Origin of the sequence: Sphingobacterium haloxyli, from assembly GCF_002980525.1 — a bacterium.
In the GTDB taxonomy this organism is placed as follows: domain Bacteria; phylum Bacteroidota; class Bacteroidia; order Sphingobacteriales; family Sphingobacteriaceae; genus Sphingobacterium; species Sphingobacterium haloxyli.
The window spans coordinates 57,672-110,892 of sequence record NZ_PVBQ01000015.1; the positions used below are offsets into that span (position 1 = coordinate 57,672).

The following is a 53,221-nucleotide window of genomic DNA, read 5'->3' on the forward strand; positions in this document are numbered from 1 at the left end:
TCCTCGGAAGCCCTTTTCGAACATCTATACTGGCGTGTTCGTCTGTGTACGGGCCCGAGGTGTCATACACTGTAATCGGCGGATTAATATCGATTTCTCCCGTACTCAATTTGGTAGGATGTTGGGCAATTTCGCGCATGGCAATTTTAATCGGGAAGAGTTTTCCTTCGACATACACTTTTCTGGAGTTAGGAAATGGTTTGTGTGTGATTGTTTGCTTAATCATAATATGCTGATTTGATAGATTGTTAATTTAACCACCTTGTGTAGCGGTGATAATAAGAATGGAATCTCTATCTCGCAATACGGTAGACTCCCATTGTGTCTTAGGCACAACTCGGCTATTAATGGCAACAGCAACACCCTTGGTTTTCCCAGGCGCTTCTAATTGCATTAGCTCCGCGAGTGAAGCTGGAGCTTTTCCGAAAAACTTTTGTTGATGATTGATAATAAGTTCCATTCCTGTTTAATTTAATTCGATAAATAAAACTTTAGGAATGGCTACGTTAATGCGGATTGCATCAGTGAAGACATCTTACTTTTCCCTACGCCAGTATGATCCGGATCAGGTTCAAAGGGTAAAATCTCAGTCTGCTGTATCTGCAGACACCCCTAAAGTCAGCGACTAAGTTAATACTTTTTTGTAATAAAACCTAATACCTCCAGTAGCTCATGCTTTGACAAACCATCCAACAAAGATTTGTCGGTCTTAATCAATTCGTCCGCTAACTTATTCTTTTTCTTTTGCAGATGCATAATTTTTTCCTCAACAGTATCCGTACAGATTAATCGTATAGCCATCACATTTTTCTGCTGACCGATTCGGTAACTGCGATCGATGGCTTGATTTTCCACGGCGGGATTCCACCATGGATCAACGAGATAGACATAATCTGCTTCTGTAAGATTGAGTCCCACCCCGCCTGCTTTCAGACTGATTAGAAATACGCGGATATTTTCGTCTGTTTGGAATTTTTGTACCGAGGTTTCCCTATCTTTCGTTTTCCCAGTCAAATAGACAAATGCAATATCTTTACGTTCAAGCTCCGCCTTAATCAAGTCTAGCATTCCCACAAACTGTGAAAAGACCAAAATTTTATGCGTTTTGGATTGGTTTTCAATTTGCTCGCTAAGCACCTCGATTTTAACCGCGTGATCACCTGAATGACCATCTTTAAGCAACACAGGCGAGTTGCAAATCTGGCGGAGCTTAGTTAATCCGGTTAATACATGCATGCTGCTCTTATGGATTTCGGATTCATCCGTCGCTGAGATGAACTCCCTTAATTCCTTCTCGTAGGCATCATAAATCCGACGCTGTTCCGCATTCATTTCACAATAAATGATCATCTCGGTTTTTTCCGGCAATTCCTTTGCAACTTGCTTTTTTGTTCTGCGTAGAATAAACGGTTTAATCTTTTTCTGCAGTTCGACCGCGCGCTTGCTGTATTCGAATTTATCAATTGGTATGGCATACGTATCTCTAAAATACTGTTTACTTCCCAACAATCCCGGACAAGCAAACGAGAGTTGTCCAAAAAGATCGAATGTGTTATTTTCGATAGGTGTCCCTGTCAATACAATTCTATTACGCGATTGCAACAACCGAACAGCTTTGTACCGTTCGGAACTGGGGTTCTTGATGGCCTGCGACTCATCCAGAAAGATATAATTAAACCGGAAAGATTTTAAGAAACGGATATCTGACAGCAATACACCATAACTGGTCAACACCACTTCGTATTGGGTCATGTCCACTATGCTTTTATTCCTTTCAACGCCGTAGTGCAATAAAGTTTTTATAGACGGTGCAAATTTTGACAGCTCTTCCTGCCAATTGAACAGCAGAGACGTCGGTACGATAATCAGGTTCGTCGTGTGCCCATATTTTTCCCTTTGCAACAAGATAAAGGCGATAATTTGCACTGTCTTCCCCAGTCCCATATCGTCCGCAAGGCATCCCCCAAAATTGAAATTATCCAAAAAGTTTAACCATTTCAATCCCTCGCGTTGGTAATCCCGTAATTGTGCTCTTAGCGCAGTGGGGATCGCAACATCCGGGAAATTATTATCCTCAGCGAATTGCTCCTGAAAAGCTCCAATTTCGGCCTGCACTTCTTCGCTCAAACTTTCTTTTTCAAATAGGTTTGTGACCTCCAGAAAGTTGGTCTTGGGAATTCTCAATAACTCCTTTTCAATTTCTCCCACATGAAAATAACGCGAAATTTTGGATATCCATTCCTCTGGTAATATCCCTTGTGTGCCATCGTCCAGTTGGACAAATTTGCTTTTGTTCCGAATGGCCCGATGCACTTGTTTTAAGCTAGCATTATTTTTGCCAAAACGAACTTTCAATTTGGCATTAAACCAATCTACGCCACTATTTACCTCGATGCTTATTTTTGCCCGATGTGGATTTAATCTATTATTCTTGAGTTCATGGAAACCTAAGATCGTAATTCCTTTCGCCCGCCACACTTCAAAGGTTTCCAAAAACCAATCTTCATTCAGAAACTGATCTTTATGCAAATAAAAATATTCGTGTTCCTCCATTTGCTTTCGGAAGTCAGGGTGTTGGCGCATAACGAGTGAGGTCAGATGTTCCTCCGCTTCCTTATTACGTTCGATTTTGAATTCATTCCCATTTTGGTCGGTGCCCAACACCTGTTTACGGGAATATACTGGAATCTCGATGCGGCCATATTTCATTACTGGTGTAATAGATATGTAATTCCCCTCCTGATGCAGGTATATAATAGGTTCGGTCTGGAATTCTTTTTCTGTCGATTGCGTCTGCGTAGCAACGCGTATGTAACTATAATCAATATGCACTAGCTCCTCCAGCGGTGCAAGTACGGTTCGAAGAAATTCGCCGTATCTGGAAGCATGTATCAGCAGAATCTCGTTATTCGATTTGAAGAATTTAATTACCCGGAGCATATCTGGGTGGTCAATTAAATAGAAAGCTTGTTTATGATAAACAAAATGATCATGCCGGATAACGACATTTGGGAATGGCAGTGACGTATTATCAAATCGCAATTCGCCCGTTATTTCATAAAACGGTTCTTTTTTAAATACCCTCAGCTGTATCTCCGCTTTCAGAACGCTTAATTCGACAGCGAGCAGTGACTTCGCTGTAACTGTTTCCGAGATATGCCGATCGTGGTAGTAAACCGCCAATTCCAATGGATTTTTAGCAATCAGTTTTAACGCTTCCAGTTCAGCCTCCGTGTAGTCCTCACTATATTTGTGCTGAAACCCCATCATAGCAGTGTAGAATTTTATCTCCTGCGGGTCATTCGCTTTCCAAACCAACTGTACAGGATCTATATTTGCTATCGGATTTTTGATTTTACCGGCTAACGTAATATCGGCTTCCATCAACAAGAAATTCAATTGCTGGTAAAAGCGATGCCTGCAGATTACCAATATCGTTTTTTTACGGGTATTTTTTGCTGCCAAATCCTTTAAAACAGGGCGCTTCCTAGGGATTAAATCTCTTCGAAAAAGTTGTTCGTCCATAGGAAGTAATTCTTTAATTTTACTATCGACATATAGTTTCCCATCTCGGAGTCCCAATTCAAAATAGCTATCCAAATTAGGTTCGTTTTCTAAACCATAGCGCTTGGCTTGGGTCAACAAGATTTTATTCCGAAGTGTGTTATCAAAGAAAACACGAAGATCATTTCGAGCTAATATACCGTGTAAAACTTCCGCCTGATGCATACACAATGTAGGTAATGTGTTTGCACAAGAACATGAAGTTATAACAACATTGCCTGACTGACTTACAGCAACTTTAGGAAACCCAACAACGTTTGTTTTCGTGAACACACCTGCATTCAGTTCCAGCGAAATGGCAGAAATGTCTTGAAAATCGCTCTTCTCCATAAACGCTCCACTTGCCGTATGTCTGAGCAGTTCAAATACAGAAAGGCTTTCTATGTTTGTATTCGCTAATATGTATTCTGTTGGTAATCTCGTCATGAAATGCAAATGAACTATATTTTCAATAAGTTAGCAAATATTCACAAAATGGATCATGAACCGACTATTAAAATGCAATCGAACTTTTAATAGTGGTAAAGCTAAGATATTATCTTAATTTTGTACCCATATTACCCACGACAAAGAGACGTTCCACCCATGAATATTAATGCCGTTTCCCGAAAAAAGCGTTTCGCGACATTGTTAACGCTAGGCTTGCTATCTGCTATCGGTCCTTTTTCGATAGATATGTATCTTCCCGCTTTTGAAACCATTGCTTTGGATTTTGAAACAACGATTGAACATATACAGCTCTCCCTAACCTCTTTCTTCGTTGGGATCGCTTTTGGTCAACTGGTTTACGGTCCGCTGCTCGATAAATTTGGGAGAAAGAAACCTTTGCTTATTGGCCTAGTAATTTACATTGGGGCTTCCATATTATGTGCATACACAAAGGAACCTAACCACCTTATCTTTTTACGCTTCATGCAGGCTTTGGGTAGTTGTTCCGGGATGGTAGCCAGCCGTGCGATGGTAAGGGATATTTTTGAGCCAAAAGAGGCGGCTAAGGTATTCAGCATGCTCATGTTGGTTATTGGCATCTCTCCTATTGTGGCTCCCAGCGTCGGGGCCTTTGTCCTCACCAATTTCGATTGGCATATCATTTTTGTCATACTGGCTATACTTGCCTTCTTAATCTTACTAGGTGTCATTTTCATCTTACCCGAGTCATATCAAGGAAATAAGGAAATGTCTTTACGACCTCGAGCTATTATAGCTGACTTCTGGCATGTTTTTCGAAATCCGATATTTCTATTATATGCTGCCGTCGGGGGCTTCGCATCGAGCGGCCTTTATGCATACCTCTCTGGTTCGCCGTTTGTTTTACAACGTTTATTTGGTTTGTCCGAAGCTGAGTATGGGGCTGCATTTGCGTTCGTCGCATCGTCCCTAATTATTGCTACCCAGCTCAATCGTGTATTGCTCAACAGATGGAATAGCGAGGAAACTTCAAAAAAAGCGAGCTTTTTACAGGCCGCTGCAGGGATATCCCTCGTGACTATTACGCTAGCGGGAGGCATGAACCTCTACGTGCTGCTGGGCCTTATATGCCTCTATCTTTGTAGTCAGGGCTTTATCTTTCCGAACACTTCCGCCTTAGCATTAGCCCCTTTCGGAAAACTTGCCGGTATTGCATCGGCGCTTTTAGGTTGTATCCAGATGGCGTTGGGCGCGTTTACTTCTGCTTCTGTTAGTTATTTCCATGACGGCTCAATGATACCCATGGTAGCCGTTATGTGTGCCAGCGCGTCAATAGCGTGCTTAATATATTTCTTAGTTGACAGACGTAAAAAAAATACTGTTTCCTAATCATATACGGAAAGAAACCATTTCTTTTGTATCTTGTTCTTTAGATATGAAACGCACACTAAATATTGATGTCACATCATTTTATCAGACACAATTTAAACGACTCAAATGGACGTTGAGTGATGAAACGGAAAACGGGACGGAAATCGCGATAGAAGAGGAGTCGACAACGGACAAAGCGGAGATAAGAGAAGCAATTGAAGACCATATCGACTATATAGCAGCGGCTCTACCCGAAGGTCGTCTATTGAGCGATTATGAGGCCACTTTATCTTTTGACCCGCAAATTGAAGAAAGACGAAAAGAGGAATTCACGACCATATTTAATGAGTTCAACACCAGAGACGAGTCGGATTAAAAAAAACTACGTACGCATCATCAAACTTGCGTTCCCGATTATTCTGGCAAATGCCTCCGTTCCCCTCTTAGGTTTGGCGGACACAGCTGCTATCGGGCAAACTGGGGCTGCAGTGGATCTAGGAGCCATTGCTTTAGCTTCATTGATCTTCAATTTTGTGTATTGGGGGTTCGGCTTCCTCCGCATGAGCACAACTGGTTTTATATCGCAAGCTGCGGGGGCAAACGATGTCAATGAAATGCACGCTTTATTATTCCGAGCAGTATTATCAGGTGCGATAATCGGGTTACTCCTTATTATATTTCAACAGCCTATTGGCGAAACCGCCATTAGCTTACTACAAGCGAGCGATGAAATTAAGTCACTTGTAAAATCCTATTTTTATATCCGTATATGGGGAGCTCCAGCGACCTTAGTCACATTCACACTCTTGGGTACATTTATTGGAATGGGTTGGTCAAAACACTTGCTGTTCGTACAATTACTTCTCAACGGGTTAAATATCCTGCTGAACGTGCTCTTTGTTGTAGGATACGACTTAGGCGTGCGCGGCATTGCGCTCGGTACTGTGATCGCAGAATGGTTTATATTGTTTTTTGCAGCCTACTTACTTGTCAAAAAGATGCAATTGGGGAATTTCGTTCGTCGATTACAGCAATTGCACTCTCGCGTTTTCAATAAAGAAAAACTCGTTGCACTATTTAAAGTTAATGGGGACATCATGATTCGTACACTGGCCCTTCTTAGCGGTTTTGCCTGGTTTGCCAACCAAGGAGCGGTTTTCGGAGACGAAATTTTAGCTGCTAACCATGTTTTGCTGCAGTTCGTGTCGCTTTCTGCTTTTTTCCTGGACGGTTATGCGCATGTTGCTGAAATGCTGACGGGCAAAGCTTATGGAGCAAAGGATAAGCCGTATTTTATCGAACAGGTAAAACACTCTACTGTTTTGGCCGGTATCACCGCCATTATACTTGCGGCCAGCGTATACATTTTAAGTGATATATTGATTCCGCTCCTCACAAGAGACACGCAAGTTCAAACAGTGGCTGCTGCCCATAGCCTATATGCTGCCATATATATTGCGTTGTCATTCGCAGCTTTCCAGTTAGATGGTATCTTTATCGGCGTGACAAAAAGCGTGGAAATGCGAAATGCGACGCTCATGGCCCTATTTATTTTCATTGGAACGGCGTTATTGCTAACAACTTCCTATGGCAACGTCGGTCTATGGATTAGTTTTATCGTGTATGTTATCGCCCGCGCAATTATGCTAGGTATATATTATCCCAAAATATTACGTGGGATGACAAACACGGTATTACATAAGGATTACCATATTTCGTAACAAAGCCTGTAATTTTGTGGCATGAAAAAAATTAAACTTTCGGCTCTGGATCTAGCAACTGTCTGTAAAGGGCAAAATGCACAGCAGGCTATTGCCAGAAGTGTCGAAGCCGCTCAATATATTGAGAAATTAGGATACGAACGGATATGGTTTGCTGAACATCATAATATGGAACATATTGCCAGTTCTGCGACAGCAGTGCTGGTTGGACATGTCGCGGGTAAGACCAACCATATTCGGATTGGTTCCGGAGGGATCATGCTACCAAATCACTCTCCTTTGGTCATCGCCGAACAATTTGGTACGCTGGAAACATTATACCCCGGCAGAATCGATTTGGGACTGGGCCGCGCTCCCGGCACGGATCAGGTAACCGCGATGGCACTCCGCCGAAACAATTTAAACACAGCATTTTATTTTAAGGATGATGTGCTAGCCCTTCAAGAATATTTTAAAAACGATGATCCATCAGAGAAAGTACGTGCCTTCCCCGGTGAGGGATTGGATATCCCAATTTATATACTGGGTTCCAGCACGGACTCTGCACATTTGGCCGCCGAACTAGGCCTCCCTTATGCGTTTGCCGCACATTTCGCACCAGCCATGCTCGCGCAAGCCTCTGAGATTTACAGAAGAGAGTTTAAACCTTCCGAACATTTAAAAGAACCTTATTTCATCGCCTGCGTCAACATTATCGGCGCTGAAACAACGCAGGAAGCAGACTTTCTTTCCACTAGTTTATTAAATATGTTTGCCGGTATCATCACCAATCATCGCCACCCCCTGTCCCCCCCGACAGAACAGGCTATATACCACGGCATCCCCGAAATTGAAAAAGCCGTTTATAGCATGACGGCCTGTACTTTCACAGGAGATCAGGAAACACTTACACAAGACATCGACGATTTTGTCAACCGTTATCATGTCGACGAAATCATGACGACAAATTATATCTATGACAATCAAAAGCGCCTGGAATCGTTTCGTATTATCAAGGAAGCATTGGTACAATAAATAGGAAAACATAGGCGACGTAGCGTGCTACCTCGCCTATCATTCTTAATACGCTTTTGCAAATAATACGCGCTTAGCGGACGGTTTACCGGTAAAGATACAAACACCTGCATCTTCTTCTACGTCCAAAGGAATACAACGTATAGTTGCCTTTGTTTCCTCTTTCACACGCTTTTCGGTCTCTACCGTGCCATCCCAATGGCAGGAAAGAAAACCTCCCTTCTGCTCTAATACTTCCTTGAATTCGTCGTAAGAATTAACCTCCGTGATGTGTTCGTCACGGAACGATAATGCCTTATGGTATATGTTTTCCTGAATAATGCCCAAGAGGTTTTCAATGATCACGGCAAGACCTTCCTGCGATACTGTTTCCTTTGTCTGCGTATCACGTCGTGCTAATTCCACTGTACCATTTTGCATATCACGAGCACCCACAGCCACACGTAATGGCACACCCTTCATTTCCCATTCTGCGAACTTAAAACCGGGGCGTTGTGTGTCCCTATCGTCATACTTTACCGATATATCCATATCTTCTAATTCGCTCTTCAATGTACGCACAAAGCCATCGATATTCGCTTTTTCCTCTTCTGTTTTATAAATAGGTACGATAACCACTTGGATCGGCGCCAATTTTGGCGGTAACACTAGGCCTTGATCATCCGAGTGGGCCATAATTAAAGCGCCCATCAAACGAGTTGATACCCCCCAAGAAGTTGCCCAAACGTGTTCCAATTTCCCTTCTTTCGAAGTAAATTTTACATCAAAAGCTTTCGCAAAATTTTGCCCTAGGAAGTGTGAAGTACCGGCTTGCAATGCCTTGCCATCTTGCATAAGCGCTTCTATACAATATGTCTCTAACGCTCCAGCAAAGCGCTCATTTTCTGTTTTTACCCCCCGAATAACAGGAACTGCGAGCGTCTGCTCCGCAAAATCCGCATATACTTCCAACATGCGTTCCGCCTCTTCAACGGCTTCTTCACGTGTAGCATGAGCCGTATGTCCTTCCTGCCACAAAAACTCCGCTGTCCGTAAAAATAAACGGGTACGCATTTCCCATCGTACCACATTCGCCCATTGATTCACCAGAATTGGCAAGTCTCGATACGACTCAATCCATCCTTTATAGGTATTCCAGATAATGGTTTCAGAAGTAGGCCGTACGATAAGTTCTTCTTCCAATTTCGCCGTTTCATCTACTACGATATTTCCCTCGCCATCGTTTTTCAACCGATAGTGTGTTACCACAGCGCATTCCGTTGCAAACCCCTCCACATGCGAAGCTTCTTTGGAAAAAAAGGATTTGGGGATGAACAATGGAAAATAAGCATTCGAATGTCCGGTATCTTTAAATCGCTTATCTAATATCGCCTGCATACGCTCCCATATTGCGTACCCGTAAGGCTTGATGACCATACAACCCCGAACCGCAGAATGTTCCGCCAAATCAGCCTTGACGACTAAGTCGTTGTACCACTGTGAGTAATCTTCACTACGACTTGTTATACCTTTTCCCATTATTTATTTCAATTATTATTTCTGTAACAATTACTGTAACTTATTCGTATTATTATAAGGACTTTAAGTAGGCCTCAAGTTTTATTTATATTTTTGGCATTGGATTAAACCCTACCCTAAAAAACGGGTCTAAGTTAATAAATAAAGACTGTATTAGCGAAGTTTAACAGTAGAACAGTAGAGGACATTATGAAAACAAATAGATTATTATTCGGTAGTTTGACACTTGCAGCGATTTTCGCATTAAGCTCGTGTTCAACAAGTAGGCAAATCGCCCACCGAGATGATGTGTATAATAATCAATCCCAAGCTCCACAAGATTACCTGAGTCCGGATTATTATTACACGGACGGAGACACACAAGAGGAACAATACGCCCAAAACGACTATTATGCCGACGAGTATTCCGATGAAGAATATGTCGAGGGATTTGAATATGATAATAATTTGGAATATGCTAACCGGATCAACCGTTTTCATTACGGTGCGCCGGGCATGCCTTATTTCGACCCTTGGTTTGATCCTTGGTATGGATACGGAGGCTTTGGCCTTGGATGGTCTAACTGGGGTTGGGGACCAGGTTGGTCTATGGGCTTCGGATGGGGCCGCCCTCACTTCGGATTTGGTTGGGGATGGGGAAGTCCTTATTACGGATTCGGACGCTGGGGTGGCTACCCTTACGCCGGATTTGGCTATAATGCTTGGGGACATCCTCATTACGGTTATGGTAACCATTATTATGGCGGAAACCGATATAGCGTAAGACCACGCAACGCGCCCACAAGAATAGCATCCCGCAGTGGATATAATACACGTGTTGGTAATACCTCTCGTGTTTCCAACTCGCGTGTAGCTCGAGATAGAAACGGTCGTATTGTAACGGGACGCACCTCCCGCGCTGCAGCTAACACGCGTACCACAACGCGTTCGGCTGTCGGAAATAGAAGTAATGTTCGGTCTACAAACCCTTCTCGTGTTGGCACCCGTACCACACGTGGTACAACCAATAGGGAAGCCGTAGGAAATAGAACCAGAACGAGGACAACCACTCGCCCAACAACGCAGCGGTCTAGGCCAACAACGACGCAACCATCTAGACCGACGACACGAAGCACACCTTCATATTCGCCTTCTAGGGGCTCTTCAGGAGGTTCCATGTCAAGAGGTAGCAGTGGTGGCGGATCGTCCAGAAGTTCTGGCGGCGGTAGCTCCAGAGGGGGAAGAACAAGATAATTTTTTGAATAAGGATAATTGACATAATGTTGAGACGCAAGGTTTTTGCGTCTCTCCTATTTAAAACAAGCTATGCGTATAAAAAACATACTTTTTACATCTTTATTAGTTTCCGGGATAAGCTTTTCCGGTTATGGCCAGTCTGTAGGCAATGGGTTAATTTTTTCGCAAGAGAACAACGGTGGTTCAGCGCGCTTTAGAGGGTTAGGAAACGCTAACACGGCGTTGGGCGGCGATATCAGTTCGATTACAGGAAACCCCGCTGGTTTGGGGTTCTTCAGCCAATCCGATATATCTGTCACATTTAACTACAATAACGCCGCCAACAAGGGCACCTATTTTGGAAATAGCGTTACCCGGAACAAAGGTAGATTCGGTGTAGATCAGGCGGGCGTAGTTTTTCACTTTCCCAAGAATGAAGGTTACTATGGATGGCAAAATTTCAATGTGGGAATAGGCTATGAAAACACAAATCGGTTCTCGAATAACGTACGCTATGAAGGGATAAACCCCGACAATTCTATTGTCGGCGCTTATACAGACGATATTGCTGATTTTGGGGATCAGGCGCTCGCCAACAGTTTATACGATATCAAACTGATTGAACGATTTGCGGACACCGATAAGGGCTATTTTCCTATGACAAGTCAACGCGGAAACAAAGACCAGATCAGTGATATACTAACAACGGGCAATAGTTTTCGAACATCGTTGGCATTTGGCGGTAATTATAACAACGTCTTCTACATCGGCGGTAATATCGGCTTCTCCTCGTTTATACACGAAAACTCTGCGCAGTTTTCTGAATATGGCTGGACGAAAGATGCGGCTGCCGTAGCCGCCAATAATCCCAATTCCAACTTTATCGACCCGACTCATCCGGATTACGATTTTTTGAATGCGAATTATGAAATGCTAGATGATTACTACCAGCGTTCGGAAGGAACCGGAGTAGATTTCAAAATAGGTGCCATTTATAAACCCACGGTCGATTGGAACATCGGTGCCACCATTACCTCTCCTACTTGGTATACCATTGACCAATATACCGAGAGTTATATCGGCGTGGATTATTACGATAATGAAAATGCGGGAGAAGCTTTTGATTTTGGCGAAACGGAGTTCAGAGATGACTTTAGCTATCGCTTGATTACCCCTTGGAAGTTTGGACTCGGTGTGTCTAAGTTCTTCGGTCGCGGTTTGGTAACGGCAGATGCGGAATACGTTAACCATGCGAATATAAAAGTTAGAGATATCGGACGCGTGAATTCGTCCGATGATGCGCTTTGGGACGAAGATTTCAAAGCAGCTTATAAGGGAGCTGTAAATCTTCGTATCGGTGGCGAGTATCTTATTACCAATACCATCAGTGGACGGGCGGGTATAAACTATTTCGGCAACCCGTACAAAAATGCCGATAATACACAGTACAGCGGTAGCTTAGGATTGGGCACGAAGCTTACAAACACGCTTTATCTCGATTTAGCCGTCGTACACTCCGTCAATGATTATAAAGTAAGTCCATACCTTATTGACGAAGAGTTTTGGGACAGCACGAGCCCCGTGGCAGATATCAAACACCAACGCACTAATGTGGTGTTAACATTGGGTGCTAAGTTTTAATTGCCTTTTAAAAGTGAAGTTTTTGGGGGCGCTAAAATCCTTCCCAAAAACTTCACATAAGTTTAACGGTATATTTATAATTTTTAACGAACTTATATCCCATGTTCGTCAGGGGATCAAACCGTTGCGCTGTGCTTTTGATATGCATGTTGTTGTTAGCCACTTCGTGCAAAAAAGATGCGCCCGATTTCCCTGTGGGCTCGTCAGAAGCGATCAACCGCTGGATCCACGACCAGATGGAGCAATATTATTACTGGTCGTCTGCACTTCCGGCAGCGGCCAATTTCGACCAATTGCCGAAGGATTTCTTCCAGTCGCTATTAGTTAAAGAGGATCGTTTCTCCAACATGATGCCATCCGGAAAAACCGATACTTACGGCACCACGCTATTAAACACCTTTGGCTTCGATTTTATGCAGTTTAAGAGAGAGAACGCCACCGTTTCACTCATTAGCCATGTGGTACCTGGTAGCACCGGTGATAGACTTGGCTTGCAACGCGGAGACACACTGCAGCATATCAACGGACAATTACCTACGGAAAACAGGTTATCCTCCTGGTTACAGCAGGCGACTCAGCAAACCAGTATCTTGCTTACGCTAGCTAATGGCACGATCTATACCCTGCCCGCTGCCTATATTTCCCAGCCGGTTATCTATCCTTCGGAGATGTTTATGACCGATAGGAATAACAAGGTTGGATACATATTCCTAAGCCATTTCGACTTCTCTGGCGGCTACGATCTGCTGAAAGCGATAGTGAAATTACAGACTAATGGCGTGCAAGAGCTCATCCTCGATCTGCGCTATAACAGCGGCGGAAGCGTCGCTTTTGCTGCTTTTGTGGCATTGGCATTAGCCGATATACAGCCGAACGATGTGTTTGTGCATTATAAGGGCAACGGGCACCTTCAAAATCTACAAGAAACGTTTGCACAGACACTGGCCAGACAACCGGATGGCTACAATTTCACCGCCAGCGACGTACGCCAAAAGGGACTGGGACTCCAACGACTACTAGTTTTGGGTACTGGACACACGGCCTCCGCTTCGGAGATGCTCATCAACAACCTTCGTCCTTATGTCGAAGTGGTCCATATCGGCGGATCCACCTACGGTAAGGATATGGCCAGTACGACACTGACGACTCCAGCACCTGTGGTTGGAACAGCCCCCGGTTGGCATATTGTCCCCATGATATACAAGATATATAATGCACAACATCAAGGAGAATACGCGAACGGCTTACAACCACAAATAAAAAAAACGGAACACAGTGCATTACCCCTCTACCCTTTCGGTGACCAACGTGACGCACTGGTTGCTGAGGCACTCGCACACCTAGCATATGGTAAAGCGCAGATTAAGTCGGAGATCAAGCCGGGGTTAAACGTCCCAACAGAACCGCAATTATTGTTTCAGTCGGCACCTTACCAAGCGCAGCCGATCGAGATACAAACTATAAAGAAGTAGTTAAATAGAATTGATAACTCACCAACAAGAACGCACCTGTCATGCTGAAGGATAGACATGTAGACGCGATGCGCAAAAAAAGCGGCACCCACTGGTACCGCTTACCTACAACCCCACCATCATCCCACAGCGTTCTTTTTTGTTGTTCAGTATATTACTTTGTTGCCATCAACTGAAAATCTCGAACACTAAACTTTGCTGTTTTTCGCTCTTCCCGCAACGCGGGAACCAGAATATCTGAGCGCAGACTTTTTTGTAGCTCGCGGTATTCCACCATGCAAGCCTTTAGCTGCTCGACCATTTCATGGTAAGCCTCGTATTGCTGCTGCAAGACCGCCAAACCCTCTTCGGCAGCTTGGCAAGTTTCGGGGTTTTCTGCACCGCGCGCTAGCTGCATCAGCTTAGCTTGTAGTGTTTCGTGTTCTCGTTTGGTGATGGCTTTCATAACGACTCTAATAAAAATTTAATTCGAATATGCTGACTGTAGCGCTACGGAAAATTCCCAATATGGCTCAATATTGGGGAAAAAAGAATACAGGCTTCCTGTAGCTTCTTGCAGGTAAAGAATATGCGCACCTTTATTGATATCGATTGAATTATATGTAACAAAAACTTCGACGCCTTCCACCATAACCGGGCTAAAATCCTCCTTCAATATCTGCGCTCTACCACGAAATCCAAAAGGGGATTCCATATTGTCCGTAATATCTATGATTTGATAGCTTTCAGGCAATTGATTGGTAATATTAAAAACGGTATCCCCTTCTTCATGATAAACAACCTTTCGACGCGCGGGAGGTCCGGACAATTGTTCAAGAACCTGATAAAACACTAAATGAAAAGGTTCGCCATTGGTCAACTCTGCTATCTCGCTGTTGCTATTGACAATTCTAAATTTCAACCTACCCTCCTCCTTCGGTTCGTTCAAATCTTCCTTGCGCATTAACGCAACAGGTATCTCTTCGTTGATTTTAAAGAGCACCAGCGTATCCCGATCGGGTTTGAGTCGAAAACTTCCCTCAAATTGCATTTCGTCATCGCCATTATACAGCGTAAAAGCGTTTTCGCCCTCAGCAACTGGTACTTTAATTGAACCTGAGGCGTACTTATGCCCGTCAATTTCTATCTTATAACTGTTTTCATAGTTTTCTATGAAAAGCGTGGTAAAGGGTGTATAGCTATTTACCACTTCGCCCTTTTCACAAGATGTACAGATGGCTAATGCAACAAAAAGTATGTAAAAATAACGCATATTTTATTGATATAGAGTTTTTCTAATAATTGTTAATAGATTGTGATTTTAAAAATAGCCTGTCGGCTTATCACCGACAGGCCTAAGATATTTTTCAAGAAAGTTTTTTCAACCTAGACGATTAGTATGTCTTGGGTTGAAACTCGGTCCATCCCTCTGTCCATAAGGTTTCAGCTTCCGGGTCAAAGGCCCCTTTGTAATCTGGGCCTGAAGCAGGACCAGCAAAAGGCACTAAGTTCCAAGGATCAAAGGTAGACGCCGAGGCTGTTGAATAGAATGGATCAATAGAGGCAGCACCTCCTAAAAGTAAATAGCTATTTGCGCTAGCCGCTGTACTTGTGCTGTTACCCGTATAGTTAGCGGGTGTTGAACCGCTTATTACAGAAATCGCGTCTGTATAACCATGTACCACATTATCGCTGAACGTACTTCCTGTAGTAGTGATGTTTTCGAAACCTACACCTGTACCGTAACCTGCGATAATCGAACGCGTGATGTTCAACGCAGACGCTCTTCTCCAGTGGTTACCATTTTCCAGTTTCGTAGTAGCCGTACCGGAGTTGTTGATACCTAGGAAAGTAAAGTTTTGTAAATTTGGTCTTGTTTTAGGATCAGCACCAGCATAAGGCTGAGTACCTTGGTTGTCAGACTCAATACCATTGGAGTCCGAGCTACCGCCAGAAGTACTATTGGTCGATTGCGGATCTTTTAACGAAAGTGCATACTGAATGGTACCCGAATAACCGAAATCGAAATCGAAGTCGTCATCATCCGTAGACAAGGCTACCAAGTGGTCCGCATTTACGGTGCCTCCGAAGAACTCGAACGCATCATCGCGTCCCCAAGAAACTTGGATATGAGATAATGTGGTACCACTACCTACGCCACCTAAAGTTAAACCATTGATTTCATTCGCTTCTGAAAGTTCAAAACCAGCAAACTCAATACGTACATACTGCAAGCTACCGGAGCTTTCGCCATTATACGTATCATTTGTTGAGCCATAAGTGATGTTTGTACCGGCAGGCTCGGGAATACCCTCTATCCGTTGAGGTTGCGATTGGTTGATCCGTGCGCGTCCTAAGATAACCACGCCACCGAAGTCGCCCGGATTACGCTGACCTGCAGCATTAGGAGACGTAAACACGATCGGAGCTGTCGGTGTGCCATTTGCAATCAATTTTGCTGTTGTGGGTACTACCAACACGCCACGCAACTCTTGTGCACCATACTCCGGATCATTATACGTTTTGAAATCACCCGAAGTAATGAACGTACCAGGCTCAATAGTTAAGGTCTCGCCAGGCTCCACATAGGCAACACCGTCAATTTTCCAGTTCTTGTCTGCCGTCAATGTCGACACCGTAATCAAACCATTCGCATCAACGGGTACAGAAACCAGTGCTCTACCCGCAGGCAAACCTGCACCGAAATCGCCTCCCGGCGTAGCAACGTCTTTGTTACATGAACTCAATAGAGCTGTTACACACGCAACCGCTAAAATTAATACTTTTTTCATTGTATTAGATTTTAATAATTTATAAATTTGCCGCCATTATCTTTAGCTCGACTATACTGCTTTTCGCGCGGCAACCTTCGAAAGGCGGTATAGTTTTTAATTACTTTCTTCATTTACTGGTTTCCATTGAGACAAACGTTTTGCTAAAGTTTCCTATTTTCCGGATTGCTGTCAAACAATACACGGAACTGTTTTCGTTATTATCCCTTCAGAATCACCAGTTAATAAGCCCAGTAATTACTGTTTTTGTCATTCGTTTATTATATGTCTCAAAAAAGCCTAAAAAGTACTTTGATTAATTATTGCTATTCCGTTAAATAATTATGAAATACTTCATTCATCACTTATCATTCATCGTATCAAAAGCTATACGTCAGCGACAGGCTAAAACGGCTTCCCTCTTTCCGGCGATACAGTATCGTGTCGCCGTCTTCCTTATTATATTTATTATCACCTTTGTTCGGAATCCACGTATCTCCATCGACTTGATCCTGTACAAATCCTTCCGTATTGGCATAAAAGATGCTCCAGTCGTTGAGCAGGTTCGCCATATTGAATTTAACTTCCATGCGTTTTTTCAATAAACGAGCATACAACTGCCCATCTAGCTGTCCCGGCACTTTTTCATATTCCACCGCATTTGGCCTGAAATCAGTCAGGTTGGTACGGTATCCGCGCTGGTTATAACTCGCCGTAAACCCAAAAGACTCTCCCCAATAACCCAAGCCTAGATTCAGCAGCCAGGGGGATTGCCCAATCAATGGTCGGTCTTGGTTGCCCTGTCTTTCCTGCCGGAATTCGTATTTTCCGTTGCCCTCTACGCCGCCACCCCATGGTGTCATGACCTTGACCTCCGATTTCAGCAAACTGCCGTTACCGTAAACAAAGATATCTTCCCACCAGTCCTGCTTGCCCAGGAAGCCTAAGTTCTTGCGGACTTCCAGCTCCAGCCCCAGATTAGTCGCCGACTCCATATTGGTAAACACGTAATAATTACCCTGAGACAAGGAACCCTCCCTGACCAGCTCAATCGGTCTGTCCAGGTATTTATAATACCCCGTCAGGGAAACAATCTCGCCTGCGCCCGGATACAATTCAAAACGCAGATCCACATTATCCACCACGGTAGATTCTACGCGGTCGCCCGAGACATTGCCATCCAGCTCATAATCATAGAAGCCAAAGAAAGAACTCTCCCGGAAATCCGGACGGATGACCGTGCGCGAGTACGAAGAGCGCACATTAAACGTGGAGGTGACCTCATAAGTGGCGTTAATGGAGGGCAACCAGCGCCAGCCACTTTCTTTCACGCCCCGACGAAATGCTATAAAATCATCTATCTCTGTATACCGTCGATTCAAGATTTCCTCCTGGCTGTTGTTCAGATCAAAGGATTCGCCACGTATTCCATACACCAAACGCAACCTGTTCCACAGCTTCTGGTCGGCCATGGCATACAAGGCATGCATTTTCATACGCCCATCGAATACCGGGCCGTTGATAAATGTTGCCCAGTAATACGCCTCGTTGACGCCGTTGCCGATATTCGCCGGATCCAGGATGACTTCATAGGGTTTTTCGATATTGCTTCCCCTTGCCGAAAATGGAATCATGCGGAATACCGACAGGTCCCGCCGCTTGTCAAAGCCCTGGTAACCCAGCTTCATGAGTGTACTGAGCGTTTCGCCCGTACCCAAGGATTTGGCAAAGCCCGCCGCCCAGTGGAAATCGTCCTCATTTACCTCCGTCCACATGCGCGAGTCCTCGGAAAGAGCATCCCCACCTGTTTCAGAAGGATTTCTAACATTGGGAGTCTGGAAATAATAGTCGTCCCCGATCTGGGTGGTCAACCGGTATTTAAACTTCCGCTCATCTAGGATGCGTTGGCTAATTTTGTTGTAGGCGACCATGCCCGTCGCCTTGATATCCCAGGGCATCTGGTATTCCCCGCTGAGCTGATGCTGCAGCAAGGACATGGCTTCGGGCAGCTGGTATTGTTCTTTATTGGGGCCTTGCATCAGATCGAAATAGTTCATGCGGATGGCCTCGTTGTAATTGTTGCTGTAGGTGCGCGCATACATGTTTTTTAACGTAATCTTAAATTTGTCTCCCTGCAGCCCGAGGTTAGCCGCCAATCCGCTATTGCTGTTAAAACGGTAGGACGTTCCGGCACCGTTCTGCCCCATTTTGGTGCTGTCGATATAGTGAACTGCATTTCCAGAATTAGCGCCTCGCACATTGTTAAACTCCCATACCTGCTGCTGGTTGCGCAGACTTGCCGCTGCCGAGAAACCGAAACGCATGCCGTGCTTCAGGTTGTATACCCGCCCGATAGACAGGCGATAATTCTGGTTGGGCTGCCCGTTATAGCGGCGCATCTGCAGCGGTTCTGCCGAAAGCCTTTTAGATTGTGCCACGGCATCCAGGCTACTGTAGGGGATACCGTTTCCCGGAATCAGCTCGAAATCCCCCGTCTGATCGTTGCCCGGAGGCGGAACTTCGATATTGCTGGGGAACTGCCAGGACTGCATACCCTCCGGCAATTTCGCTGCTTGATCGAAAAAACCGAAATACTCGGCGTTTTTCCGCTCGCCCATACGATAAAAATCTTTACCGATCGCCTGGCTATTGAAGCCTGAACCGATCTGTATGCTCGTAAAGTTTTCTTCAGGGATATCCAGCGTATTCACGGATACCTGCCCCCCCGAAAACTCAGAAGACACATCGGGCGTTGCTGTTTTATTGACTACCACCGAGCTCACCATCTCAGTAGGGATAATGTCAAAAGAGAAATCCCGGCGATTCATCGAGGTGCTCGGGATGCTTACCCCATCGAGCATCGCCTGGTTGTACCGATCAGACATCCCCCGTACAATCACGTTCCGGTTATTGACGGTGGTCAATCCCGTGATACGTTTAAGTGCAGCGCCCATATCGTTGTCCGGCGTTCTAGCGATCTGCTCCGCGGAGATCCCGTCGGTTACGCTAGCCGCATTTTTCTGTGCGGCATAGAGCCCTGCTACCGACGCTTTTTTAAAGGTACTGGTCACGACGACATCTTCGATCTGTTGATTGCTGATCTGCATCGCGATATCCAATGCCGTAAGTTGACCCGCTTCCACCTTCACCCCCTGTACGCGCTGCGTTTTGTAGGAGATATAACTGATCTCCACCACGTAGGTACCAGCGGGCAGTTCCATATTATAGGTACCGTCCACGCCGGTCTGTGCCGATTTACTACCGATCACCCGGACGTTGGCCCCTATCAGCGGTAATCCACGCTCGTCGTAGACCGTACCGCTGATACGACCCGGCGTTTGCGGTACTTTCTTTTCCAAAATGATATAAGCGCCGGTTTCGCGGAAGTCGAGGTCCGTTCCCCTAAACACATGCGCCAGCACCTCCCGCAATGGTGTGCCGCTAAAACGCCTGGCACCAACTTTCCTGTCATTGAGGTCGTATTTAGCTGCATCGTAGGCAATAAGAATATTTTTCGATTCCAGGTTTTTCACAGCCTCTGCTATACTGCCTTCCTGTATTTCCAAGGTTATTTTCTTCTGTAAAAGTTGGGCGTTCGCTCCCGAGGCAAGCAATACCTCCGTCAAGCAGAGGATGCTGATGACACTAAGCATGAATATTCGCATAATTAAATGGAAATAGTACAGATTAATTTGCATAAATTTGTTATGTATGATATTGTATTAATGATTTTATGATACGATGTTAAGACGATGATCAGGAGCTGGCGATGGCGGTCGCCTGCTCCTTTTAATAATTAGGTTAATAAAGAATCACGCGCTCGCCCTCCTTTCTGATTTTATTATGGTGCATGGACTGTAGAGCTTCCAGACACTCACCTAGCGGCACTGACTTGCGGATAGGCAGGGTGTATTGCTGGCGGGCAATACGGTCATTGTCGGCAACAAGTGTTACACCATAGGTATTTTTAACGGCCAGTGCCAACTCGGCAAATCCAGCATCCTGCAACACCAATTTTCCGCTTGTCCAGCTGTAAACCTGTCGCGTATCAAATTCTTCCGTTGAACTATTGGCGTATTGTTTTTCGAAGCGGATACGCTGTCCCTTTTCGAGCGTGCCCAAATTACTGTCCCCACGCAGCACCTGCACCCGTCCGGTGTAAACGGAAATCACCTGCTCTTCCATCTCTGCATAGGTTTGTATGTTAAAAGAGGTCCCCAAAACGGTTGTCTGCAAGCGGCCAGCCTGCACGATAAATGCCCGGCTACTATCCTTCGCTACATCGAAAAAAGCTTCTCCGGTAAGGAGTTCGACCTCTCGGGCGGATCGTCCGTAGGCATTTTCGTCGACACGGAGAGTTGTCCTCGCGTTTAGCGTTACCTCCGATCCGTCGGGAAGATTGATCACTTTACGCTCGCCTATGCCTGTTGTGAAAATACGGTAGGCCGGCATGGACACATTTTCCTGCGTTTGCTCGAGTTCCTGCTGTATACTCCAATAGAAAAAACCGATCGTAGCCAACAAAAGTGCCGCGACACGCCCTATCCAGGGTTTGAAAGCGACAAATCGGCTTCGTTCTGTTTCTATGAGGTTTTCTTCTTCACCAATCGCATCTTGTATTTTTTGCCACGATCGGCTACGTCTCTCTACGTTGTCGGCTGCCTCTATATTTATACGCCGGTCTAAACTGTCATACCAAGCATTGAATAAATGCTTCTCTCGCTCCCCGACCTTCTCTTGCTGGTAGCGATTGACTAAAAATTTAAATAGTCTGCGTTTTGCTGTTTGTTTGCTCATTTACCGTATGTCGGAAAAAAGGCAAAAAGGTACTTTGATTAATCGTTAATGTTTTATGAAGTTATTATTAACTGCAACTTTTTTATAAAAAGTTGCGCAAACCGAACGGAGTGAGTTCATGAATACCAAATGCAACAAAAGGTTTATATTGTGGCAGCGGTGAGCGATTGAAGGACGAGCAAGACGATCACGGTGCTATAACCATCTATACCGCTCGATAATAAAGCTTGTTTCAGGCGTTTGCTGCCCTCGCTGATGTTGTTTTTCACGGTTTGTTCAGACAATCCTAGACGCGTTGCAATATCCCGGATGCTGAACTCATCCCATTTGAGTAAGATCGCCTGTTTCATGTTGGCGGGCATCTTGTTTAATTCTTCGGATAAAAGCTGTTCCAAAGCGAGGTATGTTTCCAGCTCCTCCGGATGCTGTTGTGCGAAAGTATATAGATCTTCTGCCCAAAAGTCCAATAACTGCGGTTTCATCTTACTGGCATGGAAGAAATCTATGATTTTATGCTTGAGTATACCGTAAAGGTAGCCCGGCAGATTTATCTGCGTATCCCACCGCTTACGTTTCTCCCAGAATTGTATAAAAAGCTCCTGCACCATATCTTCCGCGTGCTGGGCATCGCGGATGCGGCGCAAGGCATGGGCATAGAGTCCATCCCAAAAGCAACGGTACAGTTTACCGAACGCTTCTTTGTCGTCTTTGTCCCGAATAGCTAACAGCCACGCTTCATATTGCAGGTTCTCTGGTGTCATTCTTCGATTTCTGTCCTCAAAGATACCGCATACAAGTTAATTGAATATTAAATTTAGAAATCCCTCCATCCAATTCATTTCAAATGCTAACGTTATTAAATTGTATATAAAATTGAATTTACTTAGGTTTGCAGAAAACAACAGCGTTTATGAAACCCAAAACCGTCATATTTGGTATTATCACGGCATTTGTGCTGGTTATCCTCTTTAATAATAAAGAAGAAGCAAGTTTTTGGTTTTTCGGCGAGATACGTACCTCAAAGTTACTGATTTTGGGTGTATTCTTTATTTTGGGTGTTATTACCGGTGGAATTGTATTCCGTCGAAAAAAGAGTCATCCGAAAGAATACAGCATTAACAACACGACCACACCAGTTAATCCGGAAACAGAGAACCCATCTTCCTACACGAATTTGTCAGAAGAGGATCGCAAATTTTTGGATCGGGATTAACTGATAATTTGCCGGTTAGTCCGTGACTCGAAAGGCTTGAGTCTCACTTATTTCAGTAGGCCCTTACAGATTTTATTAATCAAAGCCGGACCTTCATAGATAAACCCTGTATAAACTTGCACCAAACTAGCCCCTGCTTCAAATTTCTCAAGAGCGTCTTCCGCCGAATGGATTCCCCCTACTCCTATTATAGGGAATGAACGATTGCTACGTTCCGCTAAATACCGAATAACTTCGGTGGAACGTTTAGTAAGCGGTTTTCCACTCACGCCACCCGCTTCTTTCACCAACATAGAATCACTTAGTAGCCCTTCTCTAGAAGTAGTGGTATTTGTGGCAATCACACCAGCTATCTTTGTTTCCGATACAATTTCCACAATATCATCTAATTGAGAATCCGTTAAATCCGGCGCTATTTTAAGTAAGATTGGCCGTTGGACATATTTGGTATGATTCAATTCCTGAAGCGTATTCAGAATTTTCTTTAAAGGTTCTTTTTCCTGCAAATCCCGTAAACCCGGTGTATTAGGCGAGCTAACGTTCACCACAAAATAGTCTACATATTCAAAAAGTGCATTATAACAATAGCTATAATCGTTTACCGCTTCCTCGTTAGGTGTCGCCTTATTCTTACCGATATTCCCGCCGATAACTAGATTATCCCGGTTTTTTAACTGCTTTAAGCGACCAGCAGCTACGTCTGCTCCTTGATTGTTAAACCCCATACGATTTATCAATGCCTGATCTTCTACCAGACGAAACATCCGTGGTTTATCATTGCCCGGCTGTGGACGCGGCGTTACCGTTCCGATTTCAATAAAGCCAAAGCCCAAACCTGCCATCTCCTCAATATACTCTGCATTCTTATCAAACCCTGCTGCAAGTCCCACCGGATTTTTGAATTTCAATCCGAATACTTCGCGCTCCAAACGTGGATTGTCCACTGTATAAAGCGACTCAAGCAATGATTTTGCGCCCCATATTTTTGTAAACGTGCGCAACCCTCCCGTCACCCTATGATGTGCTGTTTCGGGATTCATCGTAAAGAATATAGGTTTAACAATTTTATACATATCTACAAAGGTAGCCAAAGAAGCAGAAATATTCATTACTTTTGCAGCAAATGATATCAATTAATAATTTAACATTCGAGATTGGCTCGCGCGCGCTATATGACGAAGCCAATTGGCATATAAAACCCGGAGACAAGGCTGGATTAATCGGTGCAAATGGCGCCGGAAAGTCTACTTTGCTGAAAATAATCGTAGGAGATTATGCTCCCACTTCGGGTACCATTTCCATGGCAAAAGACTTAAAGATTGGTTATCTTAACCAAGATTTATTATCGTATCATTCCGATAAAAGTATCCTGCACGTAGCGATGGAAGCTTTTGAACGGCAAAACCAATTGCATTCGGAGATTGAAACGCTGCTCAAAAAAATGGAAACAGATTATTCCGATGAGATACTAAACAAGCTCAGCGATAAGCAGATGGAATTTGAGGCACTGGATGGTTATAACATCGAATTTCGTGCACATGAAATTTTAGCCGGATTAGGGTTCTCTGAAGAGGAGCAGCAACGGCCCTTAGCCACCTTTTCAGGTGGCTGGCGTATGCGTGTGATGTTGGCACGTATCCTTCTTCAAGCACCGGATATCTTGTTATTGGATGAGCCTACCAACCACTTGGATTTACCATCTATCAAATGGTTGGAGAATTATCTGCAGGCGTTTGAGGGCGCTATCGTCATCGTCTCGCACGACCGTTATTTTCTGGATAGAATTGTCAATAAAACCGTGGTATCACGCAAAGGCAAGCTTACGGCTTATGCAGGCAATTACTCTTTCTATCTTGAGGAGAAATCCTTACGGGAGGAAATCCAGAGCAATCAGTTTAAAAACCAGCAAGCGAAGATCAAACAAGAAGAAAAACTTATAGAGCGTTTCCGTGCTAAAGCGAGCAAGGCAAAAATGGTACAGTCTCGCATCAAAGCACTCGATCGCATGGAAAAAGTGGACGACATCGATGATGATAATCCCGAAGTAAATTTCAGCTTTAAATTTTCCAAACCTTCGGGACGGCACGTCGTTACGCTAGAACATATTTCCAAATCCTACCCGAATTTGGAAATATTACGAGATACGAGCGCTATTATCGAAAAAGGTGATAAAATAGCGCTGATTGGTGCGAACGGCAAAGGTAAATCGACCTTGCTCCGTATTGTAGCAGATGCTGACAAAGCGTTCGACGGTAAGAGCATCAAGGGGCATAATGTATCCCAGACATTCTTCGCGCAGCATCAATTAGAAGCGCTGCATCTGGAAAACAGCATCATACAGGAGCTGGTCAACTTTGCGCCTAAACATACCGAAACGGAATTACGCTCCATTTTAGGATGCTTTTTGTTCACAGGTGATGATGTGTTTAAGAAAATCAAAGTCCTTTCTGGGGGAGAAAAATCCCGTGTAGCGTTGGCGAAGGCATTGACCGCAGATGCGAATTTTTTGGTACTCGATGAGCCTACCAACCATTTGGATATGGCCTCGGTCAATATCCTTATCCAGGCTTTAGAACAGTATGAAGGTACGTTTATCGTGGTGTCGCACGACCGTTATTTTCTGGACCAGGTTGCTAATAAAATCTGGTTTATCGAAGATAAAGAGATCAAAGAATATCCGGGCACTTACCAAGAATACGAAGAATGGAGTTCCAAACGCGTAGTGAAAAAAGAGCCTCAAACGGAAAAAAGATCGGTGAAGGAGAAAGAGCAACCTAAAAAAGAGAAAATCGCTCCATCGGACGACAAAAAAAAGCTCATTCAGCGTAAGAATAAGGAGTTGGCAAACCTTGAACAACAAATTGAAATAAGTGAAAAGTCGCTGAAGGAACTTGAAGCTCATTTGGCAAAAGAAGAAATTTATTCGGATGCGCAGAAGCTTCAAGAAGCTACCCGAACGTATAATTCTGCCAAAGCATCGTTTCAGCAACTTCAACAAGATTGGGAAAACTTAGCTGAAGAGATTATGGAATTGGAGGGATAACAAGATAAAACCAATGTTAACTTAAATGGTAACGTTGGTTTTTAAATTCCATCGAGGTATAATAACTATATTTTTCCATATCCAACGGGTAGTCCCAGCATCCCATACGGTGATACATCTCCCCACCGAACCCTTTTTTGAAACGATAAAGCCCGTACATTGGATGAGATGGATCGGGATTAGGAGCTGTTCCAAATAAATCGTACTCTGTGCAGCCTAGTTCCTTCGCTATTTCCATTGCGCGCCACTGCAATGCGTAGGTAGCCATATAATTTCGATTTTCGGAAGCAGATGCGCCGTAAAGATAGGTTCCTCGATTGGCAGAAATAACCAAAAACATCGCAGCTAAAGGCTTGTCATCGATTTCGGCAACCAATAGATATACGTCAGCTGGCGAAGAAGTATCGTTCGCTCTAGCCGAGAGTACAACTCGGAAATAATGGATATCATGCAAAAAGAAATTATTTCGAGCCGCGGTCTGACGGTATAAATCATACCATATTTCTAGACTTTCAATGCCTAACGATCGTACATGCACGCCTTTTCTCTTTGAGAGATTGATATTATATCGTGTTTTCGGTTTCATACCACCTAAGAGCTTATCCTTCTCCCGTCTCAAATCCATAAACATGGTGTTCGAAGGAAGGATGTCCGTATTGGCTTTCCTCAAACGCCAATGAACCGTACTGTAATTAAGTCGGATTTCCTGTATATTTTTTTCTGGTACACCTAGCCAGTTGCCATGTAGATCATAACAACTTTCATCTTTCGCCCAAAGCGATTGCCAAGGCAAATCATATCTAATCATAATACATTTCGATGGTAAAAACGTCCGTAAACTTTCGGACAGCTGTTCTAAGAAATGTCCTTGATTTTCCTCGGAAGGTTCTACTTCAGGGCCATATGGCACATAAGCAATACTGTGTTCCCTATCAATTGGCTGGATAACAATTAAAATATCTCCAATAAAGTAAGCACTACTTTTACTGTCCGTGTACAAATCGGCATGCTTCGTTTTAAAATTGAATGCTTTGGTATGCAGTCCTTGTAGCTTTTTTACTTCTGACCAGTAGGCCGTTTGTTGAATAATAGATGTTTTATAAACTTGTTTAATCTCCTTATTTTCTAATTGCGCGATCATGTACAGAAATAGTATTGATATAACTTAAAAATCCAAAAGCTGCGAACATAGTAAAAATGGTCGGATGAAACATCAAATGTTTGTCATCACTGTGTTACAAGTCTTATCTCAAGATGTTAAGTCACCGTCGTTTCACATTTAGTTAACATTGATTTATTAAGTTTGCTATATGGAAAATACAAAATACAATGTTCCCGTTGTGTTGACCCATATCAATGATGATTCACACAACTTTAAGCCATTACCTGCACCCACTGGCGAATATCCATACCGCTTGAACATAGAAAAAATCCTTGGAAGTAAAACGAGCGATATACGAGATCGTATGTTTTTTCACATGGTCGGCGACACCGGTAGCGTCCGTCATTCTGATTTTCAGGCAACAGTGGCCCACACGCTAGGGCAACAAATAGCGGAACATCGCAATTCACCGCCCGCTTTCCTTTTCCATTTAGGCGATATCGTATATAATTATGGCGAAGCATGCGAGTATCCGGCGCAATTTCTAAAGCCTTATCAACATTATCCAGCTCCTATTTTCGCTATCCCCGGCAATCACGATGCCGACATCAACCCCAATGCGTCCAGCCCATATCAAAGTCTAGACGCATTTATGGATGTTTTCTGTGACACACACAGCCGGCCAGTAAGTTACGGTACGGGCGTCAATCGCCAGAGCATGGTACAACCCAATGTATACTGGACATTGGAAACACCGCTCGCACGTTTTATAGGCCTGTACGCCAACGTCACAAAACACGGAACCATCACGGATGAACAGCGCGAATGGTTCATTAACGAGTTACAACACGCAGCCATACATCGTGATGAGCAGGCTATTATCGTTTGTCTGCATCACGCCCCCTATTCTGCCGATACGAACCACGGATCGAGTGTAGCTATGATTGATTTTCTCGAAAGTGCATTTGCCGAAGCCTCCATGATACCTGATGCTGTGTTCAGTGGCCATGTACACAATTACCAGCGGTTTCATAGAACATATGCCGACGGAAGTGTGGTCCCCTATATTGTAGCTGGTGCAGGAGGCTATGCGGATCTCCACACCATAGCGTTTGACGATACCGCTACCGTCAAGCCGTTACAGAGAGTAAACAGCGACGTTCGCCTAGCTGCCTACTGTGATGACCGTTTTGGTTTTCTCAAAATGGGTATTGTCAGAACGGATGCGGGTCTGAAACTGACCGGAGCGTATTATACCTTGACCCAACCGAATGATACGCAAGCAAAATTATACGACAGTTTCGAAATACCATTGCAACGGCCTATGTTTTCAGAAGCATAAGATTCGCCACCCATCGGTTGCCCCCTAACCTGTTACATCATTGGCACGGTTTTTTGGTATTCTATACGCGTAAAGATAGGGGGAACTATGCATGCATTGATAATTGGCGCTACAGGCGCTACCGGTAGCGATCTAGTAGATTTATTGTTAGCGGATGACACGTTTCAACAAGTACGTATTTTTGTGAGGCGGCCCGTTGCCTTACAGCATGAAAAGCTTGACGTACATACGATCGATTTTGACCAGCCCGAGCAATGGGAACATTTGGTGAAAGGTGATGTTCTGTTTTCCTGCTTGGGGACAACGTTGCAAGCCGCCGGAAGCAAAAAAGCCCAATGGAAGATTGATTATGATTATCAATATCGATTCGCGTGTGCCGCCCGAAAGAACAATGTACAAAGCTTGGCTTTAGTCTCTTCAGGCTTTGCGTCTGCTAAATCACCTTTTTTTTATACCAAAATGAAAGGACAACTCGAAGACGATATACGAGCTTTAGGCTTTCCTTATTTACATATTTTCAGGCCGCCTTCACTAATACGAAAAAACAGTGACCGCAAAGGTGAACTACTCGGCATAAAATTCGTTCGGTTCTTGAATAAGATCGGACTTTTCCGTGCCCATCGCCCTCTTCCAACCGACGTATTGGCAAATGCGCTAACAAACACATCTAAAAATCCAATACAGCGAGCGAGAATATATGCAGGAGATGACATCTGGAAAGCTGCAAATCAAAGACGCTAGTCACCAACTCTTGTCCAAGAATTTATCAAGTAGCGGAACAACGAGTTCCGCTACTTTAAAATCAGGCTTCAGGGTTGTCACTTCCCCGATATATTCGCCGTGCCCTCCGGGGATGATTGCCAGCTCGGAATTAGCTATCAGACGATGTATCTCTACAGCGTGTTCCACTGTAATTACATCTTTGTCCCCTATCAGCACTAGCGTTGGCACTTTTATGGATTTTATTTTATCATCCGGAATGTCTACAAAATCCAACATCCTCCTTGCATCCTTATCGTGCATCACCTGTAGACGCCTCACGTCCGGTGTAAGTTCCAGATACGCGTCTTTCAACTGTCGAGGCATGTCTTCTAATCTGGCATTATCCATAAAATCCCAAAACCATTCTGGCACGCCATCCCGCTTGGCTAGCGCCGATGCTAGCACAATCTTGTTCACCATGTGTGGATAATCTATCGCAATATATAGCGTTGTTGTGCCACCATTACTAAAACCGAGAAAGTCGGCGTTATCAATCCCCAGTTTTTTCAAGAGGACGACCACGTCATCTGCATCCTGTCTGAAAGAAAGTGCATTATTTCTATCGCCGGTGCGACCATGCGCCTGGAGCTCCATAGCGATTACCTTTCTATTCTTTGCCAATAGCGGAATAGCTTTTCCAAAACTTGTCTGGATGGTAGATCCACCACCATGAATCAATACGAGTGGCTTTCCTTCCCCGTATATTTCATAGTACATATTTAGTCCGTTTACTTCAACATATCCTTGATTGGCAGCACTATCGCTGGCTACTTGTTCTTCCTTTGCCATTTTTGTTAATATACGTTCTGCTTTGCTCGCATTACTTGAAATCAGTCCTAAGGCTGTCAGCGTTATGGATGCCATTAATCGATTCATTACTAGCTATTTTTTTGAGTACACTGTTCGACTGCTTGCAAAGTTAGGTCTATCACCGGCCACCAATCTTGTCTTAGGACAAGAAAACAAAAGCAGTCGCGATACGCCCGTATCCTCTCTCATCCTTAAACTTAACGATACGTTAATATTGAAGCGCTAACTTTGGCAAATATCTAACGTTATCGGCATTAAGCAATACGGATGCACAATCGATCTCAATTGAAGAAAAAGGGAGCAAATGGTTTAACAGATGGCTCGTTGGAAGAAGTTTTCCATAAGTTGTATGATCCATTGCTATATTTTGCTACACGATATGTGCCTGCGACTGAAATCGCTGAAGAAATTGTATCCGATGCATTTATTCTGTTTTGGAAAAAGAAAAGCGATTTTTCCAATTATCATCAGATTAGGTCCTTCCTATACATCTGTACAAAAAATGCCTGTCTCAACCATATCCGAAAATCAAAGAACATCCATATCATCGAAGAATCCGAAAATATAGAGTCTATTCTTCAAGATGACACAGACTTGCTCGCTCAAATCATCCGGATTGAACTTCTAGAGCTCGTTAACACCAAAATAAATCACCTACCTCAAAAACAACGGGAGGTATTTCGATTGGCCTATATCGAAGACCTTACACACGAAGAGATTAGCACCGAGTTGCAGATCAGTGTAGCAGCTGTTTACATCCACAAATCACGCGCACTGCGTTTCCTCAAAAAGAATATCAAACTGGACTATTTTCTATTAGTCTATCTTTTCGGCCATTCAAGTTTCTAAAAAATTCACCGCTGCATTAAATAATCATTAATTGTATTTAACAAAAGCTTAATGAAAGGTTTCTCCTTATAGGGTGTTTTATCGGTAAATCATAGAACATACATGAACGACTTCGAAAAGTTAGTCAATACGGTATTCAATTACCTTTTTGTGAAGAAGGACAACACGACGAGTCAGTCTTCCCTAGAAGATGAGCTGGACAACCTGCCTCCTGAAACGCGAGCCATAGTGGAACGATTGGAAGCAAAAGAAATTCTCCAAGAATCCGCGGCTTACAGTCGTTTCAAAAAAGAAAACGACGCTCGACGGGCGACGGTGCTCCGTCACATCCGCGAACAGATAGGCGAAGATAAAAGCAATAATACCATTGCCTTCCGCCGTTACCTCGCAGCAGCTTCTGCAATAGTCGCGCTAGGTGTGTGTAGCTTTTTGTTCACGCCCAAATTAAACAACCGTCACAATTCGGCAAATCAAACAGCAGCTCATATCATTGAGCCGGGAAGCTCTAGAGCTGTTTTAACCCTAAGCAATGGTCAAGTGATCCAACTCGATTCTATTCCCGGCGGTATCGTGATAAACCAAGGACTGCACTATGCGGACGGCCGGCCGATAGAACTTAGTTCCGTGCAACCGGAAAATATGATGGCCACGTTGCAGACACCGCGTGGTGGTGAATATGTTTTAACGCTTTCCGACGGTAGCCGGATACACATGAATGCCGACAGTAAACTAGTATATCCGATAACATTCCATGGAAAAACACGAGAAGTTACCTTAGATGGAGAGGCTTTTTTTGAAATAGCATCCAATAAAGAAAAACCATTCCATGTACGTACCAATAATAACGAGGTCGTGGTATTAGGAACCCGCTTTAATATCCGCTCGTATCAAGAAGAAACTTTAAGCTACGTAACACTGGTCGAGGGAAGAGTCAGGCTACAGGATGGGCACGATAACCCTGAACTAACACCCGGTATGCAAGGCATATCAGACGGCATGGCAACACGCGTTAGATCGGTTAATGTCGAAGATTTCATTAATTGGAAAAACGGTCTATTCGTTTTCCAAAATGAAAATCTAGAAGCTGTCGCTGCTAAAATAAGCCGCTGGTACGACATCGAAATTGAAATCGCGTCGAGTGCTAAGCAAGTACGGATCTGGGGCAGCTTAAGCAAATACGACACGTTCGACAAGGTATTGGATATACTACAATTGATTGATAACGATTTGATAATAAATATCGACGGGAGGAGGGTTCAAATTATGAAATAATACATAAACAAAAACCGGAAAAGCGCCAACTTTTCCGGCAGAATGCCATAGTAACCACAAAAGAGATTGGAATTATAATTACATAGCTATCAAAATTAATGAAAAAAAAGAAATTCATGTCACAGATGGCCTGCAAAAGCCGTTTGAATACACTTTTAATCATGAAAATGATTTTAACATTCTTAATCGCCTGCGTATTGCAGGCGCATGGCGAGGTCTTAGCTCAGGCCATCACCGTGAATCAGCGTAATGCTAACATCGAGCAATTGTTCCGCGAGATCAAACGGCAAACCGATTATAACGTCATATGCAGTGCCGATATTATGGAGACCACCGGACCGATTACTGCTGTAGCCGACAACAAGAAATTATCCGACTTTCTCGAAGACATATTGTATCCGCAGCAGCTTACGTACACGATTAAAGACAAAAATATTATCGTGACGCGCTCGTCAACTCGGTCGCCGTCCGTTGATCAAAAAGCCGGTGCAGTCCGACAAAGACAATATACAGGCCTTATCGTCAACGAAGATAACCAACCCATCGCCGGCGTAAACATTAGGGTAAAAGATAAAAATGAAGTAGCTTTATCAGACGAAAATGGGCGTTTTCAAATCTCCTCAACACGCGGCACCATTTTAGAGTTTAGTCATATCAGTTACCAGCAACGGCAGTACACCTTACGCGAGGAAAGTCAGTTTACTATCGAAATGATCCAGAAGCAATCGGCGGTGGAAGAAGTCGTCGTTGTAGCCTATGGCACGCAACGCCGCAATAACCTAACCGGAGCCATATCAACGGTGGGAAGCGAACAGCTGGAAAGAAGACCGACCGTATCCGCGTCTACTGCTTTGCAGGGACTCGCTCCTGGCGTGACCGTGACCGCACAAACCGGGGCTCCCGGTGGTGATGGCGCCAATATCAATATACGCGGTATCAATTCCTTCGGCGGATCAGATAATGCCCCTCTGGTCATCATTGATGGTGTAGCGGGTTCGATAGATAATGTAGACGTCAATCACATCGAATCTATTTCCGTATTGAAAGATGCGGCCTCCGCAGCCATCTATGGTTCGCGAGCAGCGAACGGCGTTATCCTCATTACTACCAAACGTGCCAAAGAGCGTCTAGCAATTGATTACCGAAATTACGCCGGATGGCAGGAACCTACCGACGTTCCAACGGTTACCGACGGGCTAACCTATATGGAAGTATTCAATCAAGCCAATATCAACGATGGTGGTGCTGCCATATATAGTGAAGAAGATATCGAGCGATTCAACGCTGCGTACGCAAAAGATCCATCCAATTACGATTGGCAAAAAGCAATCCTCCAAGGAAGCGGCTTCACCCATAACCACTATGTTTCCCTGATGGCAAATACCGGTATCGTAAAAGTATCCCCTTCTATCAGTTACGTCAAACAAGACGGGATCATAAAAAACACGGACTTTGAGCGGTACACCCTACGCAACAATATGGATATCACCCCTAATGAAAACTGGAATATACGACTAGACTTATCCATGACCAACAAAGACCGTTTACAAATTGCAGAAGAAAATGTCGTCTGGAATTATCTTGGAAGGATGCCTACCAACATTCCCATACAATATAACGGCTTATGGTCTGAAGCCTGGGTCAATCGCCACCCCATTGCCTTTATAGAGGAAGGAGGTAACCGGAAACTTCATAACCTCGAACTTCTGGGTAATCTAAACCTCACCTATAAACCTACCGACTGGTTATCACTTTCGGGTATGGTGGCGCCTCGATATCTTACCCGCAATACGCATACTTTTACACGGAGTGTGATGACCTATAACGAAGATGGTTCAGAGGCCGGTGCAGCGAATACCTTCACTGACCTTACCGAGACCGGCTATCGCTACTTATACGGCACGTATCAATTTACGGCGAATGCACAAAAAAAATGGGGCGATCACAACCTGAAACTGCTTTTGGGCGCCTCGCGGGAAACGTACGACGAGAAATACCTGATGGGCTATCGTCGTAATTTTACCTACGATACTTACGAGGTACTGCGTGCCGGGGCGGACGACGAAACAAAAAACAATGATGGTTCTCAAGAGCAGTGGCTGCTGGTTTCAACGTTTGGTCGTCTGAACTACGATTTCAGCAATCGCTATCTTCTCGAAGCCAATTTCAGATACGATGGCACGTCGCGATTCATGGCAGACAACCGATGGGCCGTTTTTCCTTCCTTTTCAGCGGGATGGCGTATTTCAGAGGAAAACTTTATGCAACCCGTAAAACCTTATATCAACGAACTGAAACTACGCGGATCCTGGGGTAAACTGGGCAATCAAAATATTGGGAGTTCTTATTATCCATTTATCGAAACACTTAACTTGGGTAGTACCGCCATGGGCGGAAACATCCATCAGATGGTTACACTGTCCACGATGGCTAACCCTAATTTACGTTGGGAAACAACGACGATGAGCGGCTTCGGGCTGGACGCATTATTTTTTAATAAGTTAAACTTGACTTTTGACTGGTATGATAAAATGACGGAAGGCATTCTTTTGAAACTGAATACCTCACAGCTCACGGGCTTGGGCGCCCCTTTTCAGAATGCAGCTAAAGTTTCGAACAAGGGCTGGGAGGTTTCAGCCCGCTATAACGATTCTTGGAAAGATTTTACTTTCGGCATAGGCTTTAACCTATCGGATGTGCGCAATAAAATTGTAGATATGCGTGGACAGACGTCCGGAACACTCTTGCGGCAGCAGGAAGGTTATGCTATTAATTCTATTTTTGGTTATCAAGCCGACGGCCTTTACCAGTCACAAGAAGAGATAGATAACGGACCTACCCAGATCGGGGAGCTTAAAGTTGGCGACATCCGATACCGCGACATCGCGGGCGCTTTCGATGATGCTGGAAACCCAATACCTGATGGTCGTATTACCGATGACGACAAGGTCATTATCGGTAGCACGATACCTCGCTATACCTATGGGGCTAATCTCGATTTCGGATGGAAAGGTCTCCGTTTCAGCGCGTTTTTTCAAGGTGTTGCAAAAGCCGATGGTTATCTTAATTCCCACTATGTTATCCCTGCAGTGAATTCCAGCGCGGTAAAAGAATGGCAACTGGATTACTGGACCGAAGAGAATCGCGATGCTTCCTTACCAAGGCTGTCCATTACTTCAAGCAATAATACCCAAAACTCTACTTTCTGGATGCGCAGCAGCGCGTATCTTCGTTTGAAGAACGTACATCTGGGGTACGAGTTGCCTAAGCAATTCTTTGCCAATAGCAAACTTGGAGGCATCTATCTATACGCCAACGGACAAAACCTCTTTACTAGCAGCAACTTCTATGAGGGTTACGATCCAGAAATTAATTACGACGCAGGACAGGCTGCAGGCGTTTCTCTCGGCGGAGGAGCTTATTACCCGCAAGTTAAGGTATATACGTTTGGTGTAGACATTAAATTCTAAGAACAATGATCAAAACAATAAAACATTTCACGATAAGCAGTCTTTTATATGGACTTTTATTCACCTCATGTGATTTAGATAGATTACCGATGGAGGGGCCTTCTACCGGTAATTTTCCGGCCAACGAACAAGAAGCTATTTTAGGCTTGAACGGAGCCTATCAATCTATTTCTACGTTGGATGCTGCCAACACGCCGATATGGCACGTTATGGACAATATCACCGATGTCGGTTATGCGCGCCCCGGAAACAACTATACCTCTCCGATCACCAGTTCCGTGACCACGGACAATGCGCTGGCCACCAAGCCCTGGCAGTATCACTACCGCACCATCGCCCGGGTACACCTCGTGCTGGATAACCTTTCCAATCTGGAAACATCCATGGACGAAGGCAGCTACCTACAGCTAGCAGCCGAGTTACGTTTTGTACGGGCATACTGTTACTCGCAACTCATTGAACTGTACGGCAACGTTCCTCTTCTCCGGCATGCGGTAGGGCTGGATAATGCCGATGTTCCGCGTACGCCCAAAGCAGAAATACAGCAGTTTATTATCGACGAGATGAGCGAAATCGCCGAGCATCTGCCTGTCAACCAATCGGCATACGGTCATGTTCGAGCTAGCCGTATCGCCGCCTATATGCTTAAAGCGCGTGTGGCATTATATGCAAAACGCTATGCAGAAGCTGCCGAAGCCGCAAAAAAGGGGCTGGAATATGCCGAGGGCACCCATGACCTTACACCGTTCAACGCAACGATCGATGTTGCGGGAAAAGATCATCGAGCCGGGGAACCAGATGTCAGTAATATTTTCGGACACGAAGGATACGCAAATAGTACCGAGTGGATATGGGTCGCCGAATATAGTATTGCTGCCGGTAATACGCACAATCGCCAGTATTATGGCGCGTCGCGGTTGGGAAAGGGTGTTTGTTACTGGGGGCCAACCCAAAATTTTATCGATTCTTTTCAGGCTCTTGACGGACTTCCAATCGACGAATCACCGTTATACGATGCTCAGCATCCGTTCGAAAACAGAGACGCCCGCCTCGATCTCTATTGCGTACGTCCAGCATCACGATTTATGGGATATCAATTTCAACCACAAACGGAGCATCGCACTGTGCTTAATTATTGGCCAGTAAACAACGGAAGTTCGTCAGAACCAAGTTCAGTAACAAATACGGATGCCACCAATGCTTATCGCTCCTTTAGCGGTTATCTGTGGCGCAAACATCTCGATCTAAATGATTTTAATAGCACATCCGTAAGCGGCGAGTCCGAACTGAACGTAGGCATCTTCCGGTTAGCAGAACTGTTCTTGATTTACGCCGAAGCAAAGATCGAAGCCAACGAGCTTGATGGCTCTGTTTACAACGCTATCAACAAGATCCGCCAACGCGCATATATGCCACCGCTTACCGAGGGGCTTACTCAGCAACAACTACGTTCGGCGCTTCGCTACGAACGCAAGATCGAGCTTGCGAATGATGGTTTACGATGGTATGATCTACGTCGATGGGGAATTGCAAACGACGTTATGAATGGTTATCTATACCTGAACCGGGCAGGAAACGAGTGGTCTACAAACACGCTACAATACATCGACGAGAACCATAATCCAGTGTATAATCACAACGAAGCCACAAAACACTTCACCACACAGACCGTTATCTACAAAGAAAATAAAGATGAGTATTGGCCGATTCCTGCGACCGAAATGGACGCCAATAAGCAATTAATACAAAATCCAGGTTACTAATATGAAAAAAACAACATTCCTTATGATTGCCCTGCTCTACGTCACTCAAGTGGCGGTAGCGCAGCGCCCCATCCTAGAGAATCCGAAATCGTGGTCCATGATTGTGCTTCCCGATATACAGAACTACTCAAAATGGGAACGTAATCAACCTATCCTAGATTTAATGACCGCGTGGATTGCCGAAAATATTGACAGCTTGAACATACAGATGGTACTTTGTGTGGGCGACCTCGTCGAACAAAATGACCTCATCAACCAAGGCCATGACGGGAACCAAACCGGCAGACAACAATGGGAAATGGTATCCCGTTCATTCGGACGGCTTGACAACAAGGTACCTTACATACTGGCCACCGGCAACCACGATTATAATGTCGATAAACAGGGTATCCGCCACAGCCGATATAACGAATACATCACTATCGAAAAAAACTGGCTTAACCGAAAAGCGATTGTACAGAATGCGACTAACGAACATGGTGAACCCACACTGGAGAACAGTGCATTCGAGATTAAACAGCTTCATGGGCAGGATTATCTATTCTTAAACATCGAATTTGCGCCACGGGACACGATCGTAACCTGGGCACACCGCGTGGCCAGCCTTCCGCAATACAAAAACCACCGGATCATACTGCTGACACACGCGTACCTCAACAACAAGGATCAACGAACAAGCAAACATCCGAAATGGTTTACTTACGAGCCCTATGCCATTGATCGGGTTGTCCAAAAGTCGCCGATGATCCCACTTCCAGATGCTAATCACGGCGAACAAATATGGGAAAAACTGGTTAATCCTTCCAGTAACATCGAGATGGTCATCTCTGGGCACATCTCTGGCGAAGGCTATCGCATGGACCGGAATAAACAAGGCAAAGCAGTCCATCAGATGCTATTCGATACACAGTCTGAAGGCGGCGGACATCGCAATGGTAATGGAGGGGATGGTTGGATCCGTATTCTCGAATTCTTCCCCGACAACAAGACCGTTAAAGTTAAAACGTTTTCGCCGCTATTCGGCGCATCTCCAAAAACGCAATCACTAGCGTGGAAAAACGACGAAAGGAATGAATATACATTATCGTTCGATTAGTTTAAAATTCGCGAAGATAAAAAAAGCAGGCTAACAAGGCCTGCTTTTTTGATATACTATTAAATCTCCTATTCAGCGGGAAGGTTGAGCACTTGATATATCCTTTTTGCGATGTCGGCATTATCCAGAAAGCCTTGAAAAAGCTCTGCTCCGGGCCCGTAAGCCATCAACGGCACCGGAATACCGGTATGATCCGTAGTAGCGAAATCGCCCAATACGTGTCCTTTATCTTTATCCGCATCTAGGAGCACCAATCCTCCGGTTTCATGATCCGATGTGACGATAACCAAAGTCTCTCCGTCCTCGTCGGCATATTGGAGCGCCTGTCCCACCAAACGGTCGAAGCTCAAATATTCGGATACCGTAAACGGCATAGAATTGCTATGCCCGCCACCATCTATTTTCGCACCTTCTACCATCAGGAAAAAGCCATTGTTACCACGATTCCTAAGGTAGTCTATGCTCGGAGAGAATGCGTCTTCGATCATTCTATAACCAGTCCGTAAACTGTTCTGATCCGCATCCAGTTTATTCCATTCCCGATTAGCACTGTCTGCTGCAAACGCTAATAAACGCTCACTATCTACGCTATCCATCCCGGCCACACCGTGGCGAACTTCGAACCCTTTTTCTTCAAGCCCCTTCCATAGCGCACTATCTGCTTTAGTAAACACCGGATGGAATCCGCCGACGATAAGCGATAATTTGCTATCCAACAAATTGTGTGCTATGCTATCGGACATGTTTCGTTCGTCCACGTGTGCGTAGAACGCGGAGGGCGTAGCGCCCGTAACACGGTCGTTTGAAATGATACCGCTCACAATATGCTTTTCATATAGACGATCGGGGATGTTTGATACAGCCTTTCCTAAGGTATCCACGCCGATAAATCGATTTTTTGTTTTTACCCCGGTTGCCAAAGCACTTCCTCCCGCAGCAGAATCCGTATGGTAGTTATCCGTAGAGCCAGTGAACAGGTAACCTGTATATGGCATATTCAAGACATTCAATTGCCCCTTGTTAGCCATCGCAGCCGCCCAAACCTGCGACATGCCTGCCCCATCACTGATTAACAGGATAACGTTCTTTGGTCGTTCAGGGAACGTGTTTTCTTCCCGGCGGAGCAAGTAAGGCTCGTAGAAATCATCGTTCATATAGCTATTTTTGGGGTACGCCTGCATAAACGCCGCCGCCGCCATCGGTTGATCCGTATTAATGTAATCAATACCCATTTTTATCCATTCATACCAAGTTGTCTTCGTGTCAGGTGCTGCCCAGAATCTGATTTTTTTTCCAAGGCGATGCACCGAATCCACCGTCGTCTTTACCTTACGGTAATCAGGATGAGTCAGCCGGCCCAGCCCATTCCATTCAGAGAATAGCGGAAATGGTGCGCTAAAGAGTCCTATCCTTTCCAGCTGTGCAGCCGTATACGCTTTGTCCAACTCGCCATCGAAAAAGAAAATTTCATCATACAGATGAAAATTTTCCGGCGCTGGTCGGTTTCCGCTGACAACTATTTTTACGGCCTTGGGGTTATGCTTGCTATCAAACAGATCTCTGTAGGGCTTGATTTTCTCGCTCAGCACTTTCAACACCGCTTGGCCGTCCGTTTTAGGATCGATCAAGAGTTGCAACTGTCCCTTTTCTGGGTAAAGGTAGCCATCTTCACTACCCGCAAATGCCTTTAAGATAGGCTGCAAATACAACTTGTCGAAGGTACGGTCCGCAGCAATTTCCTCGTATTCATGTGCCACAAAAAGCTCACCGTCTTTTAAAAAGAGATCGACTTCAATCGACCCAAAGCCCAGGCCATATGCCTGTGCGAAAGGATGATTCCTGGTATAATCATTATGGGAGTGCAAATTCTGCAGGTACCCTGTGGGCCTCACCTGCGCAAGTGCAGGCACCGTCAACCAAATCGCAGTGCCGACAATTGCCGAAAGAAATGTCTTTTTCATCTATTTAAATTTTGTTTTGACTACGGCTGAAACCACACCTTGACATTGTGAGTCGGCATTTTTCCATCCATGTGTTGTTCTACCCATTCGATTAAACTTGGGTTATTCTGTTCGTTGTCGGAGTACACATACCGGACCGGTATCGCTGCCAAAACAGAAGGCCCCGGTTTTATTTCAGGAACACCGGTACGACGCCACGACGCCCAACCCTCAAAACCATTCAGGAAGCTATCAATAAAATACTGTTCCGCAATCATAGTCAGCCCCTTTTCGGGTTGATATTGATTTACACTGTTTGCCCAGTAGGCATCGCGCTGGCCCTCGCTAATATAGGGATTTTGGGTTTGCGTTTGACTTCCTACTTGCTCCCATTTGCCGAAGGAGGCATTAACAGCTTCTCGATAAATTTCCGCTGCCTGTCCCGCAACGCCCATATTTCTTTGGATTGCTTCCGCTTTTAATAGCAACAGTTCGCTGTATGTCATTAGAAAAGCCCGGTTGTCCCGTCGGATGCGACGACCCACCACAGAAAAGTCGCCCTCCTTTAGTCCAGTACTTTTATACAGTTCTTCTTGTTCTGCCGAGCTCAAACCCGCAGTCTGTCCGCGGTATTGCAGTTCTTTGTCAGCATCGCCAGCATTATCCAAAAACGAATTTCTGGTCGGGGCAGCATAAATGAAGAGGCGTGGATCACCACCTTTTTTCAATAATCCGATCATCACGTCACTTACCCGGGCATTATCCGAAAAGTCAACGCCACTGCCGTCTGATGACGGGTTTTGAATAAACCACGGATAATAATCACTGGAATTATTATACACCAACGTAGCGCCGTCCTCGACGTCGGAGAATACCGGATAACGATCCGGGTTATTGAATATTTGGGCAACCTGCTGTGAAACGTCCTTCTTTGCAGACTGTCTCATCAGGATCCGTATCTTTAACGCGTTTGCAAATTTGCGCCACTTCTGCAGGTCGCCGTTGTACAGGATATCCCGGCTAACGGAAACTCCTGCGGGAAGTTCAGCTAACAACGTATTCGCAGCTTCCAAATCTTCCAGCATCCGTTGATAAACCTCTTCTTGCGCCTGAAACTTTGGAAATTCCAACCCGTCGACGTTTCCCATTCCTGCCTCATCATAAGGGATATCGCCAAATGCGTCTGTTACCAGCGAAAGAATATACACTTTATTAATGTGTCCCAAGGCCATATATTCCGGTTGGTTGTTCTGCTCCGCCAGCAGTTTCATCTGATTAACGTCCTTGATTAATCGTACAGCGCCGTTCCATTCTTCTCGCCAGTTTGCTCCCGTGAGGTTAAAACGACCGTCACTTTCGCTTGTGCCACCTGGATACGCCAGGTGCTGTACATACTGTCCTGCTCTACGGCCACTTCCCACCATGGTATTCGCTCCACCGCTGATGACAGGCGGAAGCAACATTTCCACCGGCACGACAGCTGGATTATTGGGATCAATGTTAATTTCTTCGAAATCGTTGCATGATTGAAAAGTTACCACAGCAACGGCTAAACAAGTTAAATATTTTTTCATTACAATAAATTATTTTTTACCACACGCAATTAAAAACTCACGTTCACCGACATTCCAAAATTTCGCATCGACGGCAATGACATCGCCTCCACACCCACAAACTGACCGTCGTAAGCCGAGACTTCCGGGTCGATATGCGGTACATCAGACCAAAGCATTAAGTTTCTTCCGATAAATGATACAGAAGCCCCTTTTATCGCTGTTCGCTGTAACATACTTTGGGGTAATCTGTAGCTTATTTTCAGTTCTCTTAACTTTAGATAAGATGCGTCGAAGGTAGCTATCCGGTCGTTGTTATAATACTCTCTCCAATAATCCCGCACTGGAATACCAACAGCGTTGGGCTGTCCCGTGTCGATATCTATCCCTTCACCGATAATCGTTCCGGCACCATTTTCATCCCGGAACGGAAGCGACTCCGGAAGACTGCCTGCTCGTATACCTTCAATGTAAGTCCTGGAATGCACCACCCCCCCTTTTTGGCCTGCAAACAAGAAGCTGAGATTCCAATTTTTATACTTAAAATCATTGGCGATGCTGCCAATCCATTTCGGGTTAACATTACCTAGATACCCCCAGTCGCCATTTTCTTCTTGGGGGAGACCATTACGATGCGTTAACTGACCACTGTCATTGTAAATCAGATAATCTCCGTAAAGCGAGCCCGAAGAGCCATCGCCTTTCGTGTTTTCAGTCCGGAGTTCCAAGGAAGCCCAGCGTTCCAACTGGCGGATGCGGGAAATACCGCGGTCTTCCGCAAGAGAAACCACCTTATTTCTATTGAAGGAATAGTTTATAAAAATATCCCAAGAAAAATTGGTGGTCCGTACAGGCGTACCGCTCAACATAAGTTCTAGTCCATGGTTCGTCATCTCGCCCACGTTCATAAGTTTAGTATCGTAACCAGCAGACGGGTTAAGTGTTACAGGAATAATCAGGTCCGTTGTCCTACTTTTGTAGTAGGTCAGATCTAGTCCTAGACGATTGCTAAATAATCTCGAATCAAATCCAAATTCGTAGGAAACCACTTTCTCGGGCCGAATGTTCTCATTAGGATAGTTGTTATTATGAATAGCTACCGTCTCTCCTCCCCAGCCTTGGGTCACCAAGAAATTCGGCGATGTCCGGTATGGCTCTAAATCCCTTCTCACCGAAGAGGCGGCCCCCCTCAATTTCAGCATATTGATTTTCTCGCCAGTCCAGCCCAACAGGTCAGAAGCGATGACACTCAATGATGCCGACGGGTAGAAATACGAATTATTGGCCTTTGGCAAAGCACTCGACCAATCGTTGCGTCCTGTTAAATCCAGGTAAACCACATCCTTGTACCCTATTTGGGTAGTTCCATAGATCGAATTGATCTGTTTCTCCTGATAGGTGTTTCCAGCCAACAACGGTTCTCCGTTATTCGTCAGGTTGTAGACGTTCGGAATTGCCAAACGAGGGGCGATAGCGCCCAGACGTTTCGAAACCTGGGTCATCAAGTTGCCCCCTAACGAAGCATCGAAAGAGAAATCCGAGTTTAAGTTTGGACTATAGCTCAGGAGCATGTCGTGGTTGGTCTCGATAAAATAAACATCATCCTCCTGATAGTATCCGTTTTTATATTGACTGGATGAGGTGGCATGTCGCATCGTACGTTTATCGTTATAGAAATCCCGACCCGACCGCAGCATCAGCTTCAGGTCAGGACGAATGTCGTACGTAGCTTTTACATTGCCGTATACACGATCTCTGTTATTCCCGTTAAGATTTTCGTGAGCGACAAAATAAGGATTATTCCAAATGGTGCCGTTCATGTTAAAAATGGGAGAATGCTGTTCCGTCTTGCCGCTTTCGGGCCGCCAGTAATCTCGCAACGATCTAATATCTAGGTTGCGGGGCATGTATAAAAACATCCGCATAACAGATTCGTCGTTCTTAGCACCATAACTAGCTCGGTTATCGCTTCCACTGTTTACCCAGTTCATCGCTACATCTAACCTTAAATTAGGAAGGATCTGATACCCTGCGTTCACACCCAGTGAATTTCGGCTCAGGTCCGTATTGGGGACCATTCCTGACTGTGACAAGTTTGTATACGAAAAGCGATAGTTGAGCTTATCGTTACTATTCGATATTGACAAACTGTTTGTAAACGTTTTAGCAGTTTGTAAAAAATCTCTCAACTGATTCGGCTGTGCTACAAATGGCGTTGCGATGCGTTCCCCGGTCTCCGGGTCGATAGGCGAATCCCATTGCTTTATTAATTGTCCATTTAGAGCAGGCCCCCAGTTCTCCATTACGTTGTCGTACTTATTGGCTTCCGTTCCCATGCCATCTACATACTCGTAAACACCATAACGTCCCTGGCCATATTCGTACTGATAATCTGGAAGTTTCAAGGGCGTTCCGAAATCCACATGTGAGTTAAAATTAATTCCCATTCCTTTGGCACCCCTCCCCGATTTCGTCGTGATCAACACCACCCCGTTCGAAGCACGTGAACCATACAATGCCGCTGCATTTGGTCCTTTGAGCACCGAAATGCTTTCGATGTCATTCGGATCGATTTCTCCAGCGGCATTTCCATAGTCTACCTCACCTTCCCCTCCTGTAAAGTTGGGATTATTGAAGTCTTGTCGCCCGGTGAAGGCACGCGTAGATTGTTCGTTGTTATTACTTATGGGAATACCATCGACGACAAATAGCGGCGAATTGTTATAGTTGTAGCCACTAACAAAGTTCTGCCCTCTAATCTGGATATTTGACGAGGCGCCAATACCGCCGGAAGAGTTAGTAATCTGCACTCCGGCCACGCGGCCACTCAACGTATTCACAAGGTTAGTCTCATGCGCCTCCTGTATCATATCGCCGTCTACCTGCTGTACAGAAAATCCGACAGATTTCGATGCGCGGGTAATACCTAACGCCGTGACGACCACTTCCTCTAGCTCCGACGACTGCTCTGCCAGCCGGACCAGTAAAGAATTCTTGTCGTCTGCGCTGACCAAAAAATCCAGTTCTTCATGGCTTTGATAACCGACAAGCGAAAAAACGATCGTGTAGCGTTGCCCCACTTGCAGATTGTTCAATAGGAAGACGCCGTTATGATCCGATGCAGTGGTCTTCGTATTTCCATATCCTTTCGTTGACACGGAAACTCCGTTCAAGGGATTCCCTCCCTCATCGAGCACACGCCCTTTTACTTGCCCGATTTGCTGGGCCTGCAGCTCATCCACCCCAAAGAACAGATAAGCTAAGCATAGCCAAGATAAATAAAGAAAAACGCTGTTTTTTTTCATGTGTATTGATATTGTTTGGAATTATTTATTATTCAATTACTTTATTGCTAGTTGTGTCGGGTGTCTGATGATGTACAGTTGTATCCTTTAAAAGGATAAGCACTTCGTCCTCATCCCCACTACCCCGTTGTAGGTCATTAACCAAGCATATAGTAGACAATATGGTTTCCAAGTCGTCATCCGCCGAAAACTCGCCCGTAAACGTTAAGTTCCTTGGCACCGCTGGATCTATTCGGATAGCTTTATCAAATTTTATCGCGATCTGGCGGAGCACTTCTGCCAGATCCTGTCGATCAAATCGGAGATTTTGTCGTTGATCACTGCTGGCTATACGCTGGTCTGCGTTAGCCGGTTGCATAGTTGGTTTAGGCGCCGCTACGGGATTCGTTAATACGGTATTACTCGCCTCATCGATATACAACATTTCTCCAACCGCTAGATAAGTGTCCTGTATAGACATCCGAGCTTCCTTCGAGGAGCGAATTACTACCTTTCCCGAAAGCAAGTGTACTGTCGTCTTATCGAGGTTTCTGCCGTCAACAATAAATTCTGTACCGAGTGCCGTCGTTGTAAATCCATTGGCCATTACCTCAAAAGGTAACGTACTGTCGCGCACCACCACAAATTTTCCTTCGCCCCTCAGTTGTATACTGCGGTTACGGATACCATAACTTTTATCGTAACAGATCGTACTATGTGGCGAGAGTAATACGGCAGACCCGTCGCTCAATAGGTAGGTTAATGAATCTTGCTGTGTGTTAACAACATAGGTTTCCGGCGGAGCAGCTTCCGCGTATACGGTTTCGGGTACGATCTCGGTGTTCTTTTGCTTATAAAAGATCCCAAAGATACCGATGAGCACAACCACCGCGGCGGCGCTCACCCATTTATACGGGTACATCCTTTTTACCGGCGTTTGCATGCCGGCTTTGTTACGGATTGCTTGCAATAGTTCGGCTGACTGCTTCGCGCTGAGCAACTCCGGGTTTTCGCTGGCGTCGACAAGTTCTCTTTTTAGTTGCCGCTGTAAGGCTGGCTGTTGGTTGTCTAATTTATCGAGCAGCTCTTTTGCTTCGGCCTTCGTTAGCCGACCCTTCCAGAAAGCCTGGATACTCTTTCGCGTTTTGTTTCCCATCATATATAAATACGATGGGTCGCATCAGGAGGCAATGGTCTAGCTAGTTAAGAAATTATTACTAAAACGTAAAAACAAAGGCAACCGGCGCTGCCGTTTATTACATATAGATGCAGGCGGACAGAAGCAGTAAGACCCCATTTTCGTAGGCATACGGATTACTCCCGGCCACATATTGCTTAATACTTTTGTTTGCTTGTTTAAGATACTCAGATACAGAATTGACCGATAAATCCAACATCTCCGCTACGCGTTCTTTTGAATACCCTTCATAGCGGCACAGTCGAAAAACCTCCTTCTTACGAGGAGATAATTGATCGATAGCCTCTTCCAGTATGCGTAACTGTTCCGTTATGATGTCGTCTTGCTCCTGTACATCTTCGATATTCACGTAGAGTTTATCATAGTCTTCAACAAAATCAATGTGCTCCCTCAGCTTTCTTTTGAGAAAGTCCATAGACTTATTGAAACTAACGACGAACAACCAGTTCTCCAGCGGCCTATTTCTATCGATTTTATATCTATTTTGCCACAAACTCAGAAAAACATCCTGCAAAATTTCTTGTGCGTGCTCGGGCGAGTGTACAATTTTAAGAATGTTAGCATATATTTTTTGGTGGTGGCTATGGTATATCGAAGTGAAAGAAGATTCACTGCCATGGTTTAGCTGGATAATAGCTTCCGTTTCATCTATCTGTAAATAACATTCCATCTCTTTTGTCTCCATCCGGGATCTTTTAGCAAGATTTTCGAGCATGGCAAAAATATTCTTTTCAGATTTCGACTGATAGCTTATTCATATTATATTATTGTTAAATCGGTATAAGGTTTATGGAATAGATTTGTGTTGTTAAATTTCACCAGCAGCACGAAGAATCTGTTCGGCTTCGCTGTCTTCATATTTTAGGATCAACCTCCCCAACCTGTCCTTCAAGGCGTCCAGTACGGAACTGTAATCCGGATCATCAATAATATTCGATAATTCGTTTGGATCCTGCTGTAAATCGAAAAGCTCCCAATTGTTCAATTCACCATAAAATCTAACCAATTTATATCGGTCTGTACGAATACCGAAATGAGGATGAACACGATGAGGTTGTGGGAACTCGTAATAGTGATAATATCCAGCATCTCGCCATTGTATACTATCTCGACTGTTGATCAGCAAAGGTAAAAATGAGTTACCTTGGACGTCATCGGGAATGCCTGCACCGGCCAAATCTAACATAGTTGGTGCCCAATCAATATTCAGCACAAGATCTTGAAGTTCTGATCCTGGTTTTACAACTCCGGGATATCGGAGGACAAAAGGCGTTTTCAACGATTCTTCGTAAATAAAGCGTTTGTCAAACCATCCATGCTCCCCTAAATAAAACCCCTGATCCGAAGCATATATAACTACAGTGTTATCGGCTAAACCACTTTCATCCAAATAATCTAATAATTCACCTATATTTCGGTCTAACGATCGTGCGGTAGAAAGATAATCTTTTAGATAGCGTTGATACTTCCACTCGACCAATTCCTTCCCTTGTAATTTCTTATCTTTAAATTCCCTCGATATTCCCCCATAGTAATCCGACAACGCCTTTGCTTGTTCAGACGTATATCGGCCTTTGAATACCTGTTCTACCTTCAAGTCCTGTCGTAATACCATGGTTTTGTCAATGGTCATGTCTTGATCCTTAGCAGCTGCTCTACCCGTATAATCGTCGTAAAACGTCTCCGGAATAGGAAAATCTATGCTATCAAAAGCACCTAGATCTCGGATGTCAGGCATCCATTCGCGATGCGTAGCTTTGTGGCCTACGACCAAAAAGAAAGGTTTATCGGCATCTTGCTGGTCAATAAAGTCCCTAGCGAAAGAGGTGATGATATCTGTTACATAACCTTCATGCCTCACAGTGTCGCCGTTGTGATGGATAAAATCCGGATTATAGTAATGTCCTTGCCCGGGTAGTATCTTAAAATAATTCAACGCTTGGGTAGGCAATGTTCCCAAATGCCACTTACCAACCCAAGCCGTATTATAACCGGCCTGTTGCAACTCCCTCGTGAAAAGCGTCTGGTTCAGATCAAAACTATTTTCGTTTGCCTTAAAACCGTTTTTATGACTGTACTTTCCAGTCAGTAAGGTCGCCCGACTAGGTCCACAGATACTGTTTGTCACCAGTTGATTTCTGAGGATCACCCCTTCGTTGGCCAACCGATCAATATTCGGCGTTTGCGTCAGCGTACTTCCATACGCGCTGATCGCCTGGTACGCATGATCATCCGAAAAAATGAATATGATATTCGGTCGTTTCCGTTTAACCAAATCCAACTGTTGACCGAAGGTATTTAACGACACACTCAATAATAATCCAGTAAAAATGCAGCTAATTATTTTTCTGTTCATAATCGTAAAAGCAAAGTTTTAAGTCCTATTTACACAGCTCGTCCCAAAAACTCCCGGCCATGTTCTTTTTTTTAGGATATGGTCTCATAAAGTAACGTTATCCCCAAACGAAGATAATGATATTTTAGATTGATATCCCCCGACATTTCGGTAGTTTCAACAATGTTATTACTTTTGTTGATAACACTGCATACATTTTGAGTTATTTTTTCTAGCACATGCGCGCCCATAGCTTTCGTTTATGTTTCCTAAAATTAGGATGTTTCCTGTTGTGTATATATGTACAGACCGCCGTTGGACAACATCAGAGCATAGCGGAATCTATTGACAGTGCAGACCTGTTGCTCCGGAAAGGCCTAGTTGAGGAAAGTAAATCGATCTATAACAGCGTGCTGTCTCGAGCTAAAATCGATAATATGCCAGATACCTTACAATTAAAAGCGCATCTCGGTATTGCCCGTGCCCGACATATGAATCAACAATTAGACAGCTCGCTGCAATCTTACCTAAAAGCATTGCAGCTGGCTAAGTCGACCAGAACGCCATCATTCCAGGCAGACGCATACATGGGAATAGGTGTACTACAAGCACATGCCAAAAACTTTCCTAAGGCAATACAATACTTAAAACAAGCCGATAGCCTCGAAACAGCACCTTCGGTTAAGAAGCTACAGATCAGAGTCAATTTAGCCAATTCCCTTACGGATGCCGACAGGGATAAAGAAGCTCTTCCATATTTACAAGCCTCACTACAAACCGCCCGTATCCTAAATCAAGAACCAGTACAAGCCATTGTTCATACCAACCTTGGCAACCTGTTTATTAAAGCGAGAGATTGGCAGGCGGCCATTAACCATAGTATGGAGAGTATTCGAATTAGCGAAAAATTGCAGCAGCCTCCCTCCGTCGTGGCCCATAACAACTTGGGATATGCACTGACACAGTCCGGAGCGCTAGACGAGGGTAAGAAGGCCTATTTACGGGCGCTTGCCGCCGCTCAAGGCACACAACGGCAACAGGTACTCAAAAATCTAAAGGAACTTTTACTATTGCAGAATGATCACCGCGCAGCCTTGCAATACTTCGAGAAATACGACCAACTCAAGGACTCATTACAGCAGCAAGAAGTAGCGCAGCGAATTGCCGAGATAACAGAGACTTATGAAAGTGCAGAAAAAACCCGGCAGATCCAGTCACTGCAGCTGGAAAACAAGACCAAGAGACAACAGCTCATCCTCGTTATCATTGGAAGCGTATTCCTTATCCTGTTGATCGGTCTAGCGACTTACCTTTATCTTAAAACCGAACAGGCAAAGCGAGAACTAAGCCACACAAAGACAAGAAATCGGTTGTTGCTCGCGCAGTTGAATCCCCATTTTATATTCAATTCGCTGCAGCATGTGCAACACTACCTCTACAAAAATGACAAAGAAACCTCCATGGCATATTTAAGCCACTTCGCGCGTCTCATCCGATCGACCCTAACACATTCGGATAGCGATTGGATTTCTCTTGAGGAAGAGATCGAGTTATTGAGAAATTATCTTTATCTACAACGTTTGGCCTCGCACAAACCTTTTCACTATAATTTGCATGTCGATCCCGAAGTAGATTTTTCCATCATACAGCTTCCGCCGATGCTCCTTCAACCCGTTGTCGAGAATGCGATTAATCATGGTGTCACCGATCAGACCGACGCCAATATCGAGATCAGTATCCATTTAGCACAGCAAAAACTGGTCATCAGTATATCCGATAACGGAAAGGGCATATCGACGACCCTACCAGACCGTTCCAACAATCTACACAAATCCATGGGCTCGCAGCTCGTTAACAAAAGAATCAGCGAAATCAACAAACAGTTCCCTAAATTCATACATTTACATATAGAAGAAGCAAATCTTGATAAAACCTACCCTGGTACATGCGTTCAATTTACATTTGATTTCAGACAAATCTCAACACATTAACGATGAAACCGAACATGACCTGTCTGCTTCTAGAAGATGATTACTTCACCATGGCGATGATGAAAGATATTATCTCGAATATGTATCCGAAAATCAACATGATTCCCTGCTATCAGATTGCAGAGGCTGAGCGGCACCTTCTTTCTACGAAAATTGACTTTTGCATCTTGGACATCAATCTTCCGGATGGGAATTCTTTTGACTGGCTACAACGTGTTTCCGACGGAACGTCCCATCCGTTCCGGATCATCTTTATAACCGCCTATTCGGCGTTTGCCGCCAAAGCATTCCGCTTCAATGCGTTAGATTTTGTGGTCAAACCCTTTTCGCCGGCAGACCTCCAAACCGCAATCGACCGTGTGCTGCAATCGATCAACGATGAATTTCGAAAAATTGAACTAGAACAGGCATTGCAAAACCTAGGTCAGAAAGATATTGTGGCACAGCGCCTAGTGCTCAAAAGCCAAAAAACAATCCATATTTTATCTCTTGGTGAGATTCTATACCTGTCCGCAGACAACAACTATTGCAACTTTCATTTAACCGATGGCAGAATACTCCTGATTTCGTATCCATTAAAATACTACCATGACAGGCTAAATGACTTCGGTTTCGTACGTATTCACCAAAGCTACCTGGTGAACCAGCTATATATCACATCATTCACAAAGAAGACCAACCAACTCGTTATGCGAAATCAGGAAACTTTACCCGTAGCACAAAGCCGCCGCGCAGAAATCATCAGGTACCTAGGTCGGCCCTAGGAGGTATAAATCCTCAAAACCTACGGGCGAATCCTCAAGTACTATCCACCGCAGTCGCTTTTCTTTCTAGATAACCCTACATTAGCTACCCTAAAGAAAAATGTATGAAAAAGGTTGCTATTTTAATCGCTATGTTAGGTATTACACTAGTTAGCCACGCACAACTTTTGAAGAAGGTACAGCGTAAGATGGAAAATAAGATTGAAAAGTCGGTTGACGACCTCTTAAATAGTAAAGATCAGGGACAACAACCAAAAGCCGGAAATAGCGAGATAGCAAACACTTCCGGAACATTTGAAATACTGACTAAATCGGAGCCGTTCTTACCGGGTAACATCCTCATCTTCGAAGATCGTCTAGATGATGATATTCCTGGCCGTATGGCAAAATATTGGCAAACGAACAGTACCGGCTCCGTAGTAGAAATAAGCGGTGCTAACGGAAAATGGCTAAAATTAGCTGACCAGGCTTCGTACCAGCTAGACACTTTATTACAGCTACCTCAAAAGTTCACGCTTGAGTTTGATTTGCTGACACGCGCAAATCAAGCCTCTGATTTGCGGTCAATAGATTTTGGATTTTCCAAGAACAACAGTACACGAAAGTATATCTACGGAACGTCGAACGAAACAAATGTGTACACCAGTTTACAATACTATTACGAAACCATCAATACAACCAGTAATAATAACAATAATAATAGCAGGATTGAGTTTCCACTGAGTAATTATGCTAACGCAATCATGCATGTATCGGTGTCCGTTGACGGAAACCGTATGCAAGTCTATATCGACGAACATAAAGTGCTAGACGCCACCGTATTGGACCCTAGCGCACCCAAGCACTTTTTCATATCCACGGAAAAATACCGAAATAATGCTGTCGCCCTGATTAGTAATTTGCGTATTTATGGATTTTAAAATCGATAAGCAATACTTCCGAGAATATTCCGCGACATCATAGGATTTACCGTAGACCATCCTTTATAATACGTTCTATCAGTCAAATTATTAGCTTTCACTGCCAGCTCATAATTCCTATAGGTATAAGATAGACTCGCATTGACCAATGTATAAGCAGGAATTGTAAACGCACCCGTGGGTACGCTATTGGTGACCAAATTCTCACTCGCGTGGTTAACTCCCGCGCCGATACCAACGCCGTTCAAAAAGCCTCGGTGTGCGGTGTAGCTAGCCCAAACATTGAACAAGTTCTTGGGTCCGGCTTCCGTTGGACGCAGGCTATTTACATTCGCATCAGCTTTGGTCAATTTACTGCTATTGTTGCTATAGCTAAGAATGATATCCAATCCTTCCATCGGAGCGGCGGTCAAATCAAATTCAACACCCCGGCTCAACCTCGTACCGTCCTGTACCGTAATGTTATAGAATTGCCCGTCACGTTCAATAGATTCTGGCCTTGTTATATTACTAACGGAAATATCATAGTAGCTTGCAGTCAGCACCATAAGGTTATTAAATAGATTCAGCTTAACACCGGCTTCCCATTGTTCCGCCTGTTGAGGCTTAAAGTCGCCCGAAATGTCTGGCAGCGGTTGTACGATAGGTGCTACATTCTTAAATCCGTTCTGATAATTTCCGAAGAATGACATCCGATCTTTCACAAACTCATATACGAGCCCGACCCTAGGCGAAAACGCCGTCTGGCTGTATGCCCCGCGTGTGGTGTCGGCATCAAAATCATAGGTTCCCTTATTATCAAAATAATCCATACGCAACGCTAAGTGTACATGCAGCGATGGTGTTACATCTAGCACATTGGACACATATGCTCCCAAAACCCCATTGCGGCTACGGTTATTTGTTTCCGCACCATTGAGGCCGTCTCAAAAATAACTGAGGCGGCTTTTTCATTTTTGGAGGTTTCCCAATATTTTTATCGAAGGTTTTCTGTTTTTCTGATTCTGTAATGGTTTTGGGAAGACCGGAAGGCATGTTCTGTT

At 44.5% G+C, this 53,221-nt stretch carries 38 protein-coding genes, 1 pseudogene and 1 riboswitch (1 of these 40 running past the window's edge); of the genes and pseudogenes, 19 read left to right on the forward strand and 20 right to left on the reverse strand.

From position 1 onward, the window contains the following. The 3 genes from thiC to C5745_RS16130 form a co-directional block, all read right to left on the reverse strand. A protein-coding gene (gene thiC, locus C5745_RS16120; protein WP_105718040.1) for a phosphomethylpyrimidine synthase ThiC crosses the window boundary here: on the reverse strand, positions 1–226 show its beginning. Its footprint begins 1,589 nt before the window's first position; only the first 226 of its 1,815 coding nucleotides appear in the window; it begins with the start codon at positions 224–226; the stop codon falls past the left edge of the window. A 27-nt stretch (positions 227–253) separates the two neighbouring features. Continuing rightward, positions 254–460: a sulfur carrier protein ThiS gene (gene thiS, locus C5745_RS16125; RefSeq protein ID WP_105718041.1), complete on the reverse strand. Its 207-nt coding sequence runs from the start codon at positions 458–460 to the stop codon at positions 254–256. A gap of 65 nt (positions 461–525) precedes the next feature. Then, positions 526–624: riboswitch (TPP riboswitch) on the reverse strand. Positions 625–630: 6 nt separating this feature from the next. After that, entirely contained in the window at positions 631–3,990 is a 3,360-nt protein-coding gene (locus C5745_RS16130) for a DEAD/DEAH box helicase (protein ID WP_105718042.1), read from the reverse strand. 159 nt (positions 3,991–4,149) lie between these two features. On the opposite strand from C5745_RS16130, the gene C5745_RS16135 reads away from it, so the two are divergent. Genes C5745_RS16135 through C5745_RS16150 form a run of 4 tightly spaced genes read left to right on the forward strand, consistent with a single transcriptional unit; the run spans position 4,150 to position 8,078 of the window. Continuing rightward, positions 4,150–5,361, forward strand: a complete 1,212-nt coding sequence (locus tag C5745_RS16135; protein ID WP_105718043.1) for a multidrug effflux MFS transporter — start codon at positions 4,150–4,152, stop codon at positions 5,359–5,361. A gap of 46 nt (positions 5,362–5,407) precedes the next feature. Next, positions 5,408–5,719 carry a hypothetical protein gene (locus C5745_RS16140; protein ID WP_105718044.1) on the forward strand — a complete coding sequence of 104 codons (312 nt, stop codon included), beginning with the start codon at positions 5,408–5,410 and terminating at the stop codon, positions 5,717–5,719. Beyond that, on the forward strand, positions 5,688–7,064 hold the full coding sequence (locus C5745_RS16145; RefSeq protein ID WP_105718045.1) for an MATE family efflux transporter: 1,377 nt from the start codon (positions 5,688–5,690) through the stop codon (positions 7,062–7,064). Before C5745_RS16140 ends, C5745_RS16145 begins: the two co-directional genes overlap by 32 nt. Positions 7,065–7,085: 21 nt before the next feature. Then, entirely contained in the window at positions 7,086–8,078 is a 993-nt protein-coding gene (locus C5745_RS16150; protein WP_105718046.1) for an LLM class flavin-dependent oxidoreductase, read from the forward strand. Between the two features lie 45 nt (positions 8,079–8,123). Here the strand turns inward: C5745_RS16150 and proS are convergent, their stop codons facing one another. Continuing rightward, complete coding sequence (gene proS, locus C5745_RS16155) at positions 8,124–9,596, reverse strand: proline--tRNA ligase (RefSeq protein ID WP_105718047.1); 1,473 nt, start codon at positions 9,594–9,596, stop codon at positions 8,124–8,126. 189 nt (positions 9,597–9,785) lie between these two features. Between proS and C5745_RS16160 the strand changes: the two genes are divergently transcribed. From C5745_RS16160 to C5745_RS16170, 3 genes are all read left to right on the forward strand, one after another. Further along, entirely contained in the window at positions 9,786–10,829 is a 1,044-nt protein-coding gene (locus C5745_RS16160; RefSeq protein WP_105718048.1) for a DUF5320 domain-containing protein, read from the forward strand. 72 nt (positions 10,830–10,901) lie between these two features. Beyond that, complete coding sequence (locus C5745_RS16165; protein WP_105718049.1) at positions 10,902–12,452, forward strand: OmpP1/FadL family transporter; 1,551 nt, start codon at positions 10,902–10,904, stop codon at positions 12,450–12,452. Between the two features lie 131 nt (positions 12,453–12,583). Beyond that, complete coding sequence (locus C5745_RS16170; RefSeq protein WP_165793111.1) at positions 12,584–13,924, forward strand: S41 family peptidase; 1,341 nt, start codon at positions 12,584–12,586, stop codon at positions 13,922–13,924. A gap of 154 nt (positions 13,925–14,078) precedes the next feature. Here C5745_RS16170 and C5745_RS16175 read toward each other — a convergent pair whose 3' ends face one another. The 6 genes from C5745_RS16175 to C5745_RS16200 form a co-directional block, all read right to left on the reverse strand. Then, positions 14,079–14,369: a hypothetical protein gene (locus C5745_RS16175; RefSeq protein WP_105718051.1), complete on the reverse strand. Its 291-nt coding sequence runs from the start codon at positions 14,367–14,369 to the stop codon at positions 14,079–14,081. Between the two features lie 18 nt (positions 14,370–14,387). Then, complete coding sequence (locus C5745_RS16180; protein ID WP_105718052.1) at positions 14,388–15,176, reverse strand: hypothetical protein; 789 nt, start codon at positions 15,174–15,176, stop codon at positions 14,388–14,390. A gap of 121 nt (positions 15,177–15,297) precedes the next feature. Further along, positions 15,298–16,695, reverse strand: a complete 1,398-nt coding sequence (locus C5745_RS16185) for a hypothetical protein (RefSeq protein WP_105718053.1) — start codon at positions 16,693–16,695, stop codon at positions 15,298–15,300. A gap of 359 nt (positions 16,696–17,054) precedes the next feature. Further along, positions 17,055–20,372, reverse strand: a complete 3,318-nt coding sequence (locus C5745_RS16190; RefSeq protein ID WP_105718054.1) for a TonB-dependent receptor domain-containing protein — start codon at positions 20,370–20,372, stop codon at positions 17,055–17,057. Between the two features lie 103 nt (positions 20,373–20,475). Next, entirely contained in the window at positions 20,476–21,471 is a 996-nt protein-coding gene (locus C5745_RS16195; RefSeq protein ID WP_105718055.1) for a FecR family protein, read from the reverse strand. Positions 21,472–21,614: 143 nt separating this feature from the next. Beyond that, complete coding sequence (locus C5745_RS16200; protein WP_105718056.1) at positions 21,615–22,232, reverse strand: RNA polymerase sigma factor; 618 nt, start codon at positions 22,230–22,232, stop codon at positions 21,615–21,617. Positions 22,233–22,381: 149 nt separating this feature from the next. Between C5745_RS16200 and C5745_RS16205 the strand changes: the two genes are divergently transcribed. Then, positions 22,382–22,684, forward strand: a complete 303-nt coding sequence (locus C5745_RS16205; RefSeq protein WP_105718057.1) for a hypothetical protein — start codon at positions 22,382–22,384, stop codon at positions 22,682–22,684. Between the two features lie 47 nt (positions 22,685–22,731). On the opposite strand, the gene C5745_RS16210 is transcribed toward C5745_RS16205, so the two are convergent. Then, positions 22,732–23,757, reverse strand: a complete 1,026-nt coding sequence (locus C5745_RS16210) for a quinone-dependent dihydroorotate dehydrogenase (RefSeq protein ID WP_105718081.1) — start codon at positions 23,755–23,757, stop codon at positions 22,732–22,734. 50 nt (positions 23,758–23,807) lie between these two features. Here C5745_RS16210 and C5745_RS16215 point away from each other — a divergent pair, with 50 nt between their 5' ends. Then, positions 23,808–25,727 (forward strand): ABC-F family ATP-binding cassette domain-containing protein, encoded by a 1,920-nt coding sequence (locus C5745_RS16215; protein WP_105718058.1) that lies wholly within the window; start codon positions 23,808–23,810, stop codon positions 25,725–25,727. A 16-nt stretch (positions 25,728–25,743) separates the two neighbouring features. On the opposite strand, the gene C5745_RS16220 is transcribed toward C5745_RS16215, so the two are convergent. Beyond that, complete coding sequence (locus C5745_RS16220) at positions 25,744–26,868, reverse strand: lipid II:glycine glycyltransferase FemX (protein WP_105718059.1); 1,125 nt, start codon at positions 26,866–26,868, stop codon at positions 25,744–25,746. A 169-nt stretch (positions 26,869–27,037) separates the two neighbouring features. Here C5745_RS16220 and C5745_RS16225 point away from each other — a divergent pair, with 169 nt between their 5' ends. Together C5745_RS16225 and C5745_RS16230 are read left to right on the forward strand one after the other, a co-directional pair. Next, positions 27,038–28,171, forward strand: coding sequence for a metallophosphoesterase family protein (locus C5745_RS16225; RefSeq protein WP_105718060.1), 1,134 nt, complete (start codon positions 27,038–27,040; stop codon positions 28,169–28,171). Positions 28,172–28,258: 87 nt separating this feature from the next. Continuing rightward, positions 28,259–28,912, forward strand: a complete 654-nt coding sequence (locus tag C5745_RS16230; protein ID WP_105718061.1) for an NAD(P)H-binding protein — start codon at positions 28,259–28,261, stop codon at positions 28,910–28,912. On the opposite strand, the gene C5745_RS16235 is transcribed toward C5745_RS16230, so the two are convergent. Further along, on the reverse strand, positions 28,913–29,809 hold the full coding sequence (locus C5745_RS16235) for an alpha/beta fold hydrolase (protein WP_243403377.1): 897 nt from the start codon (positions 29,807–29,809) through the stop codon (positions 28,913–28,915). It lies immediately after the preceding gene. A gap of 201 nt (positions 29,810–30,010) precedes the next feature. On the opposite strand from C5745_RS16235, the gene C5745_RS16240 reads away from it, so the two are divergent. From C5745_RS16240 to C5745_RS16260, 5 genes are all read left to right on the forward strand, one after another. Then, the gene (locus tag C5745_RS16240; RefSeq protein ID WP_105718062.1) at positions 30,011–30,592 is read left to right on the forward strand and encodes an RNA polymerase sigma-70 factor; all 582 of its coding nucleotides are present in this window, start codon (positions 30,011–30,013) and stop codon (positions 30,590–30,592) included. A gap of 102 nt (positions 30,593–30,694) precedes the next feature. Further along, positions 30,695–31,864 carry a FecR family protein gene (locus C5745_RS16245; RefSeq protein ID WP_105718063.1) on the forward strand — a complete coding sequence of 390 codons (1,170 nt, stop codon included), beginning with the start codon at positions 30,695–30,697 and terminating at the stop codon, positions 31,862–31,864. A gap of 161 nt (positions 31,865–32,025) precedes the next feature. Beyond that, positions 32,026–35,334 carry a SusC/RagA family TonB-linked outer membrane protein gene (locus C5745_RS16250; protein ID WP_105718083.1) on the forward strand — a complete coding sequence of 1,103 codons (3,309 nt, stop codon included), beginning with the start codon at positions 32,026–32,028 and terminating at the stop codon, positions 35,332–35,334. A 5-nt stretch (positions 35,335–35,339) separates the two neighbouring features. Further along, a complete protein-coding gene (locus tag C5745_RS16255; protein WP_105718064.1) occupies positions 35,340–37,097 on the forward strand; it encodes a RagB/SusD family nutrient uptake outer membrane protein in 1,758 nt (585 codons plus the stop codon). A 1-nt stretch (position 37,098) separates the two neighbouring features. Beyond that, entirely contained in the window at positions 37,099–38,193 is a 1,095-nt protein-coding gene (locus tag C5745_RS16260; RefSeq protein ID WP_105718065.1) for a metallophosphoesterase, read from the forward strand. A gap of 68 nt (positions 38,194–38,261) precedes the next feature. Here C5745_RS16260 and C5745_RS16265 read toward each other — a convergent pair whose 3' ends face one another. The 6 genes from C5745_RS16265 to C5745_RS16290 form a co-directional block, all read right to left on the reverse strand. Further along, on the reverse strand, positions 38,262–40,154 hold the full coding sequence (locus tag C5745_RS16265; RefSeq protein WP_105718066.1) for an alkaline phosphatase: 1,893 nt from the start codon (positions 40,152–40,154) through the stop codon (positions 38,262–38,264). Between the two features lie 20 nt (positions 40,155–40,174). Then, positions 40,175–41,707, reverse strand: coding sequence for a SusD/RagB family nutrient-binding outer membrane lipoprotein (locus C5745_RS16270; protein WP_105718067.1), 1,533 nt, complete (start codon positions 41,705–41,707; stop codon positions 40,175–40,177). A gap of 29 nt (positions 41,708–41,736) precedes the next feature. Then, entirely contained in the window at positions 41,737–44,991 is a 3,255-nt protein-coding gene (locus C5745_RS16275; RefSeq protein ID WP_105718068.1) for a SusC/RagA family TonB-linked outer membrane protein, read from the reverse strand. Between the two features lie 28 nt (positions 44,992–45,019). After that, a complete protein-coding gene (locus tag C5745_RS16280) occupies positions 45,020–46,129 on the reverse strand; it encodes a FecR family protein (protein ID WP_105718069.1) in 1,110 nt (369 codons plus the stop codon). A 97-nt stretch (positions 46,130–46,226) separates the two neighbouring features. Then, positions 46,227–46,853, reverse strand: coding sequence for an RNA polymerase sigma factor (locus tag C5745_RS16285; protein WP_165793112.1), 627 nt, complete (start codon positions 46,851–46,853; stop codon positions 46,227–46,229). A gap of 123 nt (positions 46,854–46,976) precedes the next feature. Continuing rightward, positions 46,977–48,524: a sulfatase family protein gene (locus C5745_RS16290; RefSeq protein ID WP_105718071.1), complete on the reverse strand. Its 1,548-nt coding sequence runs from the start codon at positions 48,522–48,524 to the stop codon at positions 46,977–46,979. Positions 48,525–48,793: 269 nt separating this feature from the next. Here C5745_RS16290 and C5745_RS16295 point away from each other — a divergent pair, with 269 nt between their 5' ends. From C5745_RS16295 to C5745_RS16305, 3 genes are all read left to right on the forward strand, one after another. Continuing rightward, positions 48,794–50,494 (forward strand): tetratricopeptide repeat-containing sensor histidine kinase, encoded by a 1,701-nt coding sequence (locus C5745_RS16295; RefSeq protein WP_165793113.1) that lies wholly within the window; start codon positions 48,794–48,796, stop codon positions 50,492–50,494. A 2-nt stretch (positions 50,495–50,496) separates the two neighbouring features. Then, positions 50,497–51,258, forward strand: a complete 762-nt coding sequence (locus C5745_RS16300) for a LytR/AlgR family response regulator transcription factor (protein ID WP_105718073.1) — start codon at positions 50,497–50,499, stop codon at positions 51,256–51,258. 104 nt (positions 51,259–51,362) lie between these two features. Beyond that, on the forward strand, positions 51,363–52,178 hold the full coding sequence (locus C5745_RS16305) for a hypothetical protein (protein ID WP_105718074.1): 816 nt from the start codon (positions 51,363–51,365) through the stop codon (positions 52,176–52,178). Here C5745_RS16305 and C5745_RS16310 read toward each other — a convergent pair. Further along, positions 52,175–53,086 (reverse strand): annotated as a pseudogene (locus tag C5745_RS16310) (TonB-dependent siderophore receptor); the annotation flags it as partial. The gene C5745_RS16305 and the pseudogene C5745_RS16310 sit on opposite strands and share 4 nt — an antisense overlap. Positions 53,087–53,221 lie beyond the last annotated feature (135 nt).

Excerpts from the sequence above, each read along its gene's own strand:
- thiS (WP_105718041.1), bottom strand. The coding sequence starts at position 460 with ATGGAACTTATTATCAATCATCAACAAAAGTTTTTCGGAAAAGCTCCA.
- C5745_RS16130 (WP_105718042.1), bottom strand. The coding sequence starts at position 3,990 with ATGACGAGATTACCAACAGAATACATATTAGCGAATACAAACATAGAA.
- C5745_RS16135 (WP_105718043.1), top strand. The coding sequence starts at position 4,150 with ATGAATATTAATGCCGTTTCCCGAAAAAAGCGTTTCGCGACATTGTTA.
- C5745_RS16140 (WP_105718044.1), top strand. The coding sequence starts at position 5,408 with ATGAAACGCACACTAAATATTGATGTCACATCATTTTATCAGACACAA.
- C5745_RS16145 (WP_105718045.1), top strand. The coding sequence starts at position 5,688 with ATGAGTTCAACACCAGAGACGAGTCGGATTAAAAAAAACTACGTACGC.
- C5745_RS16150 (WP_105718046.1), top strand. The coding sequence starts at position 7,086 with ATGAAAAAAATTAAACTTTCGGCTCTGGATCTAGCAACTGTCTGTAAA.
- proS (WP_105718047.1), bottom strand. The coding sequence starts at position 9,596 with ATGGGAAAAGGTATAACAAGTCGTAGTGAAGATTACTCACAGTGGTAC.
- C5745_RS16160 (WP_105718048.1), top strand. The coding sequence starts at position 9,786 with ATGAAAACAAATAGATTATTATTCGGTAGTTTGACACTTGCAGCGATT.
- C5745_RS16165 (WP_105718049.1), top strand. The coding sequence starts at position 10,902 with ATGCGTATAAAAAACATACTTTTTACATCTTTATTAGTTTCCGGGATA.
- C5745_RS16175 (WP_105718051.1), bottom strand. The coding sequence starts at position 14,369 with ATGAAAGCCATCACCAAACGAGAACACGAAACACTACAAGCTAAGCTG.
- C5745_RS16180 (WP_105718052.1), bottom strand. The coding sequence starts at position 15,176 with ATGCGTTATTTTTACATACTTTTTGTTGCATTAGCCATCTGTACATCT.
- C5745_RS16185 (WP_105718053.1), bottom strand. The coding sequence starts at position 16,695 with ATGAAAAAAGTATTAATTTTAGCGGTTGCGTGTGTAACAGCTCTATTG.
- C5745_RS16190 (WP_105718054.1), bottom strand. The coding sequence starts at position 20,372 with ATGCAAATTAATCTGTACTATTTCCATTTAATTATGCGAATATTCATG.
- C5745_RS16195 (WP_105718055.1), bottom strand. The coding sequence starts at position 21,471 with ATGAGCAAACAAACAGCAAAACGCAGACTATTTAAATTTTTAGTCAAT.
- C5745_RS16200 (WP_105718056.1), bottom strand. The coding sequence starts at position 22,232 with ATGACACCAGAGAACCTGCAATATGAAGCGTGGCTGTTAGCTATTCGG.
- C5745_RS16205 (WP_105718057.1), top strand. The coding sequence starts at position 22,382 with ATGAAACCCAAAACCGTCATATTTGGTATTATCACGGCATTTGTGCTG.
- C5745_RS16210 (WP_105718081.1), bottom strand. The coding sequence starts at position 23,757 with ATGTATAAAATTGTTAAACCTATATTCTTTACGATGAATCCCGAAACA.
- C5745_RS16215 (WP_105718058.1), top strand. The coding sequence starts at position 23,808 with ATGATATCAATTAATAATTTAACATTCGAGATTGGCTCGCGCGCGCTA.
- C5745_RS16220 (WP_105718059.1), bottom strand. The coding sequence starts at position 26,868 with ATGATCGCGCAATTAGAAAATAAGGAGATTAAACAAGTTTATAAAACA.
- C5745_RS16225 (WP_105718060.1), top strand. The coding sequence starts at position 27,038 with ATGGAAAATACAAAATACAATGTTCCCGTTGTGTTGACCCATATCAAT.
- C5745_RS16230 (WP_105718061.1), top strand. The coding sequence starts at position 28,259 with ATGCATGCATTGATAATTGGCGCTACAGGCGCTACCGGTAGCGATCTA.
- C5745_RS16235 (WP_243403377.1), bottom strand. The coding sequence starts at position 29,809 with ATGAATCGATTAATGGCATCCATAACGCTGACAGCCTTAGGACTGATT.
- C5745_RS16240 (WP_105718062.1), top strand. The coding sequence starts at position 30,011 with ATGCACAATCGATCTCAATTGAAGAAAAAGGGAGCAAATGGTTTAACA.
- C5745_RS16245 (WP_105718063.1), top strand. The coding sequence starts at position 30,695 with ATGAACGACTTCGAAAAGTTAGTCAATACGGTATTCAATTACCTTTTT.
- C5745_RS16250 (WP_105718083.1), top strand. The coding sequence starts at position 32,026 with ATGAAAATGATTTTAACATTCTTAATCGCCTGCGTATTGCAGGCGCAT.
- C5745_RS16255 (WP_105718064.1), top strand. The coding sequence starts at position 35,340 with ATGATCAAAACAATAAAACATTTCACGATAAGCAGTCTTTTATATGGA.
- C5745_RS16260 (WP_105718065.1), top strand. The coding sequence starts at position 37,099 with ATGAAAAAAACAACATTCCTTATGATTGCCCTGCTCTACGTCACTCAA.
- C5745_RS16265 (WP_105718066.1), bottom strand. The coding sequence starts at position 40,154 with ATGAAAAAGACATTTCTTTCGGCAATTGTCGGCACTGCGATTTGGTTG.
- C5745_RS16270 (WP_105718067.1), bottom strand. The coding sequence starts at position 41,707 with ATGAAAAAATATTTAACTTGTTTAGCCGTTGCTGTGGTAACTTTTCAA.
- C5745_RS16275 (WP_105718068.1), bottom strand. The coding sequence starts at position 44,991 with ATGAAAAAAAACAGCGTTTTTCTTTATTTATCTTGGCTATGCTTAGCT.
- C5745_RS16280 (WP_105718069.1), bottom strand. The coding sequence starts at position 46,129 with ATGATGGGAAACAAAACGCGAAAGAGTATCCAGGCTTTCTGGAAGGGT.
- C5745_RS16285 (WP_165793112.1), bottom strand. The coding sequence starts at position 46,853 with ATGGAGACAAAAGAGATGGAATGTTATTTACAGATAGATGAAACGGAA.
- C5745_RS16290 (WP_105718071.1), bottom strand. The coding sequence starts at position 48,524 with ATGAACAGAAAAATAATTAGCTGCATTTTTACTGGATTATTATTGAGT.
- C5745_RS16300 (WP_105718073.1), top strand. The coding sequence starts at position 50,497 with ATGAAACCGAACATGACCTGTCTGCTTCTAGAAGATGATTACTTCACC.
- C5745_RS16305 (WP_105718074.1), top strand. The coding sequence starts at position 51,363 with ATGAAAAAGGTTGCTATTTTAATCGCTATGTTAGGTATTACACTAGTT.